The following is a 57,041-nucleotide window of genomic DNA, read 5'->3' as shown; positions in this document are numbered from 1 at the left end:
GGCATCATGAGGTAGCCGCCGTCGCCGACCATCGCGAAGACGTCGCGGGTGCGGTCGGCGAGCCGCACGCCGATCGCGGCGGGGATCTCGTAACCCATGCAGGAGTAGCCGTACTCGACGTGGTACGCCTTGCGGTCCCTGACCCGCCACAGCTTGTGCAGGTCGCCTGGCATCGATCCGGCCGCGCACAGCACCACGTCACGGGGGTCGGAGTGCTCGTTGACGGCGCCGAGGACCTCGCCCTGGGCGAGGACGCCGTCCGCGAGGCGGCCGGTGACCGAGGCGTCCGGGTGGTAGGCCGCCTCGACCCGGGTGTCCCAGGCGGCCCACGCGGCGGCCTGCTCCCGCTCGTACGCGGCGGGCACGTGGAAGTCCTCGACGGCGGCGGCCAGTGCGGTGAGCGCCTCCCGGGCGTCGGCCACCACGCTCAGGCCCGCGTGCTTGCCGGCGTCGAAACCGGCGATGTTGATGTTCACGAAGCGCACGTCGGGGTGCTGGAAGGCGGTACGGGAGGCGGTGGTGAAGTCGCTCCACCGGGTGCCGACGCCGATGACGAGATCGGCGTCCCGGGCCAGGGCGTTGGCGGCGGTGGTGCCGGTCGAGCCGACCGCGCCCATCAGCCGCGGGTGGCCGTGCGGCAGCGATCCCTTGCCCGCCTGGGTCTCGCCGACGGGGATGCCGGCCGCCTCGGCGAAGGCGCGCAGCGCCTCCTCCGCCCCGGAGTAGTGGACGCCGCCGCCGGCCACGATCATCGGCCGCCGGGCGGCGCGGACGGCGTCGGCGGCCGCCGCGATCCGGGCGGTCTCGGCCGGCGGGCGGGCGATGTGCCAGGTGCGCGGGGCGAACAACTCGGCCGGCCAGTCGTGTGCTTCGGCCTGTACGTCCTGCGGCAGGGAGATCGTCACGGCGCCGGTGTCGGCGGGGTCGGTGAGCACCCGCATCGCGCCGAGCAGCGCCGACGGGAGTTGCTCCGGCCTGGTGATCCGGTCGAAGAAACGGGACAGCGGCCGGAAGGCGTCGTTGACGCTGATGTCGGCGGCGTAGGGCTGTTCGAGTTCCTGGAGTACCGGCGCGCTCACCCGGGTGGCGAAGGTGTCGGACGGCAGCAGCAGTACGGGGATCCGGTTGATCGTCGCCAGCGCCGCGCCGGTCAGCATGTTGGTCGAGCCGGGGCCGACCGAGGCGGTGCAGGCCCATGTTTCGAGGCGGTCCCGCTGGCGGGCGTAGGCGACGGCGGTGTGCACCATGGCCTGCTCGTTGCGGGCCAGGATGTAGGGCAGCGGCGACCGCGCGTCCGACGCCCGTTCCGTCTGGACTTCCATCTGGAGCAGCGCCTGGCCGAGGCCCGCGACGTTTCCGTGGCCGAAGATCCCGAGGACACCGGCGAAGAACCGCCGGCGTTCCCCGTCCCGCTCCGACCACTGGGCGGCGAGGAACCGGGTCGTCGCCTGGGCCACCGTCAGCCGCACCGTCGCGGTCTGCTCCGTGCTCATACCGTTTCTCCTGAGGCTGGGCGGGTCAGCGGCAGCCGCGGGTCGAACGGCTGCTCCCGCCAGGTGTCGCGGACCTGGGCGTGGGCGGGGTCGTCGCAGATGAGCCAGGCCCGCTCGGGCCCCGGGCCCGCCATGACGTTGAGGTAGTAGAGGTGGGCGTCGGGCGCGGCGATCGACGGCCCGTGCCAGCCGTGCGGTACGAGGACGACGTCGCCGGTCCGCACCTCGGCGAGCACGTCGATCGGCCGGTCCGCACCGGAGGCGTAGACCCGCTGGTAGCCGACGGGGTCGGTGCCGCGGGGGTCGGTCGAGCGGGTCTCGAAGTAGTAGATCTCCTCCAGGGCGGTCTCCTCGCCCGGGCGCTCAACGTCGTGCTTGTGGGGCGGCCACGAACTCCAGTTGCCGGCCGGGGTGACGACCTCGCAGGCGATGATCGCGTCGGCGTCGAGCACGCCGGGGAGGCCGAAGTTGCGCACCTCGCGCGAGGCGCTGCCCGCGCCCCGCCGCTCGACCGGCACCTGCGCGGCGGGCAGGTGCCGGAAGGCGCGCCCGGCGGCTCCCGATCCGCCCCGCGTCAGCGCGCCGGCGAGCGCCACCCGGGCCGCACCCGCCGAGGGCCGCACGGTGATCCGCGAGCCGGCCGGTACGTACGCGACATCGGTGGGTCCGGCGAACACATCGGTCCGGCCGGCGAGTTCGGCCTCGTGGGTGGTCCCGTCGGCGGTGGTGGCGGTGACGTGCGCGGCACCGGACAGCGGCACCACGACGTACTCCCAGTCGCCGCCCTCCAGGACGCGGCTGCCGGACCCCGACGAGGCCGGGGTCAGGGTCGCCACGCGCAGGCTGGTGTGCTGCCAGTCCGGGCGGGCGTCGGTGACGGCGAGGTCCCATCCGTCCGCGGCCGCGGCGCCGAGGGGCAGGACCCAGCGGGCGTCGTGGTTCACCTGCCGCTCCCATGGGTGAGTTCGGCCGCGATGTCGACGGCCGCGGCGACATCGCCGTCCGGCGGATAGAGCAGGGCGCGCCCGACGACGAGTCCGCGCACCTGCGGGATCCGCAGCGCGGCGCCCCACGCCGCATACGTGTCGCGCGGGTCGCCCTGCGGATCGCCGCCGAGCAGCAGGGTGGGCAGCGTGGTCGCGTCCAGCACCCGGTCGAGCTCGTCGACCACCGGCAGCTTGAGCCAGGTGTGGGCACTGGTCGCGCCGAGACCGCTCGCTATGTGGATGGACTTGATGACACTGTCGGGGTCCAGCAGGTTGTGCGCGCGGCCGTCCTGGCGTACGGACATGAAGGGTTCGATCATCGCCATCAGGCCGTGCTCGGCGAGCCCGGTGACCGCGGCGGCCGTCGCCTCCAGCGTCGCCACCGTGCCGGCCTCGCCGAGGCAGATCCGGGTGAGGGTCTTGCCTCCGTCGAGTCCCTGGGCGGCGATGGCCTGCGGGGTGTACGCGGTGAACCGGTCGTCGAACTCGAAGGCGGAGCCCTGGAGTCCGCCGCGGTTCATCGAGCCGATCACCACCTTGTCCTCGAGCGCCCCCATCAGGAGCAGGTCGTCGAGCAGGTCGGGGGTGCTGAGCACGCCGTCCACGCCGGGCCTGGACAGCGCGGTGGCGAGCCGGTCCAGCAGATCGGGGCGGCTGGCCATGGCCCGGCCGTCGCCGCGCACGCCCAGCGCGCCGCGGGCCGGGTGGTCGGCGGCGACGATGAGCAGCCGGCCGTCGTCCCCGACGAGCGGGCGCCGGGAGCGCTTCTGCCACGACCGTCCGATGCGTCCGGGCTCGCGGGCCCGGATCTCGGTGAGCTGTGCGGCATCCATCATGCCGTCCTTTCGGAGGTGCGCGGCCGGGAGGCGAGGGCGGCCTCCACCTCGGCGGTCGTGGGCATGGCGGTGGAGCATTCGAGGCGGGAGGCCACCAGGGCGCCCGCGACGTTGGCGAACTCGATGACGCGGCGCAACTCCCAGCCGCTGAGCAGGCCGTGCACGAGCGCGCCGCCGAAGGCGTCGCCGGCGCCGAGGCCGTTGACCACCTGGACGGGGAAGGGCGGCACCTCGACCCGTTCGTCGCGGGTGGCGGCGAGCACGCCCTTGGGGCCCTGCTTGACGACGGCCAGTTCGAGGCCGCGGTCCAGGAGCGCGTCGGCGGCCCGCGACGGGTCGCTCTCGCCCACCGCCACCTCGCACTCCTCGCGGTTGCCGACGGCGACGGTGACCTGGTCCAGGGCCCGGCCGACCTGCTCGGAGGCCTCTTCTGGGCCGGCCCAGAACATCGGCCGGTAGTCGAGATCCAGCACCGTACGGCTGCGGCGCCCGCGCGCCCGCCAGGCGGCGAAGTGGGCCGATCGGCTGGGCTCGGCGGACAGGCCGGTGACGGTCGCCCAGAAGACGGCCGTCTCGCGGATGTCGTCGAGCGGCAGTTCGTCGGGGCGGATCATCAGATCGGGAGCCGCGCCGTACCGGTAGAAGTAGAGCGGGAAGTCGTCGGGGGGGAAGACCTCGCAGAAGGTCACCGGGGTGGGCGGTCCGTTCCGGTCGGCGATCGGCGTGACGTGCACCGGATCGACCCCGAGCCGCGCGGTCTCCATCCGCACGTAGTGGCCGAAGGGGTCGTTGCCGACGCGGGTGATCAGGGCGGCGCGGCGGCCGTGGCGGGCCGCGGCGACGGCCACGTTGGTCGCGCTGCCGCCGAGGAACTTCTGGAACGTGCGGACCTCTTCGAGGCCGACACCGTGGTCGAGCGGATAGATGTCGACACCGGTCCGCCCGATGGTGACGAGGTCGTGGGCCATCGCTCACTCCCCCGCCGGGCCGGGCGCCGGCGCCGGGGCCTCGGTGAGCGACAGCAGATAGGCGACGCAGGCGCGTACGTCGTCCAGCGGGTCCGCGCCGCCGGGCGCGCCGGGGGCCGCGTGCAGGATGGTGTCCTGCTCCAGTACGTACCAGCCGGTGTAACCGCTGCTTTCCAGCAGGCGGACGATCTCCGCGATGTCGACGTCCCCGGCGCCGAGCGGCGCGTACATGCCGTCGGCGACGGCCGCGGTGTAGGAGATGTCGCCGGCGCGCACCCGTTCGGCGAGGCCGAGGCGTACGTCCTTCAGGTGCACATGGGCGATGCGGCCGGGCCAGCGCGCGGCGATCGCGACCGGGTCGCCGCCGCCGATGAGCAGGTGGCCGGTGTCCAGGCAGAGCCCGATGCCGGAGCCTTCGAGGACCCGGGCCGTCTCCTCGCCGGTCTCGACCATGGTGCCGACGTGCGGGTGGAGGGTCGCGGTGAGGCCGGCCGCGGCCGCGGCGGCGGAGATCCGGTCGAGGTTGGCGAGCAGCCTGGTCCAGCCCGCCTCGTCGAGGGCCGGCCGGGCGTCGTACCCGTCGGTTCCGGTGGCGGCCGCGATGACGACGGTGCCGGCGTCGGCGGCCAGCAGGCCGGCGATCGCCGTCTCGACCTCGGGCAGCGGGTCGTGCCCCGGGTCGTGCAGGACGACGGGCACGAACTGGCCGACCGCGCGCAGGCCGTACGACGCGAGGGCCGCGGCCTTCTCGGCGGGGGCGTCGGGCAGAAAGCCGTCGGGGCCGAACTCGGTCGCGGTGAGGCCGATCTCCGTCATCTGCCGGAGCACCGTGCCGGGTTCGAGCTGGTGGCCCCAGCCGGGCACCTCGCTGACCCCCCACGAGATCGGCGCGCCGGCGATGCGCCGGGCGAGCGGGGCGGTCATGACCGGTCTCGCTTCGCCGCGCCGGTCCCGGCGCCGGCCAACCTGATCCGCATACCACGCCCTTCTTCCCATGTGCTGCCCGTGCGGCACGCCGGACGGGCTGCCCGGTGTGTGTGGTTCGAGCCTGCCTTCCGCAGCGACAGCATGTCAATAATTTGTCCTGACATTCGGACTTCCGCCGCCTCAGCGTGGCGCGGCCCGGTCAACGCGCGGCGACCGTCATCTCGAACGAGTACCGGGAGGCCCGGTAGACGTGCGAGCCGTACTCGACCGGCCGGCCCGACTCGTCGTGCGCGGTGCGGACCATGGTCAACAAGGTCGCCCCGCGGGTCTCGTCGAGGAGCTTCGCCTCGGCGGTGGTGGCCCGGCGGGCGCCGATGGTCTGTTCCGCGGTGCTCAGCGAGATGCCGGCCCGGCGCAGCAGTTGGTACAGCCCGGCCCCGCCGAGCGATGCCCGGGTCAACTCGACCAGATCCGCTGGCAGATGGTTGCGCATGATGGCGATCGGCTCGTCGTCGGCGAAGCGGAGCCTTTCTATCGCCACCACCTCGGCGCCCTCGTCCACCCGGAGCGCGGCGGCGATCCCGCGGTCCGCGGGCGCGGTCACGATGGACAGCACCTCGGTGGTCGGATGGCGCCGCTCGCGTGCCAAGTCCTCGTAGAGGCTGGTGAATTCGAGCTGGCGGCGGATGCGGTTGGTCACCACCTGGGTGCCGACCCCGCGCTTGCGGGCCAGCAGTCCCTTGTCGACCAGGTGCTGCATGGCCTGGCGCATCGTCGGGCGGGAGAGCCCGAACTGGTCCGCCATCGCCACCTCGTTGCTCAACCGGGTGCCGGGGGGCAGCACCCCGGTCTCGATGAGATTCTGCAACTGCTGGGCGAACTGGAAGTACAACGGCACCGGACTGCCGCGGTCGATGGTGATCTGCTGCGCGAGTGACTCCACGCCCACCCCTCCTGGAGACTCCTGCCGATGGACGCCAGTATGACTCATTGCACACTAAGCTATGTACGTCCATATGTCATAACAAACTCTTGCCTTGTCATCTGTCGGAGAGTAGAAAGCTGGGTGACCCCTCCAGGTCCCCGCACGAAAGGCACCCGCACATGCGTATCGGACTGATCGGCACAGGCCGTATCGGCGCGTTCCACGCCGCCACCCTCGCCGGCCTGCCGGCCGTGACCGGCATGGTGGTGCACGACGCCGACGAGGCCTCCGCCCGCGCGGTGGCGGAGCGGGTCGGCGCGCGGTACGCGGGCGACCTGGACGGCCTGCTCGGCGCCGGTCTCGACGGGGTCGTCATCGCGGCGCCCACCGCCTTCCACGCCGAACTCATCCTCGCCGCCCAGCGGGCCGGCCTGCCGACGTTCTGCGAGAAGCCGGTGGCCGGCACGCTGGCGGAGACCGACGCGGTCCTCGCAGCGCTCGACGGGGCTGCCCGCGAAGGGGCCGCCGCGCCCTTGCAGATAGGGTTCCAGCGCCGCTTCGACGCCGGATACCGGGCGGTGCGCGAGGCGGTCACCGAAGGACGGCTCGGCTGGACGCACACCCTGCGCGCGTGCACGGCCGACCCGACCCCGCCGCACCCCGGCTACATCCCGGCGTCCGGCGGCATCTTCCGCGACTGCTCCGTGCACGACTACGACATCATCCGGTGGGTCACCGGGCGCGAGGTCACCGAGGTCTACGCGACCGGCGCCAACCGCGGCGAGGAGTTCTTCGCCGCGGCCGACGACGTGGACACCGCGGTCACGCTGCTCACCCTGGACGACGGCACCCTGGCGAGCTGCACCGCGACGCGCTACAACGGCGCCGGTTACGACGTACGCCTCGAAGCGTGCGGCTCCAAGGGCACGCTGGCGGCCGGTCTCACCGACCGGGCTCCGCTGACCTCGGCCGAGGGCGCGTCCTGGCCGGCCGGCACCCCGTACGGCGGCTTCATGGAGCGCTTCCAGGACGCCTACCGGGCCGAACTCACCGCGTTCACCGAGCTGGTGGCGGGCACCAGGACCAGCCCCTGCACCGGCCGGGACGCCCGCGCGGCGCTCGCCGTCGCCGAGGCCGCGACCCGCTCGCGCAAGGAGGGCCGCCCGATCCGGATCGCGCCGGACGCCTGACCGGCGCCGACACCTGCGACGGGCACCGGGCGGGTGGCCGCGGCGAGATCCTCTCACCGCGGCCACCCGCCCGCACCCGTTCCCCGGCACGCTCAGCCCGCCGTCAACCGGATCCTGATCGTGCGGGATTCGGGGCGCAGCGAGAACGCGGGCCACACGTCGGGGCCGCAGGCCCGTGAGCCGAGGCCGTGCTGGGCCGCGTCGATGATCAGGTGACTCGCCGTCGACTCCGGCAGCTCGAAGGGATGGCCGGCCCGGGCGATCTGCCGCGGGGTGTGGCGGCTGAGCGTGAAACCGGGCCGGCGCCCGCGCGTGTCCGGGAGCGCCTCGACGCGCAGCACCTCGGTCCCGGCGCTCGTGAGCGCCAACCGCCGTACCGCGGACCGGTGTCCGGTCTCCTGCGGGCGGGCGTAGTCCACCGAGAGATCGCGGACGGTGGCGGCGAAGCGGCCCGTGTGCGCCGCCCGCAGACTGTCGGGGTAGGACTCCAGCGGGCCGAGGCCGAACCAGTCGGCGCCGTCGACCGGGGCCGCGCCGTCGGGCAGTTCGAAACGTATCCCGATCCGCGGCCACACCGTCGGCCAGTTGCCCGACGGCGCGATCTCCACCCGCAGTTCGAGCGCGTCGCCCTCCAGCGACCACACCGACTCCACCGTCACCCACCGGCCGGAGTTGGCCGCGGCGACCTTGTCGAGCGTGCGCAGTGCGGTTCCGGCGCGCTCGACGCTGACGCGCCGGGTGGTCAGCCGGTCGAGGCCGTCACGGCGCCACAGGGCGGCGTTGGAGACCCCGGCGACACCCGCGTCGCTTTCCCCGATGTCCCCCGAGGTGCCTTCGTCGTTGTCGGTCGGGGCCCGGAACAGTTCGAGCCGCGGGCCCGTCACCGGACGGCCGGCGAGGCGGCTGAGGGAGCCGCCGGTGAAGTCGGCGACGCCGAGCGTCAGCGTCCCCTCGTCGGCCCGCCACCCGGTCCTGAGCCGGACCGCGGGCGCCGGGCGGGGCGCGGAACGGTCGAGTTGGGCGGTCGCGATCAGGTGCCCCTCGCTCGCCCAGGCGGTCCCGGCCGCCAGTACGGCGTCGACGGTGAGCCAAGTCTCCGCGTCCCGCGCCACCGCGACCGGCGGCAGCGGCACCCGCACCGTCTCGCCGGCCGCGACCACGGGGACCGCCAGCTCCCCAGACGCCCGCGGCGTCCCGTCGTGCTCGACCCGCCAGCGGAAGCGCAGGTCGGAGGTGTCGGCGGAGTGCCGCAGGCTGGTGATCGCCACCTCGTCGCCGTCGAAGGCGAAGTGGACCGGCTGCACCACGGACTTGAACTCGTACAGGCTCGGGGTCGGCCGGTCGTCGCTGAGCAGCATGCCGTCCATCACGAAGTTGCCGTCGTGCACCACCTCCCCGAAGTCGCCGCCGTAGGCGTAGTACGGGGTGCCGTCCGGGGTGGTCGCGGCCATCCCGTGGTCGCGCCACTCCCAGACGAAGCCGCCGTGCAGCCGCGGATACCGACGCGCCAGCGCCTCGTACTGGTCGAGCGCGCCCGGTCCGTTGCCCATCGCGTGGGCGTACTCGCAGAGCAGGAACGGCTTGGTGCGCTGCCTGGCGCCTTGCGCGGGGGTGCAGTTGAGCAGTGGCGCGCGGGAGCCGTCGGTGCCGATCTGCTCGGTCTCCGGCACCGAGGCGTACATCCGCGAGTAGACGTCGGTGTACTCGCCGGTGTGGTCGCCCTCGTAGTGGACCGGCCGTCCGGTGTCGCGGGCGTGGACCCACGCCGACATCGCGGCCAGATTGCCACCCGTGCCCGCTTCGTTGCCGAGCGACCAGATCACCACGCTGGGATGGTTCTTGTCCCGTTCGACGGTGCGCGCGACGCGATCGAGGTACGCCTCGCGCCACGCCGGGTCGTCGCTCGGATTGCCGGTCCAGCCGACCGCGTCGAAGCCGTGCGTCTCCAGATCGCATTCGAGGACGACCCAGAAGCCGAGTTCGTCGGCGAGGTCGAGCAGCCGGGGGTGCGGCGGGTAGTGGCTGGTGCGGATCGCGTTCACATTGAAGCGCTTCATCCGGGCCAGGTCCTCGCGGGCGTGCGCCTCGTCGAAGACGCGGCCGCGCTCGGGGTGGGTCTCGTGGCGGTTCATGCCGTGGAAGACGACGCGCCGGCCGTTGACGAGGAATTGGTCGCCGCGGATCTCGACGGTACGGAACCCTATGCGCAGGCCGACGCTCTCGGTCGCCGTCGACACGGTGGCGTCGTACAGCCGGGGCCGCTCGGCCGTCCACGGCTCGACCGCGCCGACGTCGAACGGCGTCACATCGGCCGGGGTGGCCCAGACCCGCTCGACGCCGAGTTCCGGCAGCCGGAGGGTGACCGGGAAAGCGGCCGCCTCCGCCGACACCTCCGGGTCGATCCGGCCGAACCCGTCGTCGTAGCCGGTCCGCAGCCAGACGTCCTCGACGCCCCCGGCCGGCCGGGCGATCAGGGTGACGTCGCGGAAGATGCCCGGCAGCCACCACTGGTCCTGGTCCTCGACGTAACTGGCCGCCGACCACTGGTGGACGCGCACCGCGACGACGTTGTCCCCCGGCCGCAGCGCCGAGGTCACGTCGAATTCGTGGGCGAGCCGGCTGCCGGCGGCCGTGCCGATCTCGACCCCGTTCACCCACAGCCGGAAGAGCGACTCGACGCCGTCGAAGCGCAGCAGTACGCGCTCGGCGGCCGACCACGCGGCGGGGACCTCGACGTGGCGGCGGTAGTCGCCGGTGGGGTTCTCGTCCGGCACGTGGGGCGGGTCGATCGGGAAGGGGTACTGCACATTCGTGTAGCTGGGCCGGCCGTACTTCCCGTCGCCCTGGAGCACCCAGTGGGAGGGCACCGGGATGACGTCCCAGCCGTCGTCGTCGAAGCCTTCGGCCGCGAAGTCCGCCGCCGCCGACGCGGTCGGCGCCAGCCGGAACCGCCACGGTCCGTTCAGCGAACGGCGGGGGGCGTCGGAGCGCAGCCACGAGCGCGCCGCACGCAGCGCGCCGCGCCCGGGCGCGGGGTCCGAGACATACGCGGGTTGGAGAGAGGGCACGAGGTCACAACTCTTTCTCGATGGCGGAAGGACGCGCGGCTTGCGGACGCCGGACGGTCCCGTTCCGTGCGGTCACCTGGCGGTCGGCGGGCTGCCGACGCTCTGAACTCGGCCGGCGGTCACCGGCCCTGGCGGAGCACGACCGTGCGGATCTCCCAGGGGCCGAGGGCGAGCCGCAGTCCGCCGGCGGCCGACGCGGTGGACAGCGGCCGGCCGAGCAGGTCGACCGTGGTGGCCTCGGTGAAGGCGCCCGTCACATGCGCGGTCGCCCCGGTGTCGCTCATCGCGACCAGCCGTACCTCGGTGCCGGGTCCATCGTCCCCGGTGGTGACGCGGCGGACGGTCGACACGAAGACGTCCGCGCCGTCGACCCGCACCCCGGCCGTGTCGGGCGGCAGTGGGCCGCCCGCGGCGGCGGTGCCGCGGGTGACCAGGACGTCGTTGCGGAAGAGTTCGGCGAGCGCCACCGCGTTCGCGCCCTGCCAGCCGGCCGCCGAGGGCAGGACGGCGAACCGGTTCTCGATCCGGATCCCGAGGTCCTGCGCGCCGGGCGCCGGGATCTCGGTCGCCGCCGGCTCGTCCCGGTACGGATGGATGTTGACGCTGATCGAGCCGATCGCGCGCAGCAGGGTGATGGCGAGTTCGGCGCCGTCGCCGACGAGTTCGTACTCGGTGGCGTGGTCGAGCAGCACGTGCGCGGCGCCCGCCGACACGAACGTGCTCGCCGGGAAGGTCGGGATCGGGTATTCGCCCCAGCCGCCCTCGGCGGTGAGCCCGCGCCGGGTGACGGCGAACTGCCCGGCGCCGGCGGACTCGGCGGCCGGCTCGGGCAGCGGCACATGGAAGCGCAGCCGGCGGTCGGCAGAGCGGTTCAGGAACGCGGTGGAGACGCGGACGAACGGCTCGCCCGCCCGTACCTCCACCAGGGTCTCCACCGGGGTCGGTACGGTCTCGCCGCCGCGTTCGTCGCGGTCGGCCGAGAGCGCCGCGGGCCAGTCGTAGACGCGGGTGACCCGGGTCCTGGACCGCAGCGGGCCGTCCTCCAGGATCTCGACGGTGATCCCGGTCGGCTCCGTCACGAGCCTGTCGCGGGCCGGCGGGCCGTAGTTGTAGCTGTCGCCGCGGTCGCCGCCGTCGACGAGCCGGCCCACCCCGCGCAGTACGGAGCCGTCGGCCCCGGTCACGTCCAGGGTGCCGTCGGCGGCGATCTCGACCTCGACCAGGCCGTTCGACAGGGCGCGGCCGGCCGCCGTCGCGGGCACCGGCCCCGTCGGCGGCGCGGGCGTCCGCCCGGCCGCCTCGACCCGGAAGCCCGCCAGCCCGCCGGCGGGTACCTCGACCGGCACGAGCGCGGTCGCGCGGGCCTCCTCCAGCGTCAGCACCCGCCACTCCCCCGGGTGCGCGGCGGCCGCCTCGGCGACCTTCGCGCGCAGGATCATCAGGTCGAAGGGTCCGCCGGCCGGCACCTCGGCGAGGTGGAAGACGAGCGAGCCCGGGGTGAGTTCGTAGGTGTCGATCAGCCGGCCGAAGAGCTCACGGCGGTGGATCCGGCGCAGCACCCGTTCGAGCTGCGAGGCGTCGATCCGCTCGTCGCTGAGCACGGTCGGAGCCTTGGCGATCAGCTGCACGGGCCGCACCGAGCCGTCGGCGGCGGTCGCGACGAGCACGCTCCCCTCGGGCGGTGCGACGACATCGACCTCGACCGACGCCGTACGGGCGAACGGCAGCGGATTGGCGACCAGGTGGCCGTCGCTCGGCACCAGCGCGGCGACCTCGGCGAGCGCGGCGTCCCGGACCGCCCTGGCGGTCTGTGCGGCCTCGGCGAGCCGCGCTTCGACCTGGTCACAGGTCTCGTCGGTGCCGGAGCCGACGACCGAGTCGTGCGCGGTCGACTCGATGATCTTGTGCCAGGCGAGTTCGAGGAACGCCGAGTCGTCGCGCCGGGACCACAGGGCGTTGATCCGCTCGGCGTGGTCGATGGTGCGCTCGGCGATCGCCATCCGCTGCTTGAGTCCGAGCCGTACGGAGAGCACACCCGGCAGGATGTTGCCGCGCACATGGCTGCGGAGTTCACCGGTGACGACCGCGGCGACCTCGTCGCGCGCATGGTAGCGGATGTACTCCTCAAGTGTCGCGACGGTGATGGCGCGCTCGTCGCTCGACGCGCGCCGCAGCCAGGCCGCGAGCGCCGGGTCGGGCGCGTTGTGGTCGGTGCCGGCCATCGCGAGCACCGGGTCGGTGCCCCAGCGGTGGGCCGTCATCCGGGCGTACTGGCCGAGCGCCCGGTCGATCCGGTCCGGCACCAGCAGGACGTCGAGGCCGTTGTCGTAGCCGTCGAAGAGGAACTCGGTGCGCACCTCGGAGCCGTCGGGGGCGCGCCAGCGGAAGGCGTGGCCCTCGACGGAGCCCGGCACGCCGCGCCACAGCGCGGCGTGTCCGAGGCCGGCCCTGGCCAGGATCTGCGGCATCTGCGCGACATGGCCGAACATGTCCGGCAGATAGCCGATGGACATCGAGCCGCCGAGTTCGGCCGCCGCCGCCCAGCCCATCCGGAGATTGCGCACGATGGTCTCGCCGGAGCAGAGGAACTCGTCGAGCAGGATCAGCCAGGGACCGATGGCGAGCCGGCCGTCGGCGACCAGGGCCGCGACCCGGTCGCGGTTCTCCGGCCGCATCTGGAGATAGTCCTCGACCGCGGCCATCTGCCCGTCGACGGTGAACCGGAAATCCGGGTCCGCCTCGGCCGTCTCCAGCACGGTGTCGAGAGCGGCGACCAGCCGGTGCCTGAACACCTGGAAAGGCTCGTACCACTCCCGGTCCCAGTGGAAATGGGGCACGAAAACGGCGGAATCGACGTGACCGGCTGGGTTTCGCATGGTCGGCGACTTTCTGTCGGCGGGCGGCATAGGAGACGGGAGGGGAGGCGGGAGAGGGGGCGGCGCTACGGCTGCGGCGTCACTTCAGCGAGCCGGAGGCGAGCCCGGTGCGCCAGAACCGCTGGAGAAGGATGAAGACGACGATCACCGGCACGATCGAGACCAGCGAGCCGGTGATCACCGATTCCTGGAGCAGCGGCGCGCGGGCGGTCTGGCCGTTCCACTCGTAGAGGCCGAGGGTGACCGGGAAGAGCGACTCCTTCTGCAACATCACCATCGGCAGGAAGAAGTTGTTCCAGATCGCCACGAACTGGAAGAGGAAGATGGTCACCAGCGACGGCGCCATCAGCCTGGACGCCACCGAGAAGAAGGTGCGGAACTCACCGGCGCCGTCCAGCCGGGCCGACTCCAGGATCTCCTCGGGGACGGCCGCGGCGGCGAAGATCCGGGCCAGGTAGACACCGAACGGACTGACGATGCTCGGCAGGAACACCGCGAGGTAGGTGTTGACGATCCCGGTCGCCGAGAACAGCAGGAACAGCGGCAGCGCGAGCGCGGTGGTGGGCACCAGGACGCCGCCGAGCACGACGGAGAAGAGGAACTCGCGGCCGCGGAAGCGGAATTTGGCCAGCGCGTAGCCGCACAGCCCCGATATCAGGGTGCCGACGGCCGCGCCGAGCACCGCGTAGATCACGCTGTTCAGCGCCCACTTCAGGAAGATGCCGTCGCTGCGGCTGAACAGGATGCGCAGATTGCTGAAGAGGTTGAAGTGCGAGAAGGCCAGGCCGTTGGTCGAGGCGAGGTCGCCCTGCGGTTTCGTCGCCGCGACGATCAGGAAGTAGATCGGCAGCAGGAAGTAGATCGTCAGGACGAGCATCAGCGCCATGACCGCCGTGCGGCTGGCCCGGCTCTCACGCGTGGCGGTCTTGCGGCCCGCCGTCTGGTCGCTCACAGTCCGGCCCTCTTCGAGGTCAGTCGCATGAACCCGAAGCTCAAGACGAAGGTGATGAGGGCGATGACCACGGAGATCGCCGCTGCCTGCTGGTAGTTGTTCCCCGAGGCCACCGCGTACGCGAGCATGTTCGGGGTGAACGTGCTGGAGATGTTCGAGGAGATCTGGCGGAGCACGGCCGGCTCGGCGTAGAGCTGGAGGGTGCCGATGATCGAGAACACCGTGGTGAGCACGATCGACGGGGCGATGATCGGGACCTTGATCAGCCAGGCGATCTTCCAGTTGCCCGCGCCGTCGAGCTTGGCGGCCTCGTAGAGCTCCTGCGGGATCGACTGGAGCGCCGAGTACATGATCAGCATGTTGTAGCCGGTCCACAGCCAGGTGGAGATGTTCGCCGCCGACCAGAGCACGGCGCTCGGCCCGAGGAAGTCGGGGTGCAGCCCGACCCCCTTGAGCAGTTCCACCACCGGGCTGAGCTGCGGTGAGTAGAGGTACGACCACATGATCGCGGCGATGACGCCCGGCACCGCGTACGGCATGAACGCCGTGATGCGGAAGAAGGACTTGATCCTCAGCAGCGGGGTGTCGAGCAGCAGCGCCATGATCAGCGCGACGAACAGCATGACCGGCACCTGCACGATGCCGAACAGGCCGATCCGTCCGATGCTGGACCAGAACTCGGAGTTCTGGAAGACCTGTCCGTACTGCTCGAAGCCGCCGAAGGTGGTGTAGGACGTGCCGTACTGGCCGCCGCTGCGCCGCACCACCCGGAAGCTCTGCCAGAGCGCGTAGCCGACCGGCACCAGGTAGAAGAGCACGAAGGGGAGGAAGAACGGGGTCAGGAAGGCGATGATGGTGCCCGCCCGGGGGCCGCCGCCGCTTGGCCGGCGACGGGAGCCCCGGGGTGCCGCCACCACGCGCACAGCGCTGGTTTCGGTGTCGATCATGCGACGGTCACTTGCCCGCGTCGGCCGGGATCGCCAGGTCCTTCATCGACTTCAGCGCGGTCGCCTGGGCGGTCGAGAGCGCGTCGCTGAGCGTGCCGTGGCCGGCCGCGGCCTTCGCCATCGCGTCCTGGAGGCTCAGGTTCACCGTCTTCTGGGTCGGCCCCCAGGTGAAGCTGGTGTCGATGTTCTTGGACGAGTCGGCGAAGACGTCGAAGATCTTCTGGTTGTCGTAGTACGGCACACCCTGGGTGAGCGAGGGCAGTTGGGTGCCGGCGGTGGCCGCCGAGTAGAGCCCGCCCAGCTTGTTCTCCAGCGCGAGGGCCTGCGGGTCGGTGTTCAGCCAGGTGTTGAACTTGACCGACTCGTACAGGTGCTTGCTGCCCTTCATGAAGGCGACGGTGGAGCCGCCCCAGTCACCGGACGCGGCGTTCGTGCCCCAGGTCGGCATCGGGACGACCGACCACTTGCCGGCCTGGCTGGGCAGGTTGTCGCGGAACATGCTGTAGCCCCAGGCCGCGCCGACATAGCTGGCTATCTGGTTCTTCTGGTAAGCCGCGTACATCTGGGTGGAACCGTTGGCGAGGTCGGTGCGCACCAGTTTGTCGTCGATCAGCTTCTGCCAGTAGTCGGCGACCTGCTTGCTCTGCGGCGAGTCGACGGTGACGTGCCACTTGTTGTCGGAGTACGCGTACATCTGGGCGCTGTTCTGCCAGAGCAGGCCGTTGAACCACTCGGCGTTGTTCGGGTCGAAGAACGTCATGTCGAGGTTGGGGTCCGCGGCGTGCAGCTTCCGCGCGTCCGACGCGTACTCGTCCCAGGTCTTCGGGATGGCGAGGCCGTGCTGCTTGAAGAGGTCGCTGCGCACGAAGAGGGCCATCGGGCCGGTGTCCTGCGGGAAGGCGAAGACGCCGGTGCCGCCGAAGCTGGTCTGCGACCACGTCCACGGCACGAACTTCGACTTGGCGGCGGTGGCCGCCGAGCAGGCCGAGGCGTCCACGAAGGCGTTCTGGGTGCGCAGGTTGGGCAGCTCGTCGTAACCGACCTGGGCGAGGTCCGGCGCGCTGCCCGCCTTGAGGGCGTTGCTGATCGTGCCGTACTGGTCGTTGGAGATGTTCTTCGTCTGGACCTGGATGTTCGGGTTCTGCTTGTTCCACAGAGCGACGACCTTGTCCATGTCCGGAACGGTGTTCCAGTACTGGAGGGTGACCTTGCCCTTCGCGGGCTCGCAGGAAGCGGCGGACGAAGCGGACTTCCCCGTCTGATCGGACGACGAGCATCCGGCGAGCACGGCGATGCTCGCTGCCGCGGCCACGGCTGCGAGGCGGACGCGCGAGGCGGTGTTTCTCATGGTTTCCTTCCAGAGGTCCAGCTCCAGTGCTGGACGGGTCGACGTTGACACCTCAAGGCAGGCTGCCTGCTGGTTGGAGTGCGCTTCTTCGGGCACCGACGCAACGGTGTCGGGCCAAGCGCCGAACGCCGTGGCGGGAGTGGCACATCCCGTCCCGTGAGCGCTCCCGTGAGCGTTCCCGTGAACGTTCACGGACGCCCGCGAATTTCCCGGAAGTTTGCGCTCTGCGGCGGTCGAATGTCAAGACATACGGGTCAATCGCGAGTCCAACAGGTTAAGCGGAGCCGCCCGGTCGCAACTCGGCCCGGACCACGAGTTCATCGGCTCCCAGCGGATCGTCCCCGGTCAGCAGCCTGCCGACCTGGTCGATGGCGAGCCCGCCGAGCCGGCGCGTGTCCAGCGCGACACTGGTGAGCGGGGGTTCGACGAGCGCGCCGAGTTGCAGCCCGTCGAAGCCGATCACGGCCAGATCGCGCGGCACGCTCCGGCCCATCCTGCGGGCCTCGCGCAGGGCGCCGATCGCGACGATGTCGTTGAAGCAGAAGACCGCGGTGACCTCCGGATGGGCTTCGAGCAGCGCCCGCAGACCGGCGCCGCCGCCGTCGGCCGACTGGGCCGCGCCGGCCACCAGGCCCGTCTCCAGGGCGTGCGCCGTCGCGGCGGCGGTGAACCAGTCGCGCCGCACGCTGGGTTCGGCGCGGCCGTCGTGGTCGAGCATGCCGATCCGCCGGTGGCCCCGGGCGACCAGGTGCGCGACCGCGGCGTGCACACCGTCCTCGCCGTCGATCCGGATCGAGCTGAACCGCGCCATCCGGTGCTCGCGGCCGATCAGCACCATCGGCATACCGCGGGTGAAGCGGTCCAGTTCGTCCTCGGCGGCGCTGAAGTAGCCGACCACCGCGTCCACCTGCGAGCCGATCACCTGGAGCGTGCCGATCTCCTCGGTGGCCCGGTCCGCGGTGTCGTATACGACCACATGCCAGCCGCGGGCCCGCGCCGCCTCCAGGGCCGCCGCGGCGACCTCGGTGAAGAACGGGTTGAGCAGGTCGGGGATGACCAGGCCGATGGTGGTGGTGTCCTGCCGGACCAGCCCGCGGGCGAACCGGCTCGGCCGGTAGCCGAGGGCGAGGGCGGCGTCGAGCACACGCTGTTTGGTGGACACCTCGATCTCATCCTTGCCGTTCAGCGCCCGCGACACGGTCTGCCGGGACACACCGGCGGACCGGGCGACATCATGGATCGTGACTCTCCGGGATTCCGACCCCGCCGACGTTGCCATCGCGCACCTCCCACTGCCCGCGGCGCACCGACACGCGCCGCAGGCCCCGAGTATGCACGACCGGCCGAGTACCCTCCCCGGGGCCTCGGCCGGTGCGAACCCCAGGTGATCGTCGAGCCGTTGGCCTCGCCGCCCGGGCCGGCGCCCGGATCGGCGCCGCAGCAGGCCGGGTTGGGGCTTACGGACCCGGGGCCACGGAAAGCGTGCGGGCGATCAGCAGGGCGATGTCGTCCTCGGGGTGCTCGTCGGCCAGCATGGCGTCGGTGACGTCGGCGCAGAGGCGGTCCAGGGTGGTGACCGGTCGGGTGAGGGCGGCGCGCAGCCGGTCCAGACCATGGTCGATGTCGGCCTCGCGGGTCTCGACCAGGCCGTCGGTGTAGAGCGCGATCAGACTCCCCTCGGGCACGGGCACCTCGACCGAGGGGAAGTCGCGCCGCCCCACGCCGATCGGCGCGCCGGGCGGCACGTCGGCGAAGGCGACCCTGCCGTCGGGCGTGACGAGGGCCGGCGGCGGATGCCCGGCGCTCGCCATGGTGCAGCACTGTCCGACCGGGTCGTACACCACATACACACAGGTGGCTCCGACACTCGGCGAGGCCAGCTCCTCCTCGGGCCGGTCCCTGGCCAGCCCGACGACCAGCTCGTCCAGCCGCATGAGCACCTGGTCAGGGGGCAGCTCCAGGTTGGCCAGGGTGTTCAGCACCATCCGCAGCCGGCCCATGGTCGCGGCCGCCGCGATTCCGTGGCCGACGACGTCCCCGACCACCAGCGCCACCCGGTCGCGCGCCATCGGGATCACATCGAACCAGTCGCCGCCCACCCCGCCGTGGGTGTCCGCGGGCAGATACCGGGACGCCACCTCGACGGCCCGCCCGCCGGAAAGGATGTGCGGCAGCAGATCACGCTGCAACGCCAGCGCGGCCGCCCGCTCCCGGCTGTACCGCCGCGCGTTGTCCAGACTCAGCGACGCGCGGGCCGCCAGCCCCTCCGCCAGGGCGAGATCCTCCTCGCTGAACGGGGCCGGATTGGTGGTCCGCCCGAAGACGGCGATGCCCAGGACCTTTCCGCGGGCGGACAGCGGGGCGATCATCATCGAGTGCAGCCCGTAGTCCCGGATGACCCGGGCCCGTTCCGGATCGGCTTCGACCCAGGTGCCGGGCGACGTGTCGAGCACCGGCTCCAGATAGGACCGCCCGGAGGCGAGGACTCCGGTGAACGGCGAGGACGGATGGGCGAAGACCTGGGTCCCGCGCGGCCAGGGCGATTCGGGGCTTCCGGGGCGGATGGACGCCACCCCGGCCCGGTAGAACACCGGGATGCTCGCCTCGGTCGAGTCGAGTCGTCCCAGCGGCATTTCACCGAGCATGACCGAGTCGGTCAGATCGACCGTGGCGTAGTCGGCGAGGCCGGGCACCGCGGTGTCCACCAGTTCCTGGGCGGTGGTCTTGAGGTCCAGCGTGGTGCCGATCCGCGTACCGGCCCGGACGAGAAGGTTGAACCGCTGCCCCAGTCGGCTGCCCGCGCTGTCCGCACTGTCCGCTACGGTCATGCACACGCCCATCGCCCGGCCCGCCGTGTCGTCGAGGCGGATGAGGGCGAGGGTGAGGGTGAGGGAGTCCTTCCCGGCCCCCGGCACGCGGGGACGCACCCACTCCCAGCCGCGCGGCACGTCCTCGCTCTCCAGGACACGTCGCATCGTCGCCGCCAGGTCGTCCCCCGGAGCGCCGGGCATCAGCTCGGTGATGTGCTGTCCCCGCCATGGGCCTCCCGGCAGGGACTCCTCCGCCACGAGCGCGTCGTTGTGCCAGGTGCAGCGCAGGTCACGGTCCCAGAGGGCCGCACCGACCGGCGAGCGCTCGAAGAACCTCCTCAGGAGTCCGGTGTCCGGCTCGGCCGGGGCCGCCGGCTCGTCCCGGCGCGCCTCCCAGACCAGGCCCCCGCCCGCTCCCCCGCGGGCCGGCAGCGGCGTGACCCGCAGCTCCACCGGCCGCGCGGCGCCGTCACCGTCTCTGAGCTCCACCCGCCCCGACCAGGCCCGGGACGCTCGCAGGGCCCGGTCGCGGGCCCCGCCCGGCATCAGCAGCCGGTCGGCCCGGTGATCGACCACCTCGGCCGCCGGGCGGCCCCACAGCCCCGCGGCGGTGTCCGTCCAGAGCAGCACGGTCCCGTCGGAGCCGATCACGGCCACCAGCTCGACCGGGGGGCTCACGCTCTGTGGCTGATCGGATCGCGCAGGGTCATCATGTGCCATAGCGAGCACCTGCCGTCGGATATGTCCCCTCCCCCAGGTTTTCACACGGCGCGAAGGAACGCAGGGGCCGCCGCGTCCACCGTCCACCGACCACCGAGCAGCGCCGGGCGGCGAGGGCCGAACCGTGAGTTCCCGGCGGCGGCTTGGCTACAGTCTTCCTTCGCGGACCCGCCTCGCCGTGGTGGCGGGAGACCGGGGTGATCCGGCGGAGACGGCGGAAAGCAGAAAGAGGGACGGCATGGTCAGCGCGTTCGAGGAGACACCGGCTTCCCGCTGGTTCCGGGTGATCCGGGCGTGTCCGGCGCCGCGCCTCCGCCTTGTCTGCTTCCCGCACGCGGGCGGCACCGCCAACTTCTTCCGTACCTGGGCCCGGCTGATGCCGGACGACGCCGAACTGCTGGCGGTGCGCTATCCCGGACGCGCGGACCGCCTCCTCGAACCGCCGGCCCGGGAGATGGCGGAGTTGTCGGGGCCGATCGCGGACGCCTGCGCGGATCTCTCCGGCGCTCCGCTGGTGTTCTTCGGCCACAGCATGGGCGCTTGCGTGGCCTTCGAGGTCGCGGCGCGGCTGCGCGCCCGGCCCGGCGGGCACGGACCCGGCGCCTTGTCCGTCTCCGGCCGGGCGGGGCCGGGCGGGACCCGGTCCGAGCGGCTCGCCGACACGAGCGACGAGAAGCTGATCGCCGAACTGACCGCGATGAGCGCCACCACGGCCGAGGTGCTCGCCGACCGCGAGCTGCGCGAGCTGGTGCTCCCGGCGGTGCGGGCCGACTACCGGCTCATCGAGGACTACGCGGCGTCGGCTCCGACGCGTTTCCTGGACATCCCGGTCCTCGCCTACTACGGGGACCAGGACGACCAGGTGGACGAGGAGTCGGTGAAAACCTGGTCCGGCGTCACCGGGGCCGGCTTCACCGCGCGTTCCTTCCCTGGCGGACACCACTACCTGGAGCAGCAGGCGGCGGCCCTGGTCGGCGACCTCTTCGACCGCCTAGCGGACCTGCGGCCGGGCGGCGATCCGGCCCCCAGGGGATGACGCCGGGCCCGCCGCACGCGGTCCCCTCAACGTCTCCCGCGGACCCCCGGCGGCCCTCCAGCCGGGCGCCGGGGGTCCGGTGTGATCGCCATGAGCGCGTGGTTGGCCAACAGCCCCCGCGAGATGGCCTCTTGGCCGTCGTTTCGGCGCGGCTCAGGTGAAGTCGTAGCCGGCGAAGTCGATGACCGGGAGGTAGCCGAGGCGCTGGTAGAGGGCGTTGGCGGCGGGGTTGGCCGCGTCCGCGAACAGGACGACCTCCGTGGCGCCGGCGGCCAGTGCGGCTCGGCTCACCTCGGCGGTGACGGCGGCGGCGTATCCGTGGGCGCGGTGGCGGGCGGGGGTGTAGACGGGGTCGACCCGGATCTGGCCGGCGATCATCGAGGTCACGCCCGCCAGGGAGACGGCGGTGCCGTCCGGGGTCTCCCAGAAGGTGAAGTGCTTGTCGGCGAAGCGGGTTCCGGCCCAGGAACCGGCGGTGACGGCGGCGGCCTCCCCGACGGCCGCGGCGAACTCCCCGCACCACAGGACGATTTGCTCGTGGTCCCGCTCGCCCGCGAGCCGGCCGCCGCCGGCCGGGAGCGGCTGCGGCGGGGTGAGCGTGCCGAGGCGGTACAGGCGGAGCCGCTCGCGGGGTGTCGGTACGGTGCCGGTGCGCCGCTGCCACGCCTCGGCGAAAGCGGCCGCGGTGTCATGGTCCGCGCTGACGCCCGGCAGCCGGTGTCCGAGGCCGGTCAGCCGGGCGGCGAGGTCGTCGGCGTGCTCGGGGTCGAGGGGCGTGAGGCTCAGCCGGCCGCGCGGGGTCAGGTAGAAGACGGCGCGGACCTCGCCCGCCCGCTCCAGCCGGCCGAGGACGGTGGGCCGGGCGCCGTACGCGTCCGGCCCACGGGTCCGCAGCCGCTCGATCACCGTCAGCGGCATGGTGTGCAGAGCGGGTCGCGAGCGCAGGAACGCCCCGGCGCGGGCGAGGAAGTCGTCGGTGTCCTCGGTGAGTTGCCAGTCGTCCGGGCGCATGGTTCGCCATGATTCCCCATCCGCGGCGGACGTCCGCGTTCACCCCCGGGGCGGCGGCCCGGGGGTTTCGGCGGACGCCTCGATCAGGACCTTCTGGCCGGTGAGGTGGGTGATGCTTTGCACCCGCAGGCCGGCCGCCGCCATCATCCGGGCGTAGTCGGCGGGGCAGCGCTCGCGGCCGGGCAGGACCGCCAGCATGTACAGGGACATCAGCCCGGTCATCCGGGCCTCCGGTCCGGTGCCGGGGGTTTCGTCGGAGGCCAGTTCCACCACCAGGAGCCGGGCGGCCGCGGGCATGGCCTGCCGGCAGGTGCGCAGGATGGTGACGCACTGGTCGTCGTCCCAGTCGTGCAGGACCTCGCGCATGAAGTAGACATCGCCGCGAGCGGGCAGGGTCTTGAAGAAGTCACCGGGGGTGGCTTCGGCCCGCTCCGCGAGTCCGGCGGCCGCCAGCCGGCCGCGGGCCGCCGCCACCGCGATCGGCCGGTCGACCAGGACGCCGCGCAGGCCGGGATGTGCCGCCAGCAGGTGGACCAACAAGGTGCCGTCTCCCCCGCCGACGTCCACCACGGTGCCCGTGGTACCGAAGTCGCCGCTCCGCAGGATCGCGTCCACCTCCAGTTCCAGGTCGTTGGCCTGCGACCGGTCGAAGACCGTGCGGAGTCCGGGATCGCGGTCCAGGTGGGTGAAGAGGTCGCCGCCGAAGGCGCGGTCGAAGGCCGGGACTCCGGTCCGCACGGTCTCCGGCAGTCCCTGCCAGGCTTGGCTCATCAGGTCGTGTGCCAACTGCGCGCCCGCCAGCGCGCTGCCTGCGGCGTCGGTGGTCAACGCCCGCCCCAGCCGGGCCAGTTCGACTTCGCCGTCCGGCCGGATGGTGAACACCTCGAACGGCACCAGCGCGGCGATCAGTTGTCGCAGCCGGCTCGGGTCGGCGCCGGTCCGCCGGGCCAGCTCGGCCGGGGAGAGCGGGCCGGCGGTCAGCAGGTCGGGGATGCCCAGCGCGGCGACGGCGCACAGCGCCCGCGAGACGAGCTGGCCGTGGAGCAGATACCGCACATCGAGCGCGGCGGCGCGTTCTTGCCGGTCCATCAGTTGTTTCCTGCCGGGTCGTGCCGGGGCTCGGCCCGGGCGTAGAGCGTACGCATCAGCCGGTCGGTGATCAGACCGGTCTCGTAGTCCGCGGCGAATCGCTTCCGGTAGTGCGCGAACCAGCGGGGATCGTGGTGGAGGAACAGCACGTCGTGCGGCGCCATCCGGCGGATCGCGAGCAGCGGGATCGGGGCCCGCGAGACCCGGAACGCGGCGTTGCGGGCGGAGCGTTCGTCGCAGGCCGGGTGGAACTGCCCGATCATCAGCCCGCGTTCGACCGCGGCGTCCTTCAGGTCGGCGTGCGCCCGGTCCAGGGCCGTCCAGCCGGTCTCCGACAGGTCCGGCAGGACGACGAGGTGGGTGTCGAGCGTCCGGTCCGAGCCGGAAGGAGCGCCGGAGAAGGCGTCGAGGCGGCGCAGCAGGACGCCGGCGAGTTCGGCGCGGTCCTGCCCGGTGATCTCGTAGCGGAAGTGGTAGCGCACCGCCGAACTCTTCATCGCCGCGGGTACGAAGGGGCATACCGGCCCCTTGCGGTTGAGTCCGGGGTGCGGACGGCTGACGTACTCGTGCAACCAGTCCACGACGAGCGGCAGTTCGGCCCGGACGCGATCCTCGTAGCCGTGCGGTGGCGCGACCCTGACGTCCTCGTGGATGCGCGCCGGTGGTCGCCGGGTCGGCTGCTGGACGCCCATCGTTTCCTCTCCTTCCGTGGGCGGCGCGGTCAGCCGGCGGGCGCGGCGACCACTCCGCCGCGGTGCAGGTAGCGCACGTAGTGGTCGAGCAGCGCGCTGTCGACCGGCGGACAGGTCTCCGCCCACCGCGGCCAGATCTGGAGGGTGCGGGCCTGGTCCATCCGGGGGAAGACGGAGTCGAGGAACAGCTCCTTGACCGAGATGTCGGCGTGGTTGGCCCGGGTGGCGAACAACGAGGCGAACGGGGAGATCGGCGCGTCGGGGTGCTCGCGGACGAAGCCGAGCAGCAGGTCCACCCATTCCCGGTAGGGCGTCTCGGAGATGGTGTGTCCCGCGGCGCGCAGCCGGCCGACCATGTCGGCGAGCAGCGCCGGGCGGGGATTGGTCAGGTGGAACACCCCGCCGACGTGCGGATACGTGGTGGCGAGGCCGACGACGGCGTCCGCGACGTGGTCGACCGGGACCAGGTCGAGCGGCAGGCGGATGTCAGGAGCCGTGCCGAGCCGGGTGATCGCGTCGAGGAAGGCGCAGAAGGCGGTGTCGGTGTTCCACGCGCCGGTCCTGCTGTGCCCGGTGATCTCGTACGGGCGGTGCACGGTGACCGGCAGCCCGGCGCGGGCGGCGTTCTGGAGCAGCTTCTCGGCGACCCACTTCGACTCGCTGTATCCCATGCTGATCAGCCCGGGATGGCTCAGCGGGGTGGTCTCGGTGAACAGCCGGACGCCGGCGGCGCCGCTGCCCGCGAGTACGGCGATGCTGGAGACGTAGTGCAGCGGGACACGCCGGGGCGCGGCCAGTTGGACGAGTTCCCGGACGGCGCCGACGTTGGCGTCGCGCAGGGCGCCGTACGGGTAGACGAAGTTGACATGGGCCGCGTTGTGCAGGATGAGATCCGCGGTCGCGGTGAGGTGCTTCAGGTCCTCGGCGCGCAGGCCCAGTTCGGGGTGGGTGAGATCGGCCGGGTAGCTCCTGACGCGTTCCGGGTCGGGTTCGCCGAGGCCGTGCCGGCGCAGGTTGGCGCGGATGCGGTCGAACGCGTGGGCCGGGTCGGCGGCCCTGACCAGGCAGTGCACGACGGTGTCGGCACGCCTGAGCAGCCGGTCGAGCAGGAACGCGCCGAGGAAACCGGTGGCGCCGGTGAGGAGGACGTGCCGGAGTGGGCCGCCGGTGGCCGGCCGGTCCAGTGGGGGCAGCGCGAGGTCGAGCGACGCCTCCGCCTCGAAGTCGATCTCCTCGGCGGCGGACGTACCGCAGGAGCCGGCGCCGTCGTTGGCACCGGCACCGGCACCGGCACCGGCACCGTCGCGGGAGAACGCGCTCAGCGCGGCCAGGTGGGCGGCGAGTGTCGGCCGGGCCAGCAGGCTGCGCAGCAGCGGCTGGAACCGGTCCGCCTGCAGGTCGAGCGCGGTCAGCGTGCGGATGAGCGTATGCGCGGCCAGCAGCGAGTTCCCGCCCGCCGCGAAGAAGTCGGTGTCGGGGGTCACCGGCACCCGCAGGTACTCCGCCCAGATGCGGCGGACCGCATCGGCGTCGCCCGCCGGTCCCGGCTCCCGCGACCGGTCGGCGACGCCGAGGCCGCCGGCCGGCCCGGCCGGCTGGAGGGCGTGGCGGAGGGCGGTGTAGTCGATCTTGCCGTTGTCGGTGAGCGGGAGCCGGTCCACCGGCTGGATGGGCGAGGGGACGCTGTGCGCGGGCACCCGCTCGGCCAGGAACAGGCTCACCCGCTCGGAAAGCACCGGGTCGTCCGGCCGGGCCGAGGTGACGAACGCGCTCAGTGTCCGGGTGAAGTCATCGCTGCCCCGCACCAGGACCGCGGCCTCCGCGACATCCGGGTGCGCCCGCAACTGGGCTTCCAGGGCGTCCAGTTCGATGCGCACGCCGCGGATCTTCACCTGCCGGTCGGCGCGCCCGAGGAATTCCAGGGTTCCGTCGGCGTCGCAACGGGCCCGGTCGCCGCTGCGGTACAGCCGGACGCCGGTCTCGGCGCCGACGGTCGCGGTGACGAACGCCCGCCGTGTCTCGTCCTCCCGGCCGAGATAGCCGAGGGCGAGACCGTCGCCGCCGATGAAGAGCTCGCCCTCCTCGCCGGGAAGCGCCGGGCTGCCGTCTTCCCGCAGCACATGGCAGCGGCTCCTGGCCACCGGCAGCCCGATGGGTACGGACGACGCGTCCTCGGCGAGGCCGCGGACGTCATGGGCGGTGACCATGATGCCGCCCTCGGTCGGCCCGTAGCCGTTCATCAGCCGCCGCGGCGCCCCGTGTTCGAGCACCGCCCGGGCCAGCCCGGCCGCCATGGCCTCACCACCGGTGAGGACCAGTTCGAGGCCGGCGAACATCCCCGGCTCGAAGCGGACCGCGTGGTGGAACACGCTCATCGGCATGAAGGCGTGGGTGATCCGCTCACGCCTCATCAGCGAACGCAGCTCACCCGGGTCGAGCAACGCGTTGCGGCTCGCGGCGACCAGGCAGCCGCCGTTGAGAAGTGTCGCCCACATCTCCAGGAGCGAGGCGTCGAACGACAGGCCCACCGTCTGGAGGCCGCGTTTGCCGGGGCCGGCGCACCAGGGGGCGTCGTCCAGGCCCAGTCGCACCACGGACCTGTGCGGCAGGACCACCGCTTTCGGCCGTCCGGTGGTGCCGGAGGTGAAGAGGATGTACGCGGCGTCGCCGGCCCGCCGGGTCCGGCCGGCCTGCTCGCCCGACGACGCCCCGGCCGCCGGCCGAGCCACCATCTGCTCGAAGGGCAGCCACCGCACCGGAAGTCGCTCGGGGATCGGCCCATGTCCCGGCAGTACCACCACCGTTCGCGTGCCGGACTGGCGCAGCATGTCGCTCATCCGCGCCGAGGGGTGGTGAGCGTCGACCGGAACCGCGACCGCGCCGGACCGCAGCACCCCGGCCAGCGCGACGGCGGACCGCCAGGAGCGGGTGCCGAGCACACCGACCGGATCGCCCGGGCGTACGCCCTGATCGGCCAACGTGTCGGCGACGGACGCGCAGAGCGCGTCGAGTTCGCCGTAGCAGAGCTCCCGCTCGGCGTCCCGTACGGCCGGCGCGTCCGGCGTCCGGGCGACCTGCCGGGCGAACATCTCGGGAATCGAGCGATATCCCGGGCGGGGTGCGTCCGAACGGACGGGATCTGCGACTCCCATGGTCCTCTCCAGAGTTGTTGACCTGATCGGCCACTGCCGGATGTGCCGCGCCTGTCGTGGAGACCTCAGTCGACGCGCCGCCACGAGATCCACGCGACCCGCATGATGCCGCCGCGCAGCGCCGCGGCGGTGCCGCGCACCGTCTCGCAGGTGGCCAGGTAGAGCGCGTCGCCGCCCAGTCCCCTGGCCAGTTCCTCGTGATCGGCCAGCAGGGATCCGGTCGCGTCCAGCGTGCGCAGGAAATCCTCGTGCTGGGTGGCCACGCTGACCGGCTCCCACAGCCCCGCACCGGCGTTGAGGAGATCGCCGAGGTGCGGCATCGTGCCCGGCCGGGAGTTGCGGAGCACCTCGGTCTCGAACTGCTCGCGCACCTCACGGGTCTCGCGCGGACCGGCGACACACACCTCCGCGGCGAACCGCCCGCCCGGCACGGTCCAGCCGTGCACCCGCCCGAGGACCTCACGCATGGCCGGCAGCCCGCTCCCCACCCCGGCGGGGGCGCCGCCGAGGATGTTCTCCAGTGACTGCACCGCCACCACGGAGTCGAACCCGCCGAGCGATGCGGGCAGATCCCAGAAGTCCACGTCCCGGACGTCGACGGCGGGATTCCCCATCGACTTGATGTGGCCGGCCTGGGCGAAGGAGCTGGTGACGCCGAGGGCGTGGCCGACCCGCCGCTCGTCCGCGGCGAAGGCCAGCAGTCCGCCGTAGCCGCAGCCGATATCGAGGACGCGATCGCCCGGCTTGAAGTCCGCGAGGTCGGCGACGAGATCCAGTTTCTGCTCCTGGGCCCGGTCCAGATCCCCGTCGGCGACACCTCGCCACCATCCGCTGCTGATGGTCAGCCGCGCGTCGGACCACGTACGGACGAATTCGGGGTTGCTCTCGTAGAAATCGATGTTCGCGTTGCCGGACACGGGCGACCACCCTCGTCGTCGATATGGGGCTGCGGTGGGGGAAAGGGCGAGATGTGCCTGTAGCCGCGCCACAGGCACACACCGCCCGCGCAGGGATCGGATCAGTGCGAGAAGACGAAGGTGCCGACGGCTTCCTCGGGAGTCAGGCCCGCTTCCTCACACGTCTCCGGATGAGTGGTCATGACGGTGCTGGTCTCCAGCACGTTGTCGCCCTTGTACGCGCCCGAGACGACCCGGCCCTCGGCCTTGGTCAGCGACTCGCCGGCCTCGTGGTCGTCGATGCTGAGCGTTCCGGAGATGAGGCTCTTCTCGCCGTTGGCCCACAGGATCTTCTGCGTGTACGTGGCACTGCGGGCGTCGCTGAAGCTACAGCTCGCGACCTCCTGGCCGGCCTCGTGCCAGGCGCCGTCACCGGTGGCGGCGGGCCGGTCCAGCCCGTCGTTGCACGCGGTCAGCACCCCGTCCACCGTCCAACGCACCAGATGAGGGGCGGTGGACAGGTGGTCGTCGAGCTTGGCGGTGGCGCTTCCCTTGCACAACAGGTCGACCACCGGCCCGCCGGCCTGGGACTTCGCCTCGGCGAGTGCCGGGCCCGCGGTGAGCAGCACGACGGCTCCGGCGGCGGCCGCGAGGCCGCGGACCCGCACATGTCGAGACTTTCCCGCATTGCAGAATGCGAACAGGCTCCGCATCTGTTTCGACTCCTTTCACTCCGGGAAACCGGAAATACGGCATGGGCGGAGCGCGCGCTTCATCGGCGCCGGCCCCACGAGTTGATCACCATGCGGAAAGCAGTCAACTGGATCGAACGCGGAACCCGCGGGCGACCGGCGGCGGAGTTCACTCGAATGCAGGGAAATTCCGCGGTGGTGTGCGGCGCGGTCCTGGGCTGGGCGGGAAAACAACAAAGGCAAGGAGATCGCGCTCTCCTTGCCTCTCCCAAGTTATAGCGCATGGGGGGCCTTGCGGCAAGGCCCTGGTCCTGCCGCACAATCGTCAGCCGAGGCCCGGAAAGCCGTCGGAAACCACCGATGTGCGCGGTACCTGACATCTGGGGCGTGTTTTAGAAGTAGCGTCGTCCGCCCGCAGGGCGGGGCTCACGGCGTCTGGTGCGTGCGATCGCAAGGCGGAGGGTCGTCCTCGTAGTGGGCCTACTCGGACGAGCCCGACAACGCAGCGAGCGTGCGTGCCAGGCGCCGTGAGACTGGGGGCACCTCCCAGCGGTAGCTGGGGGAGGGACTTCTAAAACACGCCCCAGCGCCGGGCCGGCCGGTGAACATGTTCTGTGGGGGATCTTCATGATCGACGTCATCGTGGTCGGCGGCGGGCCGACCGGCCTGATGCTGGCCGCCGAGTTGCGGTTGCAGAGCGTGCGGGTGCTCGTGCTGGAGAAAGATGCCGAGCCGACGAAGGTGGTCCGCTCGCTCGGCCTGCACGTCCGCAGCATCGAGGTGCTGGACCAGCGCGGCCTGCTGGACCGGTTTCTCGCGCTCGGCAAGCGGTATCCGGTCGGCGGCTTCTTCGCCGGCATCACCAAGCCGGCGACGGTCCGGCTGGACACCGCGCACGGGTACGCTCTCGGTATCCCGCAGCCGCTCACCGACCGCCTGCTGGCCGAGCACGCCGCCGAGACCGGCGCCGAGATCCGCCGCGGCGGCGCGCTGGTCGGGCTGAGCCAGGACGAGGGGGCGGTGACCGCCGAACTGGCCGACGGCACACGGCTGCGCTCGCGCTACCTCGTCGGCTGTGACGGCGGCCGCAGTACGGTGCGCAAGCTGCTCGGCGTCGGCTTCCCCGGCGAGCCGAGCCGCGTCGACACACTGATCGGCGAGTTGGAGGTGACCGCGCCGCCGGAGACGGTGACCGCCGTGGTGGCCGAAGTCCGCAGGACCCAGCTCCGGTTCGGCGTCGGGCCGCTGGGGGACGGGGTGTTCCGCGTCGTGGTGCCCGCGGCGGGGGTGGCCGAGGACCGTTCGGCGCCGCCGACCCTCGATGAGGTCAGCCGGCAGCTCCAGGTCGTCGCCGGCACCGACTTCGGGGCGCACTCACCGCGCTGGCTCTCCCGCTTCGGCGACGCGACCCGGCTCGCCGAGCGCTACCGGGTCGGCCGGGTGCTGCTGGCCGGCGACGCCGCGCACATCCACCCGCCGACCGGCGGGCAGGGCCTCAACCTCGGTATCCAGGACGCGTTCAACCTCGGCTGGAAACTCGCCGCCGAGGTCGCCGGCTGGGCGCCGGAAGGGCTGCTTGACAGCTACCACACCGAACGGCACCCGGTGGCCGCCGACGTGCTGGAGAACACCCGTGCGCAGATGGAGCTGATGGCCGTCGAGCCGGGGCCCCGGGCCGTGCGCCGGCTGCTGACGGAACTGATGGACTTCGAGGAGGTGCACCGCCACCTCATCGAGAAGATCATCGCGATCGGGATCCGCTACGACTTCGGCCCGGGGCACGACCTGCTCGGCCGCCGGCTGCGGGACGTGCGGTTGAAGGAGGGCCGCCTCTACGAGATGACGCGCGGCGGCCGCGGGCTGCTGCTCGACCGGACCGGCCGGCTCTCGGTGACGGGTTGGGCCGACCGGGTCGACCATGTCACCGATCTCGGCGACCTCGGCGATCCGAATGACGTCGGCGACACCGGTGCGCCCACCGACTCCGGCGACCGACTGGACTTCCCCGCCGTCCTGTTGCGCCCGGACGGTCATGTGGCCTGGGTCGGCGAGGACCAGACGGAGCTGACCGGCCAACTGCCCCGGTGGTTCGGCGCACCGACGCGGTGAGGGTCGCGGGCTCCACAGTCCGCGGGTGTCGCGGGGCTCGGCACGGGGCCCCTGGTCCAGTGGGTGGCCGGGCGCGATGGCCCGGCCACGAATCATGCCGATCCCCTTTTCGGCGGCAAGATGGGCGAACCGGTCCTGTCCCGTTTATCCGCCCGGTAGTTTCCCGTCCGGGTCAGCGGATCCGTCGGCCCGATGAGGTGGCCGGTACCGCGCCCACCACGTCACAGACCGACCATACGGACAGGGAACCGCCCGTGAGCACTGCGCCCGACCGCCCGGCGTCCGCCGGGAGAATTCGTCCTCTGCCGCGCACGGTCGACGCGATCAGCGGTGCGCTCGATCCGGCGAAGCGGCTCGATTTCCTCCGGGCGCTGGGGCAGGCGCCCCAGGGGCCCGCGCTGGACGAGGTGCTGGGCACGTGGTGGATGGAGGCGATGTTCGACTCCGTTCCCGGCCGCGCGGAGCGGCTTGCCGCCACCGTCGCCGGACGCGATCTGGTACGGCTGCCCGACGACCTCGGGGGCGAGTGATGCGGCAGATGTCGCGCGGCTGGACAGCCGTCGCCGAGCTGAAGGCCGCCGAGGTGCTGCATCTGATGGGCACCTCGGGTTCTCGCGAGCTGCACGACCGGATGGTGCTCTTTCTGCGGGCCCTGGCCCTGGAGGTGGGGGACGCGGTCGAGGCGGGCAAGACGCCGCCGGGATCGCCGATGGTGGTCGACGAGGTGGTCTGGTACAGCGTCGCGGTCCCGTGGGAGGAGGTCTTCTTCAGCTACAGCGTCTATCCCGAGCGGCGCCAGATACGGATCTGCGACCTCATCTGGCTGGACGTCGGGTGATCGTCGGGTGACACCGGGCCGGCCGGGTCGCGCGGCGCCGGGCGCCCCCCGCGGCCTACCCCGGATGCCGGTACGTCACCGGGCGCCGGCCGGCCGCCCGCCGTAGCGTGGATCGCGGCACCGGCTCGACCGGAGCGCGGCCGGCTGGGCGCCGCGGACGCAGCGCCGGGCCGGCGAACGGCAGGATGCTCCGATGACCGCACGCCCGCACTGGCTCTTCGGCGACCAGTTGGGCCCGCACTTCCTCGACCCGCGCCACGGCGGGCCCGACGCGCAGGCCCCCGTACTGATGATCGAAGCCCGCTCGGTCCTGCGGCGACGCCGCTTCCACCGGGCCAAGGCCCATCTCGTGCTGTCGGCGATGCGGCACCGCGCGGCGGAGCTGGGCGACCGGGTGCGGTATGTCCGGGCCGAGACGTACGCCGAGGGGCTGGCCAAGGCCCGCGGCCGCAAGCGGGTTCCGCTGACGGTCTGCCATCCCACCTCACGCCGGGCGCTGGAGTTCGTCGGCGCGCTGGACGGGGTCGAGGTGCTGGCGGCGAAGGGTTTCCTCGTCTCGCACGAGGAGTTCTCCGGCTGGGCCGGGCGGCACGGCGGCGGGGGCCTGCGGCTGGAAGGCTTCTACCGGTGGGTGCGCGAGCGGCACGACCTGCTGATGGACGCAGGCGGGCCGGCCGGCGGACGGTGGAATCTCGACCAGGACAACCGCGAGCCGCCGCCGCGGGGCCGCACGGCCCTCGGTATCGAAGAGCCGTGGCGCCCGGCCGAGGACGCCATCGACGACGAGGTCCGCCACGACCTCGACCGCTGGGAGAAGGCCGGCGAGGTCTCCTTCGTCGGGCGCGATGGACCACGGCTCTTCCCGGCCACCCGGCGGGAGGCGCTGACCGCGCTCCGCCGCTTCACCGCCCACCGGCTGCCGGACTTCGGCCGCTACGAGGACGCCATGCTCGCGGCCGATCCGGTGATGAGCCACAGCCTGCTGTCCGCCCCGCTGAACCTCGGGCTGCTCGACCCGGCCGAGTGCGTGGGGCGGGCGGAGCAGGCCTGGCGGGACGGCGCGGCCCCGCTGAACAGCGTGGAGGGCTTCGTCCGGCAGATCGCCGGCTGGCGGGAGTACGTATGGCATCTGTACTGGCACTTCGGCGAGGAGTACCGCGGCCGCAACGCCCTGGGGCATCGCGAGCCACTGCCCGGCTGGTTCCTGGACCTGGACGCCGACGCGGTGACGGCCCGCTGCCTGTCGACGGTGCTGGCGCAGGTACGGGACACCGGCTGGACGCACCACATCCCGCGGCTGATGGTGCTCGGCAGCCGGGCGCTCCAGGACGGCTGGGACCCGGCGGCGGTCACCGACTGGTTCCACCGCTGCTTCGTGGACGGCTACGACTGGGTGATGCTGCCCAACGTCGTCGGCATGTCGCAGTACGCGGACGGGGGGCTGATGACCTCCAAGCCGTACACCTCCGGCGGCGCGTACATCAACAAGATGAGCGATCTGTGCGGGTCCTGCGCCTACCGGCCCACCGAGCGCACCGGCGAACGCGCCTGCCCGTACACCGCCGGCTACTGGGCCTTCCTGCACCGCAACCGGGAGCGGCTGGCCGGGAACCACCGTACGGCTCAGGCGGTCCGGGGCCTCGACCGGCTCTCCGACCTGCCGGAGCTGCTGGCCCAGGCGGGCCGCCGGAAGGACGCCCCGCCGTGAACCGGCGGCCCGGCGGCCGTCGGGGCAGCCGCCGTCGGGGGGACACCGTGCCCACCGGAAGGGCGCGAGCGCCCGGGACCCGAGATGAGGAAGCCTGATGCCTGAACTGCCCGACGTCGAGGGGTTCCGCCGCGTGCTGCGCGAGTGCGGGCAGGGACGGGTGATCGAGAAGGTGGCGGTGGCGGACGCCGGGGTGCTCCGCGACGTGAGCGCGCGCCGGTTCCGCGCCGGGCTTGAGGGTCACCGGCTGAGCGCTCCGGAGCGCCACGGCAAATGGCTGATCGCGCGGACCGACGACGGGCCGGCGCTGCTGCTGCACTTCGGGATGACCGGTCGGCTGCTGTGCTGTGCGCCGCGGGAGCCCCGGCACCGCCACGACCGGGTGCGGCTCGATCTCGGCGACGGGCACGAACTGCGCTACCGCGACCAGCGCAAGCTCCAGGGCCTGCGGCTGGCCGGCTCCGAGGCCGAGGTGGACCACCTGCTGGCGGGCCAGGGGCCGGACGCGCTGGCGGTGGACCGGGCGGAGTTCTGTGAACTGCTCGGCCGCCGACGAGGCCGGATCAAGCCCGTGCTGATGGATCAGGCCACCCTCGCCGGTCTGGGCAATCTGCTGGTGGACGAGATCCTGTGGCGTGCCCGCATCCACCCGGCCGCGCCCGCGAACCGCCTCACCGAGGCGGAGTGCGCTCTCCTGCACTCCGGCATGCGCCGCGTCCTGTCGCTCTCGGTGCGCGCGGGAAGGGTTCCCGGCCGGCCGTCCTGGCTCACCGGGCACCGGGAGGAGCCGTCGGCGAAGTGTCCGCGCTGCGGCACGCCGCTGCGCCGTGGCAAGGTCGACGGCCGCACCACCGTGTGGTGCCCGCACGACCAGCCGGAGAGGGCGGGACGCTAGTGCGTGTGTGGCTCCGGCCCCGACTTCGACGGTCAGGAGGATGGCCGCGGAGCCAGGTGGTCGAGGACGAAGGACAGCGCGCGGCGGAAGGCGTCGACGCGCTCCTGCGTCACGGTGCTGCTGTGGCCGTCGTCGTGCCAGTGCACGTCGAACGCCGCGCCCGCCGCCGACAGGGCGTCGGTGTACGTGCCGATCTGGCGCGGTGGGCACCGCGGGTCGTTGCGGCCCGCGGTGATCAGCACCGGCGCCCGCACGGCGGTCGCGTACGTCATCGGTGAGGAGTCGGCGTACCGCTCGGGCACCTCCTCAGGCGTGCCGCCGAACAGCGTCCGGTCCAGTGCCTTGACGTCGTCGCGCTCGTCCTCGTAGGCGACCACGCTGTCGGCCACCGGGGCGGTCGCGACGCCCGCGGCCCACAGGTCCGGCTGTGTACCGAGGCCCAGCAGTGTCAGGTACCCGCCCCACGACGCGCCGGCCAGGACCAGGCGGTCCGGGTCCAGGACTCCCTCGGACACCAGGAGCGCGCGCACCGCGGCCACGTCCGCCAACTCGGTGTGCCCGACGCGGGCCCGCAGCGCCTGCGCCCACTTCTCGCCGTAGCCGCTGGACCCGCGGTAGTTGACCCGGACGACGGCGAACCCGTGATCCAGCCAGCCGGCCGCCTCGGGATCGAAGGCGTCGCGGTCCTGTTCGTCGGGCCCGCCGTGCAGCAGGAAGACCGCGGGGTGCGGCGCGCGCGCACCGGCCGGCAGGTTGACCAGGGCGGGCACCGGGCCGCCCGGACCGTCGACCCACCGCTCCCGGGTCGGTGTCGAGGCGGGCGCCCGGAGCCCCGGCAGGACGAAGCCGGAGGGCTCGCCCACCGTGGCGAAGGTCGGGGGCCGCTCCGTGCTCGACCAGATGTACCAGATCCCGCCGTCGGGCCGGGTGCGCGCGTACTCCACGGTGCCGCGGGGCACGTCGAGCGGGGTCAGCCGCCCGCCGGCCAGGTCGTAGCGGTACAGCAGGGAGTGGGCCTGGAAGTTCTGCCGCACCAGCAGCCCCGAACCGTCCTGATACCAGTCGGCGTCCACCTCGCCCGGAAGACCGAGCGTGATGGGGAACCGCTCGCCGGTGGCCGCGTCGACGATCAGCGGCTCCCAGCTGTCCCCGCGCAGCTCGCGCAGCAGCAGCCTGGTGTCGCCGCGGACGGGCGCGAAGCCGACGGCCTCCAGCGGCTCGCCGGGTTCTCCGATATCGCGCACGGTGGAGCCGTCGGGCCGCAGCACCCGCAGGGCCGGGTGCCACAGGTCGCCGTCCTCGGTGTGCAGGATCGCCAGCAGGTCCACGCCGCGGCTGAGGTCGACGGCCATGGCCGCCTCCTCGTGCCGGTAGACCACGGGCGCCGTGCCGTCCGGCCGCAGCAGGTGAACGGCGGTTCCCTCGGGGGTGGACAGGCCGATCAGCGCGTGGCCGTCGAGGCCCATCGCCAGGCCGGCCTGCCAGCCGGGTGCGAGCTCGGGGCTGACCGGCTCGTCCGGGCCGCCGTGGAACGGCTGGCGCATCCACACGCCCAGCTCGTCGCCGCCGCCGTCCCGGAACCACCACACCGCCTCGCCGGAGGCCTCGACGGCGCTGTCCCTGCTGCCGCCGGCGACGTGGGTGACCTGCCGCAGGCGGCTGGTGTCGCGGTCCCAGCAAAAGACCTGGGCGGCGCCGGGCAGGTCACTGACGAAGACGCAGCGCTGCGGATTGCTCTTGGCCCAGGCCGGCAACGTGTGCCGCGGTGCGCGGAAGCGGCGCTCCCAGCGGGGCTCGGCCTTCTCGGCCGTCGCGGAGCGCCCGGACTGCCCGGACTGCGGCGATGCGGTCATCCACGTCTCCTGGGTCGCGTCCCGTCCGGCTGTCGTCCCGCCGTCCGGGTGTCCGTCGTTCGGTCGCCGTCCGGATGTCCTCCGCCGGGCCGCGCCCGCGCTGTGCGCGGCATCCGCTTCAGTGGCAGCCGCAGCTTGCGGCCTTGACCCGGTTCATCCGGCGCCGCCCGGGCGTCGGCGCGGCGCAGGACTCCGCGGCGCTCGGGGTGAGGGTCTCGCCGCCGGCGGTGACCACGCTGTTCTCCAAGCGCAGCAGCAGTTCCAGCGTGCCGTCACCACCGGTGCCCAGGAGCACGTACGGCGCGGGGCCGTTGCTGCCGGCGGCGCACCGGTGGGCGTGGCCGCCGAACGCGGGCGCGGTGACCGCGGGGTTGACGCCGAAGCCGATGGCATGGACCCGCGCGTGGCGGTCGTCCGCCCGGATCAGGTCGGTCAGGGTCCGCCCGGCCCCGTCGGAGCCGTCATCGACCACCTTGACGCCGGTGACCCTGCCCCGGTCGACGGTGAGCACCACCGGGTAGTGCGTCAGTTGCCGCAGGCCCTCGTGGACCCGGCCGCGTTCCGCGGCGGTCGCGGCGCCGGAGAAGACGGCGGGCTGTCCCTTGACGGTCAGTTCGCCGTCCAGCGGCAGGACGCCGTCAGCCCGCGCGGCCAGTGTCAGCCAACCGTCGGGGGCGGTGTGGAGCGTGCCGGGGGTGAACGGGCCGAATCGGTGGCGGACCACGGCACCGCTGGCCGGCGCGGTGTGCGCGGACAGGCCCGTCAGCCCGTCGGTGAACGTCAGACCGCTGTCGGCCAGCAGCGCGGTGCGCAGCCGCGGACCGTCGTCGAGGAGCGGGTCGGTCCCGCGCAGCCCGTCGAGCAGGTGGGCGGCCTCGGCCGGCGCGGTCCGGTCGTCGGCGGTGACGGGCACGGCCACCACGGTGCGGTGCGGGCCGATCGCCGCGTCGGTGGCGGCCAGCAGCTCCGGCCGCGAGCTGACGACCAGGACGTCGCTGTCCTCGGGGATCTGTCGGTCCACCAGGTCCTCCAGGGAGCAGCCGGCCGGAGCCGGCAGGTGTTCGACGCCGGATCCGGAGGGCGCCGGACGGACGGCGGCGTGCAGGCGCTCGTCCGTGACGAGGTAGAAGTGCCGGTGGCGCTCGGCGAATTGTCGGTAGGCTTCCGGCGTGACTGTGGCGGCGTCCATGTCTGTCCCCTCCAACCGTGCGTAAGTTCTGCCTGCGGTTTCTCGCGTGTCCTGCCGGGTACCGTTGCGGAGACGGGGCCAGAACGCCTCTGGCCCCGTCTCGTGCTACGGCGCTCAGCCCAGGAGGGTGCCGAGGTAGTTCGCGTTCTTGCGGACCTTGATGGTCTTCTTCTCCATGACATTCACCTCCGTGCCGATTCCGAAGGGGCGGTGGGGGTTGTCTCAGCCCAGGAGGGTGCCGAGGTAGTTCGCGTTCTTGCGGACCTTGATGGTCTTCTTCTCCATGACGTTCACCTCCGTTTCCGGGAATGGCGTCGGAGCTGTCCCGCGCCGGTACCGGCGCGCCGCGTCAGAGCGCGGCGGCCTTGCGGACCGACGGAGCACCGCCCTTGTTCCCCAGCACCACGGCACCGCTGTCGGTGTACACCGTGGTGTCGGGAGAAATGATGTCGAGGTGGAACTGGGTGAAGGGGGTGAGCCCCAGGCCCCAGTGCAGGCACCCGTCGGTACCGCCGTACACCTCGTTCATGGCGTGGTTGCCGGGCAGGATGTCCAGGCTCGTGTTGAGCGCGTGGCCGATCTCCCAGATCAGCGCGTACCGCGAGTCCACGGTGAAGAGGGCCTCGAAGACCTCGGCGATCGCCTTGCCGGCCGGTTCGAAGGGCCGCAGGTCGCTGATGCGGCCGTGCGTCACCTTCGCGACGACGGCGTGCTCCTCCAGCCCGGCCAGCAGGCCCTGCAGGCGGAACTGGTCGCGGCGGCTGAACGACGGGGTCCCGTTGTGCAGGATCGGGAAGCCGCGCAAGGCGATCTCGCCCTCCAGGGGCAGGTACAGCTGCTCGTCGAACTCCACGATCTGCGTGGGCAGCACGCTGATCTCTCCGGCGGGGACGATCTGCTGCTCGCCCCAGGCGAGCGAGCCCGCCTGCTGGTTCCACACCAGGCTCTCGTCCAGGTGGTCGAGTTCGGCGCGGGTGCCGTGCCGCTCGTCGACGTACACCAGGTGGTCGGTGGACTCAGCCAACTCGAAGAAGCGGTCGCTGAAGGCGTCCTGCTCCTGGGCGGATGTGCGCTCGATGACGTCGATGAAGTGCCGTATGACGTCGAGGGAGGTGGGGGTGGAATTGCTCGCCATTCCGAGCAGCTTGCGCTGCGGACCCAGGGCCTCCGGCGAAGGTGATTCGAAGAACCTGTGGGGCGATATGACGAGGGTGTGCGACCCTTCGGGGATCGTGCCGTCCGCCAGCATCGCGTCGAAGTCGTCGCCCGCGGAGATCAACACCGTGCGGTACTCCTTGTACGGCGCATCCCGCACCACGGAGATATTGTCGACGATCTCTGGATTGGTCACCAGACAGAAGATCGAATCCTCAGCAGATCCGAACTGGCTGAATCTGGACGGGTCTATCAGAACCTGAGTTGTCACGGTCAGCTCCCTCTCGGTGTCTGCTCCCAGATCGTGTCCGTTGCCGGTGTTGACTGTCAAGACCCGCTGGGAACGGCATTCGATCATTGTGCGATGTGGCGAATGGATTTCTTTCTGTCTTTTGGTAAGCGGACGGCCATTGATCGTTTTCTCCGTCGCCGTCGGCTGAACCGTCCGCGCAATGCGCCCGGACTCCCTCCTTCACCTGCGCGGACGCCGGGCCGCCGACGCCCCGGGCGCACTACCGCACACAGCCGGCGGGCGCGGGTCCGAGTCGATTCCAGCCACCTCGGGTGGCTCGTCGCGGCCCGCCGCCGGCGGTCGGCGGCGCGGTCGGAAAATGACCAGAAGACCACGCTGTTGCCAGCGCGCCGAAGCCCTGGTAATCGTAATGTGATCTACCGGAAAAGGATCTGATTTGGCGCAAGGGGAAGTTGGCATTGGTTGGGACTGATGTGAACCGACCAGAGGTCCGTGAGTCGGCGAAAAATACGTGGACCGCTCCGGCGGCGCGCAAAGCCCCGCCGGTGGGTTGCTTTGAGCCAAGTGCACGTGATCACAAGGCGGTCCTTGCACTCGGCATCGCCGTTGAGGTTCCATAGCAAATGCGAACAGCGGCATCTGGAATGTCTCCCGGTACGCCGACCTTGTTGGAGTCAGGCACTGCCAATGTGCGGACGCGCGTGGGGGACCGTAGTTGTTCCCTCCGGTCGTCGATGATCTCCCGCGGTTGTGCGGCCGAAGTGGCTTGCGCACCCGCCGCATTCCGGAGGCCCGCCGGACGCACCCACTGCACCCCCGCCGAGGTCGGGGCGGCCGACGGCCCTCGCCGCGCCGTTACCCCCCGGGGCGCGTCCCTGCCAGCACTGACCGCCCACCGCGAGGAGAGGCATCATGTCCGTGTCTCCGATGAACGCCGTCGTACAGCGCGCTCTGGAGGGCGACCCGTTGGCCTGGGCCGACCTCATGGACAGCTTCTCCGGCCTGATCGCCAAGATCACTTACAACTACCGGCTCAGCCATGCCGACTGCGCCGACGTGCGGCAGTTCGTGTGGATGAAGATGTACGAGCACCTGTCGGCCGTCCGCAACCCCGAACAGCTCGGCGGCTGGGTCGCGGTCGTCGCCCGCAACGAGTGCAACCGCCTCGTGCGGCGCAGTTCGCGCGAGGTCACCAGCGCCGACTGCGAGTTGGCCACCGCCCTCGCCGACACCGAGGACGCCAGCGGACCCGTCATGCGCGCCGAGAGCAGCGCCCTGCTCTGGCGCGCGGTCAAACGGGTCTTGAAGGAACGCGACTACACCCTCATCCATATGACGATGGCCGACCCGCCCGCCAGCTACGCCCAGGTCTCCCAGCACCTCGGTATCCCCCTCGGCAGCATCGGACCCACCCGGCAGCGCTGCCTCGCGCAACTGCGGGCCCGGCTCAGCCAGGGCGAGTGCCGTGAACTGGTCGCTCACTGATGTCCGCCAGCCACCCCAGGAGCCGCCATGAACCCCGCCGCGTCCCCCCGTCCTCGTACGCTCTGCCAGAAGGTCTGGGACGCCCACGTCGTGGAGGCTGACGGCGACGACAGCGATCTGCTGTACATCGACCTCCACCTTGTGCACGAAGTCACCTCCCCCCAGGCGTTCACGGCCCTCCAGACATCCGGCCGCGCCGTCCGGCGCCCCGCCCAGACCCTCGCCACCACCGACCACGTCGTGCCCACCCGCGGCCGCGGCCTCGGCGCGGCCGACGCCGACGCCGCCCAGCAGATCCGGGCGCTGGCCGCCAATGCCGGCCGGTTCGGCGTGCCGCTCTACGAACGCGGCCACCCCCGGCAGGGCATCGTGCACGTCATCGCCCCCGAGATGGGCCTGACCCTGCCCGGCACCACCGTCGTCTGCGGCGACAGCCACACCTCCACCCATGGTGCGTTCGGCGCCCTCGCCTTCGGTATCGGCACCAGCCAGGTCGAACACGTCCTGGCCACCCAGACCCTCCGGATGCGCCGTCCCGGCACCACGAGCGTGCGGATCGACGGGGAGCTGCCCGCCGGGGTGACCGCCAAGGACCTCGTCCTCGGCGTCATCCGGCACGTCGGCACCACCGGGGGCACCGGCACCGTCATCGAGTACCGCGGCTCCGCCGTCGCCGCCCTCCCGATGGAGGCGCGCATGACCGTGTGCAACATGTCCATCGAGGCGGGCGCACGAGCCGGCATGATCGCACCGGACGAGACCACCTTCGCCTATCTTGAGGGCAGGCCCCGCGCCCCCAAGGGCCCTCTGTGGGACGAGGCCGTGGCCTACTGGCGCACCCTCGCCACCGACGACGGTGCCCACTTCGACCACCGGGCCACCATCGACGCCGCCACCCTCAGCCCGTTCGTCACCTGGGGCACCGACCCCAGCCAGAGCGTCCCCCTCGACGGCGCCGTCCCCGACCCCGACAGCCTGACCGGCGCCGACCAGCGGGAACGGGCCCACCGTGCCCTGCACTACATGGGCCTGCGCCCCGGCACCGGCATGCGGGACATCCCCGTGGACGTCGTCTTCATCGGATCGTGCACCAACGGACGCCTGGACGACCTGCGGGCGGCCGCCGAGGTCGCCCGCGGCCGCCACGTCGCCCCCACCGTCCGCGCTCTCGTCGTCCCCGGCTCCACCGCCGTAAAGCAGCTCGCCGAAGCCGAGGGCCTGGACCAGGTCTTCCGGCAGGCCGGCTTCGAGTGGCACTCAGCCGGCTGCTCCATGTGCTGCGCCATGAACGGCGAACTGCTCCGGCCGGGAGAGCGCGCCGCCTCCACCTCCAACCGCAACTTCGAAGGCCGCCAGGGCGCCGGCGGACGCACCCACCTGGTCTCCCCGGCGGTCGCCGCGGCGACCGCCGTCACCGGCACCTTCGCCGCCCCCGCCGCCTTGGCGTGAACGGACCGGCACCCACGACACCCGCGACACACCGAGGAGGACGGGATGGAACCCGTGCACGTGGTCGAAGGCACCGCGGTCGTCCTGGACCGCGCGGACGTCGACACCGACCAGATCATCCCGGCGTCTCGCCTCAAGCGGGTCGACCGCTCCGGATACGCCGACGACCTGTTCGCCGGCTGGCGCGCCGACCCCGGTTTCATCCTCAACCGGCCCGAGGCCGCCGGCGCCCGGGTACTCGTCGCCGGCCGCAACTTCGGCTGCGGCTCCTCACGCGAACACGCCGTGTGGGCCCTGATGGACTTCGGCTTCCGCGCCGTCATCAGCGAACAGGTCGCCGACATCTTCCGCGGCAACGCCGTCACCGCCGGCCTCGTCCCCGTCGAACTCCCGCCCGACCAGATCCGGGACGTGATGGACGCCCTCACCGGCGACCCGACCCGCGCCGTGCGGATCGACCTCGTCGACCAGCGGGTCCACGTCGAACGCACCGACATCGACCTCCCCCTGCTCCTCGCCGCCTCCAGCCGCGCCGCCCTGCGCTCCGGCACCGACCCCGTCGCCCGAACCCTGCGCGGCGCGGAACGCATCGAAGCCTACGAGCGCCGCCGCCCGGCCTGGATGCCGCGGATCGAGGACTGACAACGGCGCCGCGCGGCCACGGCCGCTCACACCCCCGGCAGCACCACCGGACTGCGCCAGCCGTGCACGTCCTCCGTGACGCCGTACTGGATGTCCAACAACCGCTCGCGCAGCGCCAGGGTCACCGGGTTTCCCGTCCCCGTCGGCGCCTTCCACTCGCGCTCGCCCCGGCGCATCGCCTCCACCGGCGTCACCACCGCCGCCGTCCCCGACGCGAACACCTCCCGCAGCGAACCGTCCTCCCAACCCGACTGCCAGAACTCGATGGGCAGCCGCTCCTCCCGTACGTCGTAGCCGTCGTCGGCGGCCAGCGTCAGCAGCGAGTCCCGCACGACCCCCGGCAGCAGCGTCCCGGTCAGCCGCGGCGTCAACAGACGCGTCGGACCGCCGTCCTCCCCGTCGGCGACGAAGAACAGGTTCATCGCCCCCATCTCCTCGATCCACCGGCGCTCCACGGCGTCAAGCCAGACCACCTGCTCACAGCCCTGCTCCGCCGCCTCCCGTTGCGCCAGGAAGCCCGCCGCGTAGTTGCCGGGGTACTTGACGGCGCCCGTGCCGCCCGGCGCCGCGCGCACGAAGGTGTCCGAGACCCACACCGACACCGGCGACAGTCCGCCGGAGAAGAACGACCCCACCGGCGAGGCGATCAGCACGAACAGGTACTCCTGCGCCGGCCGCACCCCCAGGGTGGGCTCCACGGCGATGATGAACGGCCGCAGGTACAGGCTCTGGCCGCGGGCCGAGGGCACTTGCGCGTGATCGGCCGCCACCAGGGCGTGCAGCGCCGCCAGGAAAGCCCGCTCCGGCAGCTCCGGGATGACCAGCCGCTGCGAGGACCGGTTGATCCGGCGGGCGTTGTGCTCCGGCCGGAAGAGCGCCACCCCGCCGTCCTGCTGCCGGTACGCCTTCAGGCCCTCGAAGACGATCTGGCCGTAGTGCAGCCCCACGGCCGCCGGATCCAGCGCCAGATGCTGGTAGTCGATCAGCTCCGGGTCCTGCCAGCCGCCGGCGGAGGTCCAGCGGATCGTCACCATGTGGTCGGTGAACCGGGTGCCGAAGCCCAGACGCCCGGCATCGTCCGGCTGCGTCGCTCCGGACTGCCGGGCGGTGGAGGCCATCACCGTCATCGTCGTGCTCCTTCGTCGGGTCCGTCGTGGTCACGTCCCCTCGGATGAGCCGGGCGCGGCCCTCGCTGATACAGCTTCGGCGAGTTGCCCGGACAGGTATTTTCCGTCCCCTCCCGCGACTCCTTCATCCGACGGAGCGGTTGCCGGACGGAACCACTGACACGGGCGGTGCCCTTCGCTCGACCGCGCGCACGGCGTGGCGCGCGGTGATCACCATGCGGCTGACCTCGGGAGACCACCATGCTGGACAGCTCGATCTGGGAAAACGACATCGTCCGGGCCTCGGCACGAGCAGGCAGGATCGTGCTGTTCGAGGAATCCGCGCGCGACGGCGCCCAGGGCAAGACCTTGATGGACGCGGAGACCCGGCTGCGGCTCGCCCGCCGTACCGGCGAGATGTTCGGCGACGACGGACCGCGGCACGTCATGTTCGCCGCCGGCTTCCCCTCCGCCTGCAAGGAGGAGTTCGAGATCACCCGGCGCGTCGCGCTGGAGGCGGAGAACGTCAGCAGCACCTGCATCTGCCGGGGCACCCCCAAGGACATCGACACCGCCATCGCCGCTATGAGCGGCGCCCCCCACGGCCGGATCATGTACTTCCTGCCCGGCTCCGAGGCCGTCTCCCAGGCGCTGCTGAAGAAGAGCGCCAAGGAGTCCGTGGACCGGGCCGTCGCCATGGGCGAGTACGCGCTGGAACGGGCCGACGGCCTCGCCATCGACATGGCGTTCTCCCACTCCCCGCAGGCCGACCGGGAACTGCTCATCGAGGCCGTCTCCCGGCTCACCCAGGCCGGCGTCGCCAGCGTCCAGCTGGCCGACACCGTCGGCGGGGTCCTGCCGCCCCAGGCGTTCGAGCTGTACACCGACGTCATCCGGCGCGCCGACCCGCAGGCCCTGGTGATGGCCCACCTCCACAACGACCTCGGGCTGGGCCTGGCCAACACCCTCCAGGCCATCCGGGCCGGCGTCCGCATCGTCGCCAGCTCGTGGCTCGGCCTCGGCGAACGGTCCGGCATGGCCTGCACCGAGCAGCTGCTCTTCCTGCTGGCCTACGCCCCCGAACGGCTGCCCACCCTCATCGGCGAGACCGGCCCGCTGTGGTGGACCCAGCCCGACCTGACCGTCATACCGGAGCTGGCCGGACTGGTCTCCGAGCAGACGGGCACCCCCCTGAAGGTCACCGACCCGCTGGTCGGCTCCGGCGTCGGCACGATTTCCACCGGCACGCCGTTCGTCGACCGCTCGCTCTTCCAGCCCTACGACCCCGAGACGCTGCTGGGGATCAGCGCGCAGATCGTGCTCACCCAGCTGGCCAGTGACCGCGTCGTCGGCGCCGCCGCCGACAGCATGGGCATCAAGCTGGACGCCGACCAGATCCGCATCGCCACCCAGTGGGTGAAGTCGGAGGCGTTCCGCCGCGGCGAGGCGGTCGTCCCGCCCGAGTCCTTCCGGGTGTTCACCGACGGGCTACTCGCCCAGGAACCCACGGCATGACGGTCATCTCCTGCGACCAGGCCGGACTGGCCGGCGTCACCCGCGCGCTGGACACCGGCGAGGCCGTGCTGCTCCCGACTCCCTCCCCGCTGCCGTACGTCGTCGCCGGGCGGGTCGCCGAACGGGTCAACACCGCGAAGGGCCGCCCGGCCGGCCAGGCCGTCGCCCTGTGGGTGCCCGACCTGGCCCCGGTCACCCCCTGGATCGCCCTCGCACCGCACCATCTGCCCCTGCTGCGCTGGCTGCTGGTGAAGGAACTGGTCACCGTACTGGTCCCGGTCCGGCCGTCCGGCCTCACCCCGTCATGGGTGGCCCCCGCTCTGCGCGACGGCCACGTGCTGCTGGCCGGTCCCGGCCTGCCCGCCCTCAACGCCCTGCACGCCGGCCCTCGGCCGCTCTACGTCAGCAGCGGCAACCGCACGACCCACCCGCCGGTCGCCACCGCCGCCGAGGCGGCGGCGACCTTCGGCCCCGACGTGCTCGTCCTCGACGGCGACGAGTTCCGCGACGCCGCGGTCCGACACGCCTCCTCCACCATGCTCCGCTTCGGCCCCCGGGCGGAACTCGACGTGGTGCGCCACGGGATCCAGGACGCACCCTTCGCGGACGGCGAGACGTATCTGAAGGACCTCAGGGAACGGCTGCCGGCGGTGGAGCCGGCCGGGTAGCACGGCAGGCCACCTGCTGCGGGCACGGTGGGGTGGGGGCGCCACCCCCCACCCCTCAACCGTGTTCGGGTCCCGGCGTCGGGGAGGCCAGCGCGGATCGCCGTTCTTCCAGCAGCGCCGCGTACCCCGAGGTGTCCCGGTCCAGCCCGGGGAAGTACGGCGCCAACGTCTCGGGATCCACGAAGCCGTGGCGCACCAGGTGCGGCGGGTCGAAGGTCAGATCGATGATCGTGTTGCCCGGGTGCGCCTGCGGCGGCCGGGCGTCCCGCCGCTCCTGCCCCTCGTCCACGATCAGGTCGACCCGGTCGCCGAGGTCGGCCACCGTGACGTCGAACGTGACGTCGATCGCCCCCTGCCCGGACAGGTTCGCCGACGACGCGCCGAGCGGCCGGCCCAGCAGCTCCAGCACGTCCTGCAACGGCGACCCCGGTCCCTGGCAGCAGACGGCGAGTGTCGGCAGACCCAGCGTCAGCCGTGGCGGGAAGGGATACGCGCGTCGCATGACCAGCGCGGTCGGCGCCGGCCACACCTTCTCCAGGATCGCCGGACGTAGCGTCGCCGGCACCTCCACGTACCTCTCGGCCTGACCGGCCTCCGCCACGAACAGGCTCAGCGGCCCGAACTTGGTACGCCGCTTGGCCTCGAAGAGGCGGTCGATCGCCTGGGCGTTGAACGGGTCGCAGAAGAGCCCGTAGTTCGTCAGTGTCGGCAGCGCCACGAGCCCGCCGTCCGCGAGCACCGCCGCAGCCTCGCGCAAGGTGTCCGGGCTCAGTTCCCTGACCGTCGACTCGGTCATCGTGTGGCACCGCCTTCACAAGTCCGCTCCGTCTCGGTCGACCAATTTACCTTGCGCACAGTCGCCAGTCCACGACTCCACGTGACGCGGCGGGGTCGACGGCGCGGCGCGACCCTGGTGCGCGCCGGCGCGCCTGACAGGTCGTAGACTCCGCCGAGATCACGCGCGTCTTCCGGCGCCGGCGGTGCCCGGCCCGGCCATCGGGGACGCTTGGCCCCAGGATCCGGCGAGGAACGAGCCATGGCGAACCACCAGCAAGCGGATCCCCTCTCCCCCCGGACCCGGCCCTGGTCCGCCGCCGCCGTCTGCGACGCCGCCGCCCGCCTCGGCCACGGCTGCCTGCCACTGCCCGGGCTGGCGCCGGTCACCCCCGACATGCGGCTGCGAGGCCGGCTGCGCCGGGTCCTCCACCGCGAGGGGGTGGTCGACATCCTGCACGCGCTGGACGCGGCCGGACCTGACGAGGTCCTGCTCATCGACGACGCCGAGCGCACCGACCGGGCCTGCGTCGGCGACCTGGTGGCCCTGGAGGCCCGGGCATCGGGCCTGGCGGGACTGCTCATCTGGGGCAGCCACCGCGACACCACCGAGCTCACCGCGATCGGCCTCCCCGTCTTCAGTCTCGGCGTCAGCCCGCGCGGCCCGCACGCCGCCGACGCCCCCGCGCGGCCGTACCAGGTGCCGCCCGGCCGGGACGGCGACCTGGTTCTCGCCGACGCCGACGGCGCGGTGGTGCTCGCGGCGGAGTGGGCCGAGCAGGTGCTTGACGTCGCCGCCGATGTCATCGAGCAGGAACGCCGCCAGGCGGCGCTGCTGCGCGATGGCGTCTCGCTGCGCACCCAACTGGACTGGGAGGATTACCGCGAGCGCAAGCGCACGGACGACTCGTACACCTTCCGCTCCCACCTGGCGCACCGAGGCGCGGCGGTGGAATGAGCCGCGCGGCGTTCCGTGCGGTGCCGGCGAAGGCCGCGAGTACGGCGGGTCCATCGGGTGCCACGCACGCGCGATGGACGAAGTGGGAGCACCAGACGCCGTGAGCCCCGCCCTGCGGGCGGACGACGCCACCTCTAAAACACGCCTAGTGCCCGGTGTGTGAGGGCGGGGTGCGGGCGGTTCGCGGCTTCCGGCTCGGCCCGCGCGGAGCGGCTTGCGCGCTGAGCAGGTCGCGCAGCGCCGGGCGCTCCGCCAAGGCGGCGACCGCCGGGAGCCGCTCGCCGGCCGGCCCGCGGACCGGGCGGGTCACCGGGTGGGGTCGGCGCGGCGTGGTGCCGGGCGCTGGAGCCGGAGTGTGGCCTCAGCGGACGATGGACACGATCTGAAGGGCGGCCAGGGCGAGTCGACGGTCTCCCTGGACGCGGGTGCGAGCGAGGGCCGTGTCGGGCTCGATGCCGCGCGAGCACAATCGCCAGGCGGTCTCCGCGTCCAGGCGGGCCGACGCGGCCGGCCGGCCGGCGGAAGCTTCGGCCAGTGACCAGCGGTCGGCGGTGGCGGTGACGGTCCAGGTGCCGCCGGCCGGCCCGTCGACGACCACCTGGACCTGCGTCCCCACGGCCGCCGATGTGTCGCGCAGCGTGTGTGGCAGAGCGCGCATGAAGGTGTCGAGGATCGCGGTCAGCGGACCCGCCTCGGGGTCGGTGTGCAGGCCGGTCGCATGCCGGATCTGCTGGCGGTGGGTCCAGTACTCGGTGAACTCCCTCGCGATGTCGAGCCATGCGGGCGCGGGCATGGCCCCGGCCCAGGACACTCCCAGCCCCTCGGCTTCGAGGTCGGCCGTCTCGAATTGACCGGCGACCCCGGTCCCCGCGGATTCCAGCGCCTCGACGAGTGACGCCGGGTCCACGTCGGCGTGGCGGTCGACCCATTCCTGGTTGACCCCATGGATGAAGGCTTCCAGCGACTCACCGGGCCCGAAGACGGGCCGGTGCTCAGGTGTCGTCCAGCCGAGCCGGCCGTGGTAGTCGCCGAGGAGGTGGGCGGCGAGATCGCGCACCGTCCAGCCCGGGACCGCCACCTTCTCCCAATCCGCGGCCCGCAGCCCGCGGAGGAGATCCAGCAGGGAGGCCAACTCCGGCCCGAACAGCGGGCGCGTGTCGATCGGCACACCCAGCCACGCGATGCCGGACGCGCTGCCGCTCCGCAGACTCATGCCCGAAGCCTGACAGCCCCGACCCGATCCCCGCCACGCAATACCCGCTCCCCGTACGGCCGAGCGCGGCGGATGCCGCCACCCGCGGGCCGTCGCCGGCTCCACGCCGTGTACGGGCTCCTCCACCTCGCTCCCCCGATCTCCGCACCGCCCGCCCGCCTTCGACGGGCCCGGGGCCGTACCCGAAGCCGCGGACCGGAACCGTCAGCCGAAGTAGTGACCCTCTTTCAGGTCGGCGATCAGTCCCGGCCGGGTCGGCTGCCATCCGAGCAGCTCGCGGGTGATCCGCGCCGAGGCGGGGCCGTCGATCCCCCAGAAGCCGCCGAGGAAGCCGACGTACTCCCCCGCCTGCTCGGGGGTGACGGAGACGGCGGGGATGTTGAGCCGCGCGGCCAAGGTCTCGGCGACCTCGCGGATCGGGACGCCCTCGTCGCCGACCGCGTGCAGCACCGACCCGGCCGGCGCGGATTCGAGGGCGAGGCGGAACAGCCGGGCCGCGTCGTCGCGGTGGACGGACGGCCAGCGGTTGGCGCCGTCGCCGACGTAAGCCGCGGCGCCCTTCGCACGGGCGAAGCCGATCGCGGTCGTGATGAAGCCGTTGTCGCCGTCGCCGTGCGTGGCCGGCGGCAGCCGTACGACCGAGGAGCGGATCCCGCGGTCGGCGAACGCGAGCACGCGATGGGCGTTGTCCAGCCGCCCGTTGGCGCCGCTGATCGGGCCCCGGTGGTCCTCGGCGGGCGCGGCCAGCCCGTCGCGCTCGGTGGCGAGGGCGCCGGGCGCGAGTCCCAGCACGCCGAGGATGCCGGAGGCGATGACGAACGGCTTGCCGGTGCCGGCCAGCGCCTCCCCGAAGGTTTCGATCGCCGCGCGGTCCGCGGCGGTCGCGCCGGCGAAGTCGCCGGAGAAGGCGATGTCGTGCTTGAAGGCGAGGTGGACCACCCCGTCGGATGACGCGGCGGCGTCGCGCAGGGTGTCGAGGTCGTCGAGTGATCCGGGCAGCACCGCCGCCCCGTCGCCCCGCAGGGCCTGAGCCGCGGCGTCGGAACGGGCGAGCCCGGTGACGGTGTGGCCGGCCGCGATCAGCTCGGGAACGAGCCCGCGGCCGATCCAGCCCGACCCACCGGTGACGAAAACGCGCATGGCGAACCTCCAGGACGTGGGGGCCCACCGGGCGGATCCGCGGCGGGCGGCCCCTTGATGCCGGTCTCCATTCTTTGTACAGTCGTACTAGAAAAGTCAAGCAGGCCCATCGACGGTCGGAGGCAGTGATGGTGGGGCGGCCCGTGGACCATCGGCGACGAGCCGAGCTGCTCGACGCGGCGGTCGATTACGCGACCGAGCACGGCTTCTCCGAGCTGTCCTGGCGGCCGGTCGCCGCCGCGCTCGGGGTGTCGACCACGACGCTGGTGCATCACTTCGGCACCAAGGAGCAGATGCTGGTGGCCGTCCTCGGCCGGTTGCGCGAGCGGGTGTTCGTGAACGCCGACGCCCAGGGCGGCGAGCGGCCCGACCTGGCGACGGCGGCGCGTGCCGCCTGGACGTGGAGCTCCGATCCGCGGCGGTCGCCGGAGTTCAGACTGTTCTTCGCGGTCTACGGACGCGCTCTCCAGGCCCCGCACCTGTTCGCGGGGTTCCTGGAACGGGTCGTGGCCGACTGGATGAGCGCCCTGCGCGACGCGCAGGGCCGGGACGCCGACCCGGCGACGGCGACGCGCCGGGCCACGCTGGTGATCGCCACGATCCGCGGGCTGCTGCTCGACCTGCTCGCCACCGGCGACCGGGACCGGGTCGAGGAGGCGGCCGAGAGCTTCCTCGCCACGCTCTGAGCGAACTCTGAGCGAAGCTGTCCCGGTCCTGGCCCAGGTCAGAGGACCGCCTGGGCCAGCGCGGCCCCGACGTAGGCGGTGCCGAGGCCCGCGACGACGCTGACGCCGGCGTTGGCGAGAGCGAAGTAGCGGGAGCCGGTCTCGGCCAGCCGCAGGCTCTCGAAGGAGAACGTCGAATACGTACTGAGGGTCGCGCACAGGCCCGGCCCGATCAGGTGCTGCACCGACTGGGGCACCGTGGTCGCGGTGGCGGCGCCGGTGAGGAAGCCGAGTCCGGCGCAGGCCGCGATGTTGACGGTGAAGGTGCCCCACGGAAAGACGGTGTCGTGGCGCGACTGGACCGCCCGGTCGGTGAGGTAGCGCAGCGGGGCGCCGACGACGGCCCCGGCGATGACCATCAGCCAGTTCATGCCCGCCCCCCTTCGCCGGTGGTGCGGGGCACGGCGATCAGGCGGGTGAGGGTCGACGTGGCCCAGATGGCTACCATGGCCCCGGCGAGGGTGCTCGCGGCGTAGACCAGGGCGGTGCCGGGGTGGTGGCCGTCGAGGAGGTGCTTGGTGTCGAGGGTGGCGGTGGAGAAGGTGGTGAAGCCGCCGAGGACGCCGGTGCCGAGGAACGGCCGGGTCAGCGGGTGGACGGCGCGGCGCTCGGTGATCAGCACCATGAGGACGCCCATGGCCGCGCAGCCGATGACGTTGATCCAGAAGGTCGTCCACGGGAACGTGCCCGGCGCGGTGGGCCAGATCAGGGTGGCGCCGTAGCGGGCGGCGGCGCCGAGGACACCGCCGGCGGCGATGGCGGCGAGGATCTCGCCCTGTTCGCGGCGCCTGCCGCGGCCCGGCCGGGGCGGCCACGGGTCGATCGCGGTGTCGGGATCGGTGGGTTCCGCGTTCCACCCGGTGGGCTCCGGGTTGTGCGCGGCGTCGTCGAAGGCCATGCGTCAGGCTCCTACCTGATCGTCCGGGACCGCGCGCAGGCGCGCGGAAGGGTCAGGCAGGGACCGTTGTCGGCGACATCGCCGCGGTTGGGGACGGCGGGCCCCACCGCCGTACGGCAGCCCGTGCGGGTGCCGTGGCGCCAAGGATAGCCAGCCGCTCCGGAAGCCCGCCGCCCGGACCCGCCGGACCGGCGGGTCTCACGACGGGGCCCGGTGCGGACGGTGGCCGCCATCCGCGACAACAAGTGTTGTCGCCTTCGCATACGATGAATCATCCCTCCCGGCACCCGGTGCTGCGCCGCCCGCGGTGGCGGGGCCGATCTGAGGAGTCGTGATGGCGGGCCGGGCAGCTTCCGAGGAGATCCAGGCACAGGCACCGGACGCTCCGGCGGCTCGCGGTACGGAGATCGGCCCGCTCGCGCCGGGCTCGCCACGCCGCCGGTCGGCGGGGCGGTGGTCGACCCGGCAGTGGCTGACGGCCGGTGTGTCGGCGGCTCTCGCCCTCCTCCTCGCGCTCTCGTGCGTCGGGGTGTGGGTCTTCGCCCGGTCCACCGCGATCAGCAATCGCCTGGTCGACGGCAGTACGCCCGCGCTGGTGGCCTCGGTGCGGCTGGAGGGCGCGCTGCTCAACCAGGAGACCGGCATCCGCGGTTACGGGCTCACCGGCCAGCGGACGTTCCTGGAGCCGTATCAGGAGGGACTGGCGCAGCAGACCGCGCAGACCGCCCAACTGCGCGCCCTGCTCGGCGACGGCGGCCACGGTGACCGGGTGGCGCTCACCGACCTCGCATCGGTGCTGCTCCGGGCGCGGAGCTGGCAGGATCTCATCGCCCGGCCGATCGCCGCGTCCCCCGCCGGGAAGCCCGTCGCGCTGGCCGCCGACCGGGCCGCGCAGGGCAAGCAGCTCTTCGACGCGGTGCGGGTGACCGTGACCGCCCTGGAGCGGGACCTGCAAAGCGCCCGCGACCACGCCCGCGGCGATCTGGCCGGCGCCAGGCGCCTGCGGACGACGGTGTTCTCGCTGATCGCCGCCGTCATCGCCGCGCTGGCCGTGCTGGTCTTCGCCGGGCTGCGCCGCGGCGTCAACCGCCCGCTCGAACGCCTCTCCGCCGATGTCCGCCGGGTCGCGGCGGGCGACTTCAGCCACTCGGTGAGCGCCACCGGGCCCGCCGACATCCACCAACTGGCCGGCGATGTCGAGGAGATGCGCCGACGGCTGGCCGAGCAGCTCGCCATGGCGGACGCCGCCCGCGACCGCCTCGATCAGCAGGCCGCCGAACTCTTGCGCTCCAACGCCGAGTTGGAGCAGTTCGCCTATGTCGCCTCGCACGACCTGCAAGAGCCGCTGCGCAAGGTCGCCAGCTTCTGCCAGTTGCTGGAGCGCCGCTACGACGAGCAGCTGGACGAACGCGGCAGGACGTACATCGCCTACGCGGTCGACGGCGCGAACCGAATGCAGGTGCTGATCAACGAGCTGTTGACGTTCTCGCGTGTCGGGCGGGTGCAGGCCGAGCTCACCGAGGTCGACCTGGAGCAGGTGTTCGCGGGCGCCACGGACAGCCTGAGTGTGGCGGTCGACGAGTCCGGCGCGCGGATCACCCACGACCGGCTCCCGACGGTGCGCGGCGACGCCGGGCAGCTCGGCATCCTGTTCCGGAACCTGTTGTCCAACGCGGTGAAGTTCCGCTCCCCGGACCGCACGCCGGAGATCCGGGTGGGCGTCGTCCGCGACGGCGGGCTGTGGCGTCTGACGGTGACCGACAACGGCATCGGTATCGACGCCGAGTTCGCCGAGAAGGTCTTCGTCCTCTTCCAGCGCCTGCACACCCGCGACGCCTACCCGGGGACCGGCATCGGCCTCGCCCTCTGCAAGAAGATCGTCGAGTTCCACGGCGGGACGATCGCCCTCGACACCGCCTACGACCGGGGAACGCGCGTCGTCTTCACCCTCCCGACGGCCCTGGACTCCACCACGCCGCCCGGCCGGCCACGTGCCGTGCCGCAGAAGGTCGGTTGACGACGCGCGACAGGGCTCGCCAGGAACCCACAGGAGCCAGGGCTCCCCGGGGATCAGGGGCGGACGGCGACGGCCCCGTAGCAGGACGACTCGGGGTCGGTGGTCGGATCGCCGGTGCCCGCCGGGTCCGGACCCCATCGGGGGGTGGAGACGATGCCGGGGTCGAGGAGGGTCCAGCCGGCGAAGAACCGGGCGAACTCGGCCCGGTCCCGGGCCCGGGTCGGCGTACCGGACGCGGTGTAGACCTGGGTGAGCCGCTGGGTCTCCCGGGGGGCGAAGTCCTCGGTGAGGTGGCTGATCGCCAGGGCGCTCCCGCTGGGCAGCGCGGCCTTGAACTCTTCGGTGATCCGGTGGGCCCGCGCCGGTACGAAGTGCAGCAGGGCGTTCATGCTGAGCGCGATCGGCCGGGTGAAGTCCAGCACGTCGCGGGCGGCGGCCAGGATCTTCTCCGGCTGGTTCACGTCGGCCTGGGCGTAGGCGGTCAGTCCCTCGGCCGAGCCGTGCAGCAGGGCCTGGGCGTGGATGAGCACGATGGGGTCGTTGTCGGCGTACAGCACCCGCGCCCGGGGTCTGACCTGCTGTGCGACCTCGTGCAGGTTCGGTGACGTGGGGATTCCCGTGCCGATGTCGAGGAACTGCTCGATGCCCCTCTCGGCGAGATGGCGGATCGAGCGTTCCATGAAGCCGCGGTTGGCGCGGGCGGCGGTGCGGGCGTAGGGGAAGACCGCCAGGGCCTTGCCCGCCGCCTCCCGGTCGGCCGGGAAGTTGGTGATCCCGCCGAGGTAGTAGTCGTACATCCGGGCCGAGTGCGGCACATGGATGTCGAGGCTGACCTCGACGTCCTTGTCCGGGCGGGCTTCCGTGTCCGCTGCCGGGCCGGGGCGGTCGCTGTCTTCTGCCATCTGCCCCCCTTGACGCACCGGAGCGAACGTCGCCGTCCCACTTCCTGCTTTGACCAAAGCATATAAGTAGGCTGATTATTCTTCATTACTGATACCGGATCAGCATTGCTCCGAAGCGCGTTGAGCCAGGAGGCGCCCCACCGGGGCGCGCCGCCGGGAAGGAATGGGACGTGAACGAGAGCGACTGGGCGGTGCGGCGGGGCAGCGTCCGTCTGACGTTCGACGCGTTCTGTGAGACACATGAGCGCGCCTGGATCTGGATCGCCCGGGCACGGCTGCGCGACGAGACCGCGGCGTACGAAGCCGTCGGGCGGATGAAACGCCGCCTGTGGCAGCAGTGGGACCGGTTGCTGCGCGAGAAGGTGCCGGCCTTCCACGCCTGGGCCCTGGTCAAGGAGGAGATCGGCGCCGCGCTGGCGGAAAAGCTGGTGAACGCCGAGCCGCGGCCACCGCGGGGGCCCGCCCCCGCGTGGGTGGAGGCCGTCCACCGGTCCGTGGCGAGCGCCCTGGACCTCGCCGGGGACCTCACCGGGGACGAGCGCAGCCGCGAGCGGATGTACGCCGCGATCGAGCGGCTGTCGGAGCGCCGGCACGATGTGGTGATCCTGCGCCATCTGCTCGGCCTGGAGGACAGCGTCATCGCCGACTACCTGGGCACCACGGAGGCGAGCGTGCGCTCCACCGCGAGCCAGGCGCTCGACCGGCTCACGCAAGCGCTCGGCGGCCGACGGGGGGAACGGTGAACACCGAAGAGCGAGCGCTGCCGGCCACCACCAGTCCGGCGACCACCAGTCCGGCCACCACCGGCCCGGCCGCCGCCGCACCGGTCCGGCACACCGTCCCCGGGCAGCACCTCGCGGGACCGGTCGAGAACCGCTGGGACCGGCTGCTGTCCGCGCCCAGTCCGCTGCCCTGCGACCGGGAGCAGGCGGCCCACGAACTCGAACTGGCGGCGGCTCTCGTGCTGGCCATGCCGTCCGCCGCGGCCTCCCTGGACCTGCTCGTCAACGACCGGCGCATCCACCCCGAGGGAGCGCTGGTCCTCGGCGCCCTGCTCTACATGGCGGGCCACCGCGACGGCAGCCAGTTCTGGCTGCAGTTCGCGGCCGGCGGCGGCAACTACACCTCGGCCTCCCTGCTGAGCCTGCTCCACCGCAGCGTGGGCGAAGTCCTGGACGCCGAGATCTGGCGCCGCCAGGCCGAAACGCTCGCCACCACACGCCGCAGCGCGCAACGGGTGGTGGGCTCCCCCGACGAGCTGCTGCCCGGCTGGGTGCGCGCCGACATCATCGCCCGCTGCCACGAGGGCCTGGACGTCCGCCTTCCGCCCCGGCTGGCCGCGGTCGTCCACCAACTCCCCGTCGAGGGCGAGGACCAGGAGTACGGCGAGGTCCCCCAGGTGTGCGGCAGCCTGATCCGCGGCCTGACGGCGGCCGGCTAGCCCTGCCCTCTTCGGATGCGTACGGAGCCGGGCCCGGCCGCCGCCGGCGTGGGCTCGGCGACGACGGGCGGCCTGCGGTCACCGCTTTTGCCGCGGGCCGCCACAACAATGAGCCCATGGATATCCAGCGGTTCGACGATTTCCCGGGCCGGGTCTCGGGACGGCTGCTGGCCGTTCCCGCCGTGCTGATCGTGGCGATCACGGCGGCCGGCCTGGCGGAACCGGACAACGTCCACCTCGGCCCGCTGCTGGTGATCGCGCCCGCGCTGACCGCCTCCTTCGCCGGGCCGCGGCGCACCGCCGTCGTCGGCGCCGTGGCGATCGCGGCCCAGGCTCTGGTCATGGGGCTGAACGGCGGGATCGGCACCGCCGACCACGTCTGGCAGTTCACCGCGCTGGTGGCGCTCTCCGTGGTGGTGGTCTTCTTCTGCTATCTGCGGGAGGGGCACAGCCGGCAGTTGACCCGGGTCCGGATGGTGGCGGGGACCGCGCAGCGGGTCCTGCTGCGGCCGCCGCCGGAACGGGTGGGCCCGCTGGTGGTGGCCTGGCGGTATCTGACCGCCGACGCCGACGCGGAGATCGGCGGCGACCTGTTCGCGGTCGCCAGGACCGGCCGGAGCAGCCGGGTCGTCATCGGCGACGTACGGGGCAAGGGCCTGGCCGCCATCGGTGAGGCGTCCGTCGTCCTGGGCGCCTTCCGCGAAGGTGCCCGGCGCTGCGCGACCCTGCCCGACCTCGTCCGGACCATGGAGGAGAGCGTCATCGGGGACCTTGAGGACGTCGCCGACACCGAGCAGGACCCCGGCGAGCACTTCGTGACCGCCCTTGTCCTCGATCTGCCGGATCTGCCGGACCTGCCGGACCTGCCCGGCGCCGCCCGGCCGAGCGCGATGATCAACTGCGGGCACCCGCCGCCGCTGCTGCTCCGCGAGGGCACGGTCACCGTCCTGCACCCCGCCGTGCCCAGGCCGCCGCTGGGGCTCGGCGGCCTGCACACCCCCGTCTTCCACAGCGACAGCTTCGCCTTCACCGACGGGGACACGCTCCTGCTCTACACCGACGGTGTGACCGAAGCCCGGTCACCGCAGGGCGTTTTCTATCCTCTGGCCGAGCGGGCCGCGGCCTTCCCGGCGGCGGCCGGTCCTGACGCGCTGCTGCGGCACCTGATCCGTGACGTGACCGCCCACACCGGCGGCCGGCTCGCCGACGACGTGGCCGTCCTGGCGATCCGACGGCTCCCCGCCCCCGGTACCGCGACGGCCGGGGGGCGGTGACCGGCTGACCGGGTAAGTGACCGGTGAGCAAGACCTCGGTGACGTCCCATCAGGCCCCCGAACGCGGCAATTCGTTGTTATTATCGGCCGGCAAGCAACTCACCGTCGCTATCGCAAAATACTGCGTACAGCACCATCTCACACGATCCGGTCGGTCAATCGTTCATGAGAAGGAGCCCAGGTGGATCTTCAGTTGGCGGGCAGGACAGCGGTTGTCACC

At 72.5% G+C, this 57,041-nt stretch carries 48 protein-coding genes (2 of these 48 cut by a window edge); 19 read left to right on the top strand and 29 right to left on the bottom strand.

Annotated elements, in window-relative coordinates; translation table 11 throughout:
• The 6 genes from iolD to OG519_RS31450 all read right to left on the bottom strand — a co-directional run.
• Window positions 1-1,493: the 5' portion of a 3D-(3,5/4)-trihydroxycyclohexane-1,2-dione acylhydrolase (decyclizing) gene (iolD, locus tag OG519_RS31475; RefSeq protein WP_405591151.1), read on the bottom strand. 577 nt of this gene lie to the left of the window's left edge; the window shows 1,493 of its 2,070 coding nt (coding positions 1-1,493); it begins with the start codon at window positions 1,491-1,493; its stop codon lies off the left edge, out of view.
• Window positions 1,490-2,437, bottom strand: coding sequence for a 5-deoxy-glucuronate isomerase (iolB, locus tag OG519_RS31470; protein ID WP_405591148.1), 948 nt, complete (start codon window positions 2,435-2,437; stop codon window positions 1,490-1,492). The genes iolD and iolB overlap by 4 nt, the downstream gene beginning before the upstream one ends.
• Complete coding sequence (locus tag OG519_RS31465; RefSeq protein ID WP_405593135.1) at window positions 2,434-3,312, bottom strand: deoxyribose-phosphate aldolase; 879 nt, start codon at window positions 3,310-3,312, stop codon at window positions 2,434-2,436. The genes iolB and OG519_RS31465 overlap by 4 nt, the downstream gene beginning before the upstream one ends.
• On the bottom strand, window positions 3,312-4,283 hold the full coding sequence (gene iolC / locus OG519_RS31460) for a 5-dehydro-2-deoxygluconokinase (RefSeq protein WP_405591145.1): 972 nt from the start codon (window positions 4,281-4,283) through the stop codon (window positions 3,312-3,314). The genes OG519_RS31465 and iolC overlap by 1 nt, the downstream gene beginning before the upstream one ends.
• 3 nt (window positions 4,284-4,286) lie before the next feature.
• Window positions 4,287-5,207, bottom strand: coding sequence for a TIM barrel protein (locus OG519_RS31455; RefSeq protein WP_405591142.1), 921 nt, complete (start codon window positions 5,205-5,207; stop codon window positions 4,287-4,289).
• A 202-nt stretch (window positions 5,208-5,409) separates the two neighbouring features.
• The gene (locus tag OG519_RS31450) at window positions 5,410-6,201 is read right to left on the bottom strand and encodes a GntR family transcriptional regulator (protein WP_405591139.1); all 792 of its coding nucleotides are present in this window, start codon (window positions 6,199-6,201) and stop codon (window positions 5,410-5,412) included.
• 113 nt (window positions 6,202-6,314) lie between these two features.
• Here OG519_RS31450 and OG519_RS31445 point away from each other — a divergent pair, with 113 nt between their 5' ends.
• A complete protein-coding gene (locus OG519_RS31445) occupies window positions 6,315-7,325 on the top strand; it encodes a Gfo/Idh/MocA family oxidoreductase (protein ID WP_405591136.1) in 1,011 nt (336 codons plus the stop codon).
• A gap of 92 nt (window positions 7,326-7,417) precedes the next feature.
• On the opposite strand, the gene OG519_RS31440 is transcribed toward OG519_RS31445, so the two are convergent.
• From OG519_RS31440 to OG519_RS31410, 7 genes are all read right to left on the bottom strand, one after another.
• Window positions 7,418-10,393 carry a glycoside hydrolase family 2 TIM barrel-domain containing protein gene (locus OG519_RS31440; protein ID WP_405591133.1) on the bottom strand — a complete coding sequence of 992 codons (2,976 nt, stop codon included), beginning with the start codon at window positions 10,391-10,393 and terminating at the stop codon, window positions 7,418-7,420.
• 119 nt (window positions 10,394-10,512) lie between these two features.
• A complete protein-coding gene (locus OG519_RS31435; RefSeq protein ID WP_405591130.1) occupies window positions 10,513-13,230 on the bottom strand; it encodes an alpha-mannosidase in 2,718 nt (905 codons plus the stop codon).
• Window positions 13,231-13,348: 118 nt separating this feature from the next.
• Entirely contained in the window at window positions 13,349-14,155 is an 807-nt protein-coding gene (locus tag OG519_RS31430; RefSeq protein WP_405593133.1) for a carbohydrate ABC transporter permease, read from the bottom strand.
• Window positions 14,156-14,217: 62 nt separating this feature from the next.
• A complete protein-coding gene (locus OG519_RS31425) occupies window positions 14,218-15,168 on the bottom strand; it encodes a carbohydrate ABC transporter permease (protein ID WP_405591128.1) in 951 nt (316 codons plus the stop codon).
• Between the two features lie 7 nt (window positions 15,169-15,175).
• The gene (locus OG519_RS31420; protein ID WP_405591125.1) at window positions 15,176-16,612 is read right to left on the bottom strand and encodes an ABC transporter substrate-binding protein; all 1,437 of its coding nucleotides are present in this window, start codon (window positions 16,610-16,612) and stop codon (window positions 15,176-15,178) included.
• Between the two features lie 178 nt (window positions 16,613-16,790).
• Window positions 16,791-17,795: a LacI family DNA-binding transcriptional regulator gene (locus OG519_RS31415; protein WP_405591122.1), complete on the bottom strand. Its 1,005-nt coding sequence runs from the start codon at window positions 17,793-17,795 to the stop codon at window positions 16,791-16,793.
• A gap of 178 nt (window positions 17,796-17,973) precedes the next feature.
• Window positions 17,974-20,004, bottom strand: coding sequence for a SpoIIE family protein phosphatase (locus OG519_RS31410; RefSeq protein ID WP_405591119.1), 2,031 nt, complete (start codon window positions 20,002-20,004; stop codon window positions 17,974-17,976).
• Window positions 20,005-20,284: 280 nt separating this feature from the next.
• On the opposite strand from OG519_RS31410, the gene OG519_RS31405 reads away from it, so the two are divergent.
• Window positions 20,285-21,082 (top strand): thioesterase II family protein, encoded by a 798-nt coding sequence (locus tag OG519_RS31405; protein ID WP_405591117.1) that lies wholly within the window; start codon window positions 20,285-20,287, stop codon window positions 21,080-21,082.
• A 153-nt stretch (window positions 21,083-21,235) separates the two neighbouring features.
• On the opposite strand, the gene OG519_RS31400 is transcribed toward OG519_RS31405, so the two are convergent.
• The 6 genes from OG519_RS31400 to OG519_RS31375 all read right to left on the bottom strand — a co-directional run bounded on the left by OG519_RS31400 (window position 21,236) and on the right by OG519_RS31375 (window position 28,590).
• Window positions 21,236-22,093, bottom strand: a complete 858-nt coding sequence (locus tag OG519_RS31400) for a GNAT family N-acetyltransferase (protein WP_405591114.1) — start codon at window positions 22,091-22,093, stop codon at window positions 21,236-21,238.
• A gap of 39 nt (window positions 22,094-22,132) precedes the next feature.
• Window positions 22,133-23,182 (bottom strand): methyltransferase, encoded by a 1,050-nt coding sequence (locus tag OG519_RS31395; RefSeq protein WP_405591112.1) that lies wholly within the window; start codon window positions 23,180-23,182, stop codon window positions 22,133-22,135.
• The gene (locus tag OG519_RS31390; protein WP_405591109.1) at window positions 23,182-23,874 is read right to left on the bottom strand and encodes a DUF6875 domain-containing protein; all 693 of its coding nucleotides are present in this window, start codon (window positions 23,872-23,874) and stop codon (window positions 23,182-23,184) included. The genes OG519_RS31395 and OG519_RS31390 overlap by 1 nt, the downstream gene beginning before the upstream one ends.
• Before the next feature lie 29 nt (window positions 23,875-23,903).
• The gene (locus tag OG519_RS31385; protein ID WP_405591106.1) at window positions 23,904-26,963 is read right to left on the bottom strand and encodes a non-ribosomal peptide synthetase; all 3,060 of its coding nucleotides are present in this window, start codon (window positions 26,961-26,963) and stop codon (window positions 23,904-23,906) included.
• Between the two features lie 128 nt (window positions 26,964-27,091).
• Window positions 27,092-27,943, bottom strand: a complete 852-nt coding sequence (locus tag OG519_RS31380) for an SAM-dependent methyltransferase (RefSeq protein ID WP_405591103.1) — start codon at window positions 27,941-27,943, stop codon at window positions 27,092-27,094.
• A 101-nt stretch (window positions 27,944-28,044) separates the two neighbouring features.
• Window positions 28,045-28,590, bottom strand: a complete 546-nt coding sequence (locus tag OG519_RS31375) for a hypothetical protein (protein WP_405591101.1) — start codon at window positions 28,588-28,590, stop codon at window positions 28,045-28,047.
• A gap of 651 nt (window positions 28,591-29,241) precedes the next feature.
• On the opposite strand from OG519_RS31375, the gene rox reads away from it, so the two are divergent.
• The 5 genes from rox to OG519_RS31350 all read left to right on the top strand — a co-directional run bounded on the left by rox (window position 29,242) and on the right by OG519_RS31350 (window position 34,164).
• Window positions 29,242-30,723 carry a rifampin monooxygenase gene (gene rox, locus OG519_RS31370; RefSeq protein ID WP_405591098.1) on the top strand — a complete coding sequence of 494 codons (1,482 nt, stop codon included), beginning with the start codon at window positions 29,242-29,244 and terminating at the stop codon, window positions 30,721-30,723.
• Between the two features lie 254 nt (window positions 30,724-30,977).
• Window positions 30,978-31,253 (top strand): hypothetical protein, encoded by a 276-nt coding sequence (locus OG519_RS31365; protein WP_405591096.1) that lies wholly within the window; start codon window positions 30,978-30,980, stop codon window positions 31,251-31,253.
• Window positions 31,253-31,561 carry a hypothetical protein gene (locus OG519_RS31360; protein ID WP_405591093.1) on the top strand — a complete coding sequence of 103 codons (309 nt, stop codon included), beginning with the start codon at window positions 31,253-31,255 and terminating at the stop codon, window positions 31,559-31,561. The genes OG519_RS31365 and OG519_RS31360 overlap by 1 nt, the downstream gene beginning before the upstream one ends.
• A gap of 193 nt (window positions 31,562-31,754) precedes the next feature.
• Entirely contained in the window at window positions 31,755-33,269 is a 1,515-nt protein-coding gene (locus OG519_RS31355; protein WP_405591090.1) for a cryptochrome/photolyase family protein, read from the top strand.
• A gap of 97 nt (window positions 33,270-33,366) precedes the next feature.
• Entirely contained in the window at window positions 33,367-34,164 is a 798-nt protein-coding gene (locus OG519_RS31350) for an Fpg/Nei family DNA glycosylase (RefSeq protein ID WP_405591087.1), read from the top strand.
• Between the two features lie 32 nt (window positions 34,165-34,196).
• Here the strand turns inward: OG519_RS31350 and OG519_RS31345 are convergent, their stop codons facing one another.
• The 3 genes from OG519_RS31345 to OG519_RS31335 all read right to left on the bottom strand — a co-directional run bounded on the left by OG519_RS31345 (window position 34,197) and on the right by OG519_RS31335 (window position 38,557).
• Window positions 34,197-36,017, bottom strand: coding sequence for a prolyl oligopeptidase family serine peptidase (locus OG519_RS31345; RefSeq protein ID WP_405591084.1), 1,821 nt, complete (start codon window positions 36,015-36,017; stop codon window positions 34,197-34,199).
• A gap of 118 nt (window positions 36,018-36,135) precedes the next feature.
• Complete coding sequence (locus tag OG519_RS31340; RefSeq protein WP_405591081.1) at window positions 36,136-37,206, bottom strand: hypothetical protein; 1,071 nt, start codon at window positions 37,204-37,206, stop codon at window positions 36,136-36,138.
• A 349-nt stretch (window positions 37,207-37,555) separates the two neighbouring features.
• Window positions 37,556-38,557 (bottom strand): hypothetical protein, encoded by a 1,002-nt coding sequence (locus tag OG519_RS31335; protein ID WP_405591078.1) that lies wholly within the window; start codon window positions 38,555-38,557, stop codon window positions 37,556-37,558.
• A gap of 969 nt (window positions 38,558-39,526) precedes the next feature.
• Here OG519_RS31335 and OG519_RS31330 point away from each other — a divergent pair.
• The 3 genes from OG519_RS31330 to leuD are packed head-to-tail and all read left to right on the top strand — an operon-like array spanning window position 39,527 to window position 42,190.
• Window positions 39,527-40,099 (top strand): RNA polymerase sigma factor, encoded by a 573-nt coding sequence (locus tag OG519_RS31330; protein WP_405591075.1) that lies wholly within the window; start codon window positions 39,527-39,529, stop codon window positions 40,097-40,099.
• A 27-nt stretch (window positions 40,100-40,126) separates the two neighbouring features.
• A complete protein-coding gene (leuC, locus tag OG519_RS31325; protein ID WP_405591073.1) occupies window positions 40,127-41,548 on the top strand; it encodes a 3-isopropylmalate dehydratase large subunit in 1,422 nt (473 codons plus the stop codon).
• A 45-nt stretch (window positions 41,549-41,593) separates the two neighbouring features.
• Window positions 41,594-42,190: a 3-isopropylmalate dehydratase small subunit gene (leuD, locus tag OG519_RS31320; protein ID WP_405591071.1), complete on the top strand. Its 597-nt coding sequence runs from the start codon at window positions 41,594-41,596 to the stop codon at window positions 42,188-42,190.
• Window positions 42,191-42,216: 26 nt separating this feature from the next.
• On the opposite strand, the gene OG519_RS31315 is transcribed toward leuD, so the two are convergent.
• Window positions 42,217-43,317 (bottom strand): branched-chain amino acid aminotransferase, encoded by a 1,101-nt coding sequence (locus OG519_RS31315; protein WP_405591068.1) that lies wholly within the window; start codon window positions 43,315-43,317, stop codon window positions 42,217-42,219.
• Between the two features lie 240 nt (window positions 43,318-43,557).
• Between OG519_RS31315 and OG519_RS31310 the strand changes: the two genes are divergently transcribed.
• The gene (locus OG519_RS31310) at window positions 43,558-44,811 is read left to right on the top strand and encodes a 2-isopropylmalate synthase (RefSeq protein ID WP_405591066.1); all 1,254 of its coding nucleotides are present in this window, start codon (window positions 43,558-43,560) and stop codon (window positions 44,809-44,811) included.
• Window positions 44,808-45,479, top strand: coding sequence for a Sua5/YciO/YrdC/YwlC family protein (locus tag OG519_RS31305; protein ID WP_405591063.1), 672 nt, complete (start codon window positions 44,808-44,810; stop codon window positions 45,477-45,479). The genes OG519_RS31310 and OG519_RS31305 overlap by 4 nt, the downstream gene beginning before the upstream one ends.
• 55 nt (window positions 45,480-45,534) lie before the next feature.
• On the opposite strand, the gene OG519_RS31300 is transcribed toward OG519_RS31305, so the two are convergent.
• On the bottom strand, window positions 45,535-46,275 hold the full coding sequence (locus tag OG519_RS31300; RefSeq protein ID WP_405591061.1) for an L-threonylcarbamoyladenylate synthase: 741 nt from the start codon (window positions 46,273-46,275) through the stop codon (window positions 45,535-45,537).
• 240 nt (window positions 46,276-46,515) lie between these two features.
• Between OG519_RS31300 and OG519_RS31295 the strand changes: the two genes are divergently transcribed.
• Complete coding sequence (locus tag OG519_RS31295; RefSeq protein WP_405591058.1) at window positions 46,516-47,211, top strand: RraA family protein; 696 nt, start codon at window positions 46,516-46,518, stop codon at window positions 47,209-47,211.
• Window positions 47,212-47,572: 361 nt separating this feature from the next.
• On the opposite strand, the gene OG519_RS31290 is transcribed toward OG519_RS31295, so the two are convergent.
• Complete coding sequence (locus tag OG519_RS31290; RefSeq protein WP_405591055.1) at window positions 47,573-48,424, bottom strand: maleylpyruvate isomerase family mycothiol-dependent enzyme; 852 nt, start codon at window positions 48,422-48,424, stop codon at window positions 47,573-47,575.
• Window positions 48,425-48,628: 204 nt separating this feature from the next.
• The gene (locus OG519_RS31285) at window positions 48,629-49,564 is read right to left on the bottom strand and encodes an SDR family oxidoreductase (RefSeq protein WP_405591052.1); all 936 of its coding nucleotides are present in this window, start codon (window positions 49,562-49,564) and stop codon (window positions 48,629-48,631) included.
• A gap of 143 nt (window positions 49,565-49,707) precedes the next feature.
• On the opposite strand from OG519_RS31285, the gene OG519_RS31280 reads away from it, so the two are divergent.
• Entirely contained in the window at window positions 49,708-50,250 is a 543-nt protein-coding gene (locus OG519_RS31280; RefSeq protein WP_405591049.1) for a TetR/AcrR family transcriptional regulator, read from the top strand.
• 38 nt (window positions 50,251-50,288) lie between these two features.
• Here the strand turns inward: OG519_RS31280 and OG519_RS31275 are convergent, their stop codons facing one another.
• Together OG519_RS31275 and OG519_RS31270 are read right to left on the bottom strand one after the other, a co-directional pair.
• Entirely contained in the window at window positions 50,289-50,660 is a 372-nt protein-coding gene (locus OG519_RS31275; protein ID WP_405591047.1) for a fluoride efflux transporter FluC, read from the bottom strand.
• The gene (locus OG519_RS31270; protein ID WP_405591045.1) at window positions 50,657-51,187 is read right to left on the bottom strand and encodes a fluoride efflux transporter FluC; all 531 of its coding nucleotides are present in this window, start codon (window positions 51,185-51,187) and stop codon (window positions 50,657-50,659) included. The genes OG519_RS31275 and OG519_RS31270 overlap by 4 nt, the downstream gene beginning before the upstream one ends.
• Window positions 51,188-51,521: 334 nt before the next feature.
• Between OG519_RS31270 and OG519_RS31265 the strand changes: the two genes are divergently transcribed.
• Window positions 51,522-53,204, top strand: coding sequence for an ATP-binding protein (locus OG519_RS31265; RefSeq protein WP_405591042.1), 1,683 nt, complete (start codon window positions 51,522-51,524; stop codon window positions 53,202-53,204).
• Window positions 53,205-53,257: 53 nt separating this feature from the next.
• Here the strand turns inward: OG519_RS31265 and OG519_RS31260 are convergent, their stop codons facing one another.
• On the bottom strand, window positions 53,258-54,106 hold the full coding sequence (locus OG519_RS31260) for an SAM-dependent methyltransferase (protein WP_405591040.1): 849 nt from the start codon (window positions 54,104-54,106) through the stop codon (window positions 53,258-53,260).
• 170 nt (window positions 54,107-54,276) lie between these two features.
• On the opposite strand from OG519_RS31260, the gene OG519_RS31255 reads away from it, so the two are divergent.
• From OG519_RS31255 to OG519_RS31240, 4 genes are all read left to right on the top strand, one after another.
• On the top strand, window positions 54,277-54,849 hold the full coding sequence (locus OG519_RS31255) for a sigma factor-like helix-turn-helix DNA-binding protein (RefSeq protein ID WP_405591037.1): 573 nt from the start codon (window positions 54,277-54,279) through the stop codon (window positions 54,847-54,849).
• Window positions 54,846-55,547: a hypothetical protein gene (locus tag OG519_RS31250; protein ID WP_405591035.1), complete on the top strand. Its 702-nt coding sequence runs from the start codon at window positions 54,846-54,848 to the stop codon at window positions 55,545-55,547. Before OG519_RS31255 ends, OG519_RS31250 begins: the two co-directional genes overlap by 4 nt.
• Before the next feature lie 116 nt (window positions 55,548-55,663).
• Window positions 55,664-56,821: a PP2C family protein-serine/threonine phosphatase gene (locus tag OG519_RS31245; RefSeq protein ID WP_405591032.1), complete on the top strand. Its 1,158-nt coding sequence runs from the start codon at window positions 55,664-55,666 to the stop codon at window positions 56,819-56,821.
• A 181-nt stretch (window positions 56,822-57,002) separates the two neighbouring features.
• A protein-coding gene (locus tag OG519_RS31240) for an SDR family oxidoreductase (protein WP_405591029.1) crosses the window boundary here: on the top strand, window positions 57,003-57,041 show its 5' portion. Its footprint extends 741 nt past the window's final position; 39 of the gene's 780 nt are visible here — the first part of the coding sequence; it begins with the start codon at window positions 57,003-57,005; its stop codon lies off the right edge, out of view.

The sequence above is a fragment of the Streptomyces sp. NBC_01190 genome (assembly GCF_045039895.1).
Lineage (GTDB): Bacteria > Actinomycetota > Actinomycetes > Streptomycetales > Streptomycetaceae > Actinacidiphila.
This window is presented reverse-complemented; position numbering and strand designations above follow the sequence as displayed.

Excerpts from the sequence above, each read along its gene's own strand:
- OG519_RS31245 (WP_405591032.1), top strand. The coding sequence starts at position 55,664 with ATGGATATCCAGCGGTTCGACGATTTCCCGGGCCGGGTCTCGGGACGG.
- OG519_RS31355 (WP_405591090.1), top strand. The coding sequence starts at position 31,755 with ATGACCGCACGCCCGCACTGGCTCTTCGGCGACCAGTTGGGCCCGCAC.
- OG519_RS31340 (WP_405591081.1), bottom strand. The coding sequence starts at position 37,206 with ATGGACGCCGCCACAGTCACGCCGGAAGCCTACCGACAATTCGCCGAG.
- OG519_RS31345 (WP_405591084.1), bottom strand. The coding sequence starts at position 36,017 with ATGACCGCATCGCCGCAGTCCGGGCAGTCCGGGCGCTCCGCGACGGCC.
- rox (WP_405591098.1), top strand. The coding sequence starts at position 29,242 with ATGATCGACGTCATCGTGGTCGGCGGCGGGCCGACCGGCCTGATGCTG.
- OG519_RS31425 (WP_405591128.1), bottom strand. The coding sequence starts at position 15,168 with ATGATCGACACCGAAACCAGCGCTGTGCGCGTGGTGGCGGCACCCCGG.
- OG519_RS31310 (WP_405591066.1), top strand. The coding sequence starts at position 43,558 with ATGCTGGACAGCTCGATCTGGGAAAACGACATCGTCCGGGCCTCGGCA.
- OG519_RS31260 (WP_405591040.1), bottom strand. The coding sequence starts at position 54,106 with ATGGCAGAAGACAGCGACCGCCCCGGCCCGGCAGCGGACACGGAAGCC.
- OG519_RS31290 (WP_405591055.1), bottom strand. The coding sequence starts at position 48,424 with ATGAGTCTGCGGAGCGGCAGCGCGTCCGGCATCGCGTGGCTGGGTGTG.
- OG519_RS31295 (WP_405591058.1), top strand. The coding sequence starts at position 46,516 with ATGGCGAACCACCAGCAAGCGGATCCCCTCTCCCCCCGGACCCGGCCC.
- OG519_RS31390 (WP_405591109.1), bottom strand. The coding sequence starts at position 23,874 with ATGGGCGTCCAGCAGCCGACCCGGCGACCACCGGCGCGCATCCACGAG.
- OG519_RS31405 (WP_405591117.1), top strand. The coding sequence starts at position 20,285 with ATGGTCAGCGCGTTCGAGGAGACACCGGCTTCCCGCTGGTTCCGGGTG.
- OG519_RS31350 (WP_405591087.1), top strand. The coding sequence starts at position 33,367 with ATGCCTGAACTGCCCGACGTCGAGGGGTTCCGCCGCGTGCTGCGCGAG.
- OG519_RS31385 (WP_405591106.1), bottom strand. The coding sequence starts at position 26,963 with ATGTTCGCCCGGCAGGTCGCCCGGACGCCGGACGCGCCGGCCGTACGG.
- OG519_RS31400 (WP_405591114.1), bottom strand. The coding sequence starts at position 22,093 with ATGCGCCCGGACGACTGGCAACTCACCGAGGACACCGACGACTTCCTC.
- OG519_RS31275 (WP_405591047.1), bottom strand. The coding sequence starts at position 50,660 with ATGAACTGGCTGATGGTCATCGCCGGGGCCGTCGTCGGCGCCCCGCTG.
- OG519_RS31450 (WP_405591139.1), bottom strand. The coding sequence starts at position 6,201 with ATGAGTCATACTGGCGTCCATCGGCAGGAGTCTCCAGGAGGGGTGGGC.
- OG519_RS31465 (WP_405593135.1), bottom strand. The coding sequence starts at position 3,312 with ATGGATGCCGCACAGCTCACCGAGATCCGGGCCCGCGAGCCCGGACGC.
- OG519_RS31300 (WP_405591061.1), bottom strand. The coding sequence starts at position 46,275 with ATGACCGAGTCGACGGTCAGGGAACTGAGCCCGGACACCTTGCGCGAG.
- OG519_RS31265 (WP_405591042.1), top strand. The coding sequence starts at position 51,522 with ATGGCGGGCCGGGCAGCTTCCGAGGAGATCCAGGCACAGGCACCGGAC.
- OG519_RS31455 (WP_405591142.1), bottom strand. The coding sequence starts at position 5,207 with ATGACCGCCCCGCTCGCCCGGCGCATCGCCGGCGCGCCGATCTCGTGG.
- OG519_RS31330 (WP_405591075.1), top strand. The coding sequence starts at position 39,527 with ATGTCCGTGTCTCCGATGAACGCCGTCGTACAGCGCGCTCTGGAGGGC.
- OG519_RS31445 (WP_405591136.1), top strand. The coding sequence starts at position 6,315 with ATGCGTATCGGACTGATCGGCACAGGCCGTATCGGCGCGTTCCACGCC.
- OG519_RS31305 (WP_405591063.1), top strand. The coding sequence starts at position 44,808 with ATGACGGTCATCTCCTGCGACCAGGCCGGACTGGCCGGCGTCACCCGC.
- iolC (WP_405591145.1), bottom strand. The coding sequence starts at position 4,283 with ATGGCCCACGACCTCGTCACCATCGGGCGGACCGGTGTCGACATCTAT.
- OG519_RS31270 (WP_405591045.1), bottom strand. The coding sequence starts at position 51,187 with ATGGCCTTCGACGACGCCGCGCACAACCCGGAGCCCACCGGGTGGAAC.
- leuD (WP_405591071.1), top strand. The coding sequence starts at position 41,594 with ATGGAACCCGTGCACGTGGTCGAAGGCACCGCGGTCGTCCTGGACCGC.
- OG519_RS31395 (WP_405591112.1), bottom strand. The coding sequence starts at position 23,182 with ATGGACCGGCAAGAACGCGCCGCCGCGCTCGATGTGCGGTATCTGCTC.
- OG519_RS31415 (WP_405591122.1), bottom strand. The coding sequence starts at position 17,795 with ATGGCAACGTCGGCGGGGTCGGAATCCCGGAGAGTCACGATCCATGAT.
- OG519_RS31430 (WP_405593133.1), bottom strand. The coding sequence starts at position 14,155 with ATGGCGCTGATGCTCGTCCTGACGATCTACTTCCTGCTGCCGATCTAC.
- OG519_RS31315 (WP_405591068.1), bottom strand. The coding sequence starts at position 43,317 with ATGACGGTGATGGCCTCCACCGCCCGGCAGTCCGGAGCGACGCAGCCG.
- OG519_RS31360 (WP_405591093.1), top strand. The coding sequence starts at position 31,253 with ATGCGGCAGATGTCGCGCGGCTGGACAGCCGTCGCCGAGCTGAAGGCC.
- OG519_RS31285 (WP_405591052.1), bottom strand. The coding sequence starts at position 49,564 with ATGCGCGTTTTCGTCACCGGTGGGTCGGGCTGGATCGGCCGCGGGCTC.
- leuC (WP_405591073.1), top strand. The coding sequence starts at position 40,127 with ATGAACCCCGCCGCGTCCCCCCGTCCTCGTACGCTCTGCCAGAAGGTC.